The following is a 57,671-nucleotide window of genomic DNA, read 5'->3' on the forward strand; positions in this document are numbered from 1 at the left end:
GTGGTGGCGATAGCAAGAAGGATACACCTGTAACCATGCCGAACACAGAAGTTAAGCTTCTTAGCGCCGATTGTAGTGAAGGGTTTCCCTTTGTGAGAGTAGGACGTCGCCACGCAGTCAAACACATGTCTTCATTGACATGTGTTTTTTTGTTATTACAACGATGTATCATTTTACTAAAAACAATCACTTAAAATAACTTTTTATGGAAAAAAATGATACACTAGTAGTGAAGTATTTTTAGGAGGGATCATATGACTGACGATGCCAAAAAAGAACAAAATGTTGTTCAAGATCAAGACGTTGTTTCAGTTTCAACGAATGAAGAAGTATCCTTTGGCGATATAAAACAAGTGGCCTCAAAAAATATAGGTCAGATGCTGCAAGACCTGCAAGATTTTGAAGTCGCGATCGAAAAAGAGGATATTCCTGAAATTTATCGTATATATAATGGTCGATTACACAAACAGTTAAAAGAAACATCAAATCAAAATCATGAGATTGATGAATTGTTATCAAGGAAGTTCCACGATAACTTTACCCAAGCTTTCCCATTTATGATGCATTGTGCCAAAATATCTCCTACGGTGCATTACTATAAGTTAGGAACCTATTATCATGAGCGAGCGACGATTGGTATCGATGCGAGTATTCCCGAAATTTTTGTTATCCCTGAGATAGATGAAGAATGGGAAAAGTTCCAACGAGGCAATCGTGAGATGCTGACAGCAATCGAACAGCAGATGGACAAGCTGGAAGCCAAACGGATCACTGCGTTATCAGAAGTGAAGGAAATCCAAAATCAGATCGATAAACTTACGGAAGCCGAAAATGAATTGACGGAATCAAAGGGCTTTTTCAATCGGACAAAAATCGATGAAGAACTAGAGCGTTTGACTTCTGACCGGAAAGCTCTAGAAGCCAAACGTAGAGAATGGGAAAGATATTCAAATAATAATGAAGAAGTTTTTGCTGAAAAAGAACGCCTGCAGCAGCAATATCAAACATTGCGTTTAAAGAAAGCAATCGTAGAAAAAGAATTCCGACAAATTGATACTTTTTTTGGTTCTTTTGAAGAATTCAATACTAAATTATTGGCTTTCTTAGCTCAGTATACGGGAAAGGAGCTGATTGAAATTGACGAAAGAAACACAGAAAAATCCTCTTGAACCACAACTGATGGATCAGGAAGAGACTCTAGAAGTTCAACCAGAAGAAGTCAATGAGGTCGACGAAAATTCAGCAACCAATGCGTCTACCACAGTTGATGATCGCTCTTTAGTAGAAGACAATGTAGAGGATGATTCTTTCAAATTAGTGGAAGAGGAAGAGGAAGCGGAATATGAAGATGATTACTATGCTGTAAAAGCACAAGATCATCAGCGCATCGAGTCCCTTATTGAACAAGCCGAAAATGAACTAGCTGATTTAAAATTGCGAAAATCAATCATGGAGGCTGATTTCTCCGGGTTGCTCAACCATTATCGTCATTTGATCTTAACAGAACAAGAAATCTCTGTCATTGCAAAAAAAACCTTGCTTGAGTACTATGCCTATGAATTCTTGAAACCATTAAAAGTGATTCATTTAACAGCTACCGACAATTACGATACCTGGAAGACAAAGCACTTCAATGTCCGCTTTCGTTTAACAGAAACAAAAGAACTAGAGTTTAGTTTTAAGTTAAATCCGGTCAATTCAAGTTACCAATCAAACTATTTGCCGTTGTTGACAATCAATTCAAATTCCCAGTCGGTGGTGGTCAACGATGAACAGATTTTACATCTGATCAGTCAATGGCATGCCGATAATATTTTCTCAGTCAATCAACTTTCACTGTTTAATTACGATGTAAATTTGATACTGGCTCATTTAAAAGAATTGGATTTTACTGTCTCGCCAAGTTTGATCGACAATACCCAAACCTTAGCTGTCGATATGGAAACAGATTTTCCTGTTGCAGCGGAAGTCCTTGACCAAATTTTCATCATCACGATGGAGAATCAGTCGTATGATTTTATCACAGAAAACAAAGGCGAGATCCTTGTTCTGCTTGATAAAAATCAGCGTTTGACGATTCATTTGTACACAGAATCAACGTTACTCACGATTGACTCGGATCAATGGAAGCGATCTTTATTGGATTTCTTCACAAGTTATCCGTTTTTGGTTCCGCTTGTCGTTCAAGGTGAAGAATAAATGTTCTAAATTGGTTAAAAGTGCTAGAATGGTTTTTATAACTATTCAGCACTTTTTTTGGAAGGAGCAGTATGATGATAAATAAAGCACTAGGTTTTTATGAAGGACGATCTTTAGATGATCCAGAAGTATTTATTGAAAAGGAATTTCCAATGCCAACTTGTCAGGCAAACGATCTATTGGTGGAAGTGCAAGCTGTTTCTGTGAATCCAATTGACACGAAACGCCGCCAAACAACCACTTTAAGTGAGAAATTCCATATCCAGGGATATGATGCAGTAGGTATAGTACATGAAATCGGCTCAGCAGTTAATGGCTTTGCCGTTGGTGATCGGGTGTTTTATGCTGGAACCACACAACGACCTGGTGCGAATCAAAGGTTTCAAGTCGTTGATTTTCGAATCGCAGCAAAGGCGCCAGCCGGCTTTTCTGACGGTGATCTTGCAGCTATGCCATTAACGAGTATTACGGCATGGGAATTGCTTTTTGAAAAATTTGGGTATGTGCCTGAAGAGAACGCGAATGAAGGATCAATTTTATTGGTCAATGCCAGCGGTGGTGTTGGCTCGATTGCGGCGCAACTAGCAAAATGGGCAGGATTGACAGTCTATGGCACTGCGAGTCCTAAGAACGATCAGTGGCTTAAAGACAATCAAGTGGATCAGGTACTGAATCACCGCTTGCCGTTAGCTGAACAAATCACTGAACCTTTTTCAGCCGTTGCACTTTTTTATGACGCATCTGCCTATTTGCCACAATTAACAAAAGCAATCTTGCCATTTGGCAAAGTCGGAATGATCGTGAATACGAAAGAAGCGCTAGATTTAAATCCATTTAAAAACCTCGGCATCGATTTTTATTGGGAGTATATGTTCACAAAAACAGATGCTCAGTTGATGATTGAAACACAAGGGGGCATTTTGCAACGGATCGCCTCGTTGCTCGCTGACAAAAAGATCCATACGACTGCGGTCCAAACGTTTGATGGAGGAATTACCATCGAGACCTTAAAGCACGCTACAAAAGCGGTTGAGCAAGGAACGAAAGGAAAGACAGTGATCACTGGAGGCGTCCGCTAAATGGAAGAAGAGGAAGCGATGCTGTTTTGGGATGAATTCGCGCAAGAATATGCGCAAATTCAAAGAGAATCCCAATTGAAAATCGCCGAAGAGGCAGCAGCTTTTTTGGTGGAGCAGAAAGTGTTTCCGATATCGACCTTCGTTGACTTTGCTGCGGGCACTGGTCGCTACATTTCAGCTTTTTATCCTTTTGTAGATGAGTATTACGCAATTGATTTTTCAAAAGAAATGTTAAAAATCATCGAAGAAACGATGGAAGATCCGATGAGCAAGCTCCATCTGGTTCAGCAGAGCCAAAAAGACTTTTTATCTGCAGACCAGCACTGGCCCTGTATTTTTATGGCAATGAATCCAGCAGTCAGAGACAAAGAAACCTTGCTTCAGTTTCAAAGAAAGGCCCATCAATTAATTATTCTAAGAATGATCGCAGAAGAAGAGAACGTGTTTCAGCCTTATGAAAAAAATCATTCAGCGAAGAACGATCTGAACCTAAATACTTGGTACAAGAAGTGGTTTACAGAAGAAGCGATCGATTGGCAGAGTCGGCAATTCGAGTATATTTTGAAGGAAGAGATCGATCAAGAATTATTTCATCTTTATTTTGAGGAGGAGTATTCATTGGAACAGCGGCAAGAAATGGTTCAACATGTCTTTGGTGAGGCATTGACTGTCGAAAGCCAAACGAAAATCACCTTTGAGCTTCTCTTAGCCTAGGAGAAATCACACAATAGACATTAAAAAACGAGATTCTGACATAAGATCAAGAAACAGGTACAGCAAGTAGGGTTCTGTTGACTGCTGACTGGAAACATCTTATGCTGGAATCTCGTTTTACAGTGAATTTACTACAATAAAAGGTAGACGATACTGCCTAATAACAGTAAAAAAACGACGTTAACGATAAAAAATAGCTTTTGAAACATTCCCGCTTCTTTGGGTCTGGCTTGTTTCAGTAATTTGTACCCAATCAAATTCGCCAAAGAAGCAATCAATGTACCCAAACCACCCACATTGACGCCCAAAAGAACGGCTTTTTCTAAATCGGTGAAAGGAGCAATCAAAATCGCTGCAGGAACGTTAGATATTCCTTGAGAGAGTAAAATACTACCTAAAAAAGCGCGATGTGTTTCTTGAAAATATGGTCGAATGTGATCGGTGACCAGAGGTTGGTCTTGAATATTCCCAACGATCAAGAAGAAGCAGAGGAAGGTAAGTAGTAACCGATAATCAACTTTTGCGAATAATCGTTTGTTGCTAAACCAAACCACGGCTGCGACGACGAGCACAGCGATTGAAATAGGTAGAACACTAAAAATACCAAGAATCATAAGGACAAATAATCCTGCATTGAGCAGCGCTGGCTTTTTTTCAAAGGGCTCTTCTTGCAGGGCGATTTCCAATGGAGTCTTTGGGATGAGCTGGATCGAAACAAGGAGTAATAGCAAAGAAAGTCCCACAAAGGTGCCGGTAGTCCACATGAATTGTGGCAGCGAAATCTGATAGTAAGAAAATAAAAATAGATTTTGCGGATTTCCAAATGGAAACAGGCTGCTTCCTAAATTGGCTGCCACGATCAAATAGACAGCGCCTAATAAGACACTGGTGCGCTGTTGTTCTTTCCTCGTTAAGAGTAAGTAGATGGGCAATAATGTTAAGATAGCCACGTCGTTTGTTAAAAACATCGAACTGAAGAAGCTTAGCAAGACGATTGAACGGATCAAGTCACGCAGATTGCGACTTTTTTCCACTAATTTTTGTCCAAATGCTCGTAAAAGACCAGCTTCTTCTAACCCATTGATTACTAACATCAACCCAAACAGTGATAAAATCACTTTAAAGTCAATAAATGACCAACGGAAGGTGCCGAAAAAACACGCAATGAGTGCTAGTAACAGGGAAATCGAAAATAATCGATCCTTTCGAAAAAATGCTAACATTCGTTTTCCCATAGTTCACCACCTTTCTTCTCAAGAATTTTACCATTCCCGCGCTTTAGGAACAATAAATAACGCTTTTTCCATATAACTCAAAGGCATTCAGGCAATTTTTATAGTTGACAAACGACCCATTAATTGGGAAATTAGTATGTGAAAGGTGAAGGAGGTTCAAAAATGAATGTTATGCAGCTGCTTGAAAAAAATCAGCAGGTTCATTTTCAAATTTTAGCTGTTTTTTTTCAGAACGGCTCAGAAATCTCTTACAAGAAACTTGCAAAAACATTATCCATTTCCGCACCCACTTTGCAAAAAGAACTTCAAAATCTTCATCAAAATTTAGTCGCTTTCCATGAGGATGCGGCATTGACTTATTTAGAAAATGATCAAGTACAGTTAACACTTCCGCTTGATTTCTCACTAAAAAAATTCTTTTATGCGTATCTTTCAGAAGCAATCGATTTTCAGATATTGTCGTATTTGTTTTTTCATCGAGATGAGTCAACGACGAAAATGATGTTAGAACTGATGTTGAGTGAAGCTTCATTGTTTCGTCGATTCAAAGCCATCAATCAGTTATTGAAAGAATTCGACATCCAATTAAAAAATAAAAAATTGCTTGGGGATGAAAAACAGATTCGCTTTTTCTATTATCAGTTTTTTTCACAAAGTTATCCCAATGAAGAATTGATCGCTCGCTTGAATGCACCAGCCATCAACAATTTGATTCGAGTAATCGAAAAACAGCTACAGACAACGTTTAGTCAATCCGAACGCTGGAAAGTCGGGCTGTGGTTAGGTATTATGGAAGCCCGTTTTGATTATCGTGGCTCGCAGCAGCATGAAGCATCGTATCCATTGTTGAAGTCATTGGAAAATGAAGCGATGTTCCAGCTTTTGCGGAATATATTAGGACGCTATCTCAGTCGTTTTGCCGTATCCTGGAGCGATTATGAAACGGTTTATTTCTATTTATTTTTATTAGCTGAAGGCTTGATTCGCCCTTCACTGGATGACTCCTTGCAAAAATCACTTTTCTTCCAAGAGATCGATGCGTTAAATGGGGAGCTGCTGCAGGCAATTGGTGATAGTGAGAGAAAGACTACAGAAACTTCTACGGAATTATGCGTCTTCTTGACGAGTGTGACGATCCAAGCGTTGTATATTCATGGCGGCATTATTGCCTTTGCTGAATTTCAGCCGCAAAGTGTTGCGAATGAGAGCTTGATTGAAGTGGCACAGCAAGCAATCGAACAGTTGGAGAAAAACGTAAACCAGTCCTTTTCTCTTGAGAAAAAGCAGCATTTGACCAATGAATTGCTTTTGATCCGTCAATGGATTCAAGTAAAACAGGAAAAAGCATTTACGGTCGGCATTTTGTTGACTCAATCACGATTACGCAGTGGCTTTTTGCGGCGTTTTTTGATCAAAGAATTGGCTGGCTATCCGAATATTCATTTTGAGGGGACGAAGGAGAAGGATTATGATTTATTGATCGTTGATCATTCTGAGATCTCGGAAGGCTATCGTTATAAAAAACGATTGATTTTAACAGGTGGGGCAACCCCATTTGAAGAAGAGCGGCTTCATCAAATCGTGGATGAAATACGCAATGAGAACCTTGAAAGCGAGTTGGAAAAGATATGAGAATAGTGATTATTGGAGGCTCTCATGCAGGAATTGCTGCTGCCCGTCATTTAAAAAAAGTTGACCCAAAAGTCGATGTGATAATTATTGAAAAATCAAGCGTTCTGGGTTATGTTGCTAGCAGTTTGAATTTAGTGCTGGAAGGCTACATTCAACGATTGGAAGATTCCCGAACGGCAACTGCGAGTGAGCTTCTTTCTGAAGGAATCAATGTGATGTTAAACAGTGAAGTCACAAAAATCTTTCCGCAAGAACAAACGGTTCATTTTGTCACATCAACGGAATCTTATCAGCAAGAAGACGAAGTGAGTTATGATGGCTTGATTTTGGCGATGGGATCGAGTACTTTCCGTTCGGAGTTTGCCTCAGATGTCGAAGCACATATAACGACCTACAAAACCATTGGTCAATCAAAGCAAGCGTTAGAAAAAATCGAAAGTGCGCAAACCGTGGCGATCGTTGGCGCGGGTCTGATTGGGTTTGAATTGGCGGAATCTTTAAGTGGCCAGCAAAAAGCCGTTCATTTGATTGATCGAATGGATACCCTTTTGTTCCGTTATTTTGATCAAGAAATTGCTGAAATTTTGATGGCGCGCTTTCCAGAGAACTTACAAATCTATCTTAACAGCAATGTCGCCCATACGATCAAAGACGAGAAGGGTGAATATCAGGGAATCGAGCTTTCAAACGGAACCAAGATTCGAGCTGACGTGGTCGTTTATGCCGTAAATCCGCGACCGAATGTCGCATTGGTTGAAGACTTTTTAAAACTAAATCTCGATGGCACGGTATTTACAAATGAATATTTACAAACGTCTGACCCAGCGATTTATGCAATTGGTGACCTGGTTTCGATTCCTTTCAATCATTCGGATAGCTCTTTGTATATCCCTTTAGTGACTAATGCTTATCGGACGGGGATCGTAGCTGCCACCAATTTATTGGCAAATGAACGGGGAACGACGAAAATTCCTTTTCCAAAAATGCAACGGACCGTCGTTAGTAAACTGTTTGGCTATTTCGTCAGCAGTTCAGGTATTAATGAGACCGAGGCACCGTATTACGGCTTTGAAGTAGATTCAGTGACGCAGACATTTCATTCTCGGACATTTTTCGCGACAGATGAGGATTTTGAAGTAACGTTAAAACTGATTTTTGATCAGCAAACGAAAGTGATTATGGGGGGACAAATCATTACGAGTGATCGTGGAAGTTTGGAGATCATCAATACGATCTCAACCTTGATCAATAGCAAGACGACTTTGCACCAACTAGCGACAATGGATTACTTTTTCAATCCAACCATTTCTTTCCCTTTGCACTTTTTGAATCAATTAGCCCTTGATGGCTTGTTAAAGTAAAATAATAACTCTTGATAAACCTGCGATGATCGTAGGTTTATTTTTTTTAATTACAGATAATCGGGAAAGACTATCGATTACAATCAGTGACTGGTATCGCGTATTGAAAACAGGTAGGCTTTTGTCGGAGATTGAATTCAACTGGTATCATGATTTTTTGGAAGAAGAAACTCAAAACGAAAACTATAAAACTCGTTCCACGACTAAACTGTTTTTACTCACAATTTCTTATCGATAGACGAATGGTGTTTAGGTGGAGGAGACGGCGCGTCATTTGCTTTTATCTGAAAAGTTACATCACCATTGCATCAGTAAGTGCTGGCTTTACAAGGGTTTCAATAGATGAAAATAATTGCAAATCTAAGTGATCTGTTATTGAATGATCCTCATAAAATGAATATAGTATGAGCGAGCATTTTATAATTAAAGCAATAAAATAGACAATATTGAGATAAAAATAAGTTTTCTCGCAAGGATATAAGAGAAAAACATCACATAATCCTTTTCTTTACACACTCATTTTTTCGAAATTGCGATAGGAAAGGGATTTTTAAAAAAAAATTCTTGTGATTTTAAGTGAAATACGTTACCCTATTAAAGAGAGTGAGAATCATTCTCAATAAGGGGGGCGGGGCATGTTTAAAAAAATCGGATTACTGCTGATCTTTGTTCTTCTAGTGGGTTGCTCCTTGTTGGCAGGCACCCATGAATTGTCTTTATCAGGTTTACAGCAGGGTGATCCGAATCATTGGCTTGTTTTGGTAAAAGTTAGGCTTCCACGGACGATCAGTTTGATCATTGCAGGTGGGATCATTAGTATCTGTGGAAAAATTATGCAACACATGATGCAAAATAAATTTGTGGCCTCGGAGTCGATTGGACTGACGGATAGCGCCCGTTTAGGAATTTTGCTGGTTATGCTCTTTCTACCAAATGCCTCAAATTTGATTCGCACTACAGCAGCATTTGTGTTTGCCTACGCAGGTGTGTTGTTCTTTTTATTTTTAAGCCAATTTCTACCAAAGAAAGATCCAATGATGCTGCCGTTAACAGGGGTGATGTTCGGTAATATCATCGGGGCTATCAGTAGCTTCTTAGCCTATCGCTTCCAATTGGTTCAAAATGTTTCTTCTTGGCTGCAAGGAAATTTTGCCACCATTATGGTTGGACAGTATGAACTTTTGTATTTGACGATTCCCGTTTTCGGTCTATTGTATTTCTTGGCTTATGAGATCACGATCGCCGGTTTAGGAGAAAGTGCGGCTAAGAGTCTGGGAATCAATTACTTGTTCTTGCGTTTTGCTGTATTTGCGCTGGTGGCGTTTGCTAGCAGTATCGTTTTATTGACTGTGGGGCAAATTCCTTTTTTAGGGATCGTTATCCCAAATATGATCGGCATGGTTTTTGGGGATCACTTGAAAAACAATCTGCTTTTGATCAGCTTTGCCGGAAGCGCGTTCTTGCTATTGTGTGATGTATTGGCGAGAATCGTCATCGCACCTTATGAAATGCCGGTCAGTGTTGTTGCCGGCGTACTGGGTGGCTGCTGTTTCTTGATTTTGCTTCTGGGGAGGAAATTTCGATGAAGAAAAAACTTTTTCTTTTGTTGTTTCTGATCCTTTGTGCATGTGGTGCCTATCTGACCTATAACACCTATGGAAACTGGTCATTTGCTTTTGCATTAAGGGGACGCCGAATCTTGGCTTTTGCCTTAGTTGCAATCGCCATCTCCTTTAGTACCATCACCTTACAGACACTGACAAGCAATCGCTATCTGACCCCTGGAATTTTAGGCTTGGACCAACTGTATGTTCTTGTTCAAACCCTTTGTTTCTTTTTTATCGGCGGAATTCAGATGCTGAGCCAAGAAACAGCAACGATGTTTTTGTTTTCTGTCGGCTTAACTGCCGTTCTAGGTAGCTTCTTAATTGGCTTTTTCTATCAAAAATCAGTCGCTGGGTTGTTTTTGTTATTGATGGCAGGGATGGTCTGTGGCACGATGTTCGGTAGTCTCAGCACCTTTCTGCAAGTGTTGATGGATCCAAATGAATATGATTTACTACAAGGTCGTTTGTTTGCCAGCTTTGGCAATATCAATACCCAGCATCTACTGATTGCTGCCGCGATCATTTTGCTAGGGAGTATCTGTCTGGTTCTGCTGATTCCAGAATTGAATTTGCTCCATTTAGGAAGTGGGCAAGCCAAAAGTTTAGGTGTATCTGTTCAATGGCTTCATAAAGGTGTTTTATTTTTGATTGCTTTACTGACAGGCACCGCCACTGCTTTAGTTGGTCCAGCAGTTTTTCTAGGCTTTGTGGTGGCGACGATCACCTATCAGCTTTTCCCAACTTATCGTCACGGCTGGTTGTTTTTCGGTGGGAGTTTGATTGGTTTTCTCCTGTTGGTAGGAGGTCAATTCCTAGTGGAACAGGTCTTTCAATGGCAAACGACCATCGGCACCGTGATCCAATTATTAGGCGGTATCTTCTTTATAAGCAAATTGCTGCTGGAAAGGAAAAAATCATGATCGAAACCAAAAATGTATCCAAGAATTATGCAAAAACACAAGTTTTGACGGAATGTTCTATAGCGTTGCCGGAACAGAAAATGATTGCCTTCATCGGGCCCAATGGTGCCGGAAAAAGTACCTTGCTTTCTTTAGTCAGTCGGATGTTGGATCAACGCACCGGTGATATTTATCTGGATGGAACGGAGATTCGTCAATGGAAGTCCAAAGAGCTAGCAAAAAAAATGGCTTTTTTGCAGCAAAGCAATCGCTATGCCGTCAATCTGACTGTAAGAGAGCTGGTGGCATTTGGTCGCTATCCGTATAACCGGGGGCGACAATCGGCAGCAGATGATGGGATCATTGATGACGCTTTGTCTAAGTTATCTCTAACCGAATATAGTGATCAATCAATTCATGAACTTTCTGGTGGTCAGTTACAACGAGTTTACTTGGCGATGATTTTAGCCCAAGATACAGATTATCTACTCTTGGACGAACCGTTAAACAATTTAGATTTAAAACACGCCAACCAGCTGATGAAGCTATTGACAACCTTGGTGGAAGACTATCAGAAAACTGTTGTGATCGTTTTGCACGACATTAATTTTGCAGCACGGTATGCCGATCACATCGTCGCGATGAAAGATGGTCAGATTTTTAAAGCGGCTGACACAGAGGCAGTGATTCAAGAACAATTATTAGAATCATTGTATGAGATTCCAATCAAACTGGTACAAGTGGATGGGCGGCAATTTTGCTACACCTTCCAATAAAAAATATGTTTCAAAGGAGGAAAAAATGAAAAAAATAGCAGTAAGTTTTATGAGTATTTTCGTATTAGCGGGGTTGACCGCTTGCGGCTCGAATAATACAGGGACAACAGATTCAACGGGTACAGCTCAAACCCAAGTAGAAGAAAGTACACAAACGCCGACAGAAGTCGAGATTACGGACAGCAATGGGACTGTCACTGTTCCTTATGCGCCGGAAAAAGTTGTTGTCTTTGACAACAGTGCATTAGATACGATGGATGCACTTGGCCTTGGGGATCGAATCGTTGCTGCCGCAACCAGCAATTTGCCAGATTATTTATCAGCGTATGCGGATGTTGAATCAGCAGGGGGAATCAAAGAGCCTGATTTAGAAAAAATCAATCAACTGCAGCCAGACCTAATCATTATTTCTGGTCGACAACGTGATTTCCAAGAGGAATTGTCTGCAATCGCGCCAACCGTTTTCTTAAGCGTTGACAATAGTGATACTTGGGCATCGATCGAAGCCAACATTACGACCATTGGTCAAATTTTTGGTAAGGAAGAGGAAGCGCAAGAACAACTAGCATCGTTACAAGGTCAGATTGATACCTTGAAGGAGCAAGCGCAAAATGCTGACGAGAAAGCCTTGGTTGTTATGGTAAATGAAGGCAATCTTTCTGCTTTTGGTCCAGGTTCTCGTTACAGTATCTTGTATGACACGTTTGGTTTCCCAGCAGTAGATGAGGAATTAGAGGCGTCGACACATGGACAAAGTATTTCTTATGAGTACTTGCTTGAAAAAAATCCTGATGTCATTTTCGTGATCGATCGGACAAAAGCGATCGGTGGCAATGAAAGCGAAAGTGAATTTGTTGCAAATGAAATTGTTCAAGAAACAAATGCAGGGCAAAACGATCAAGTGATTGAATTGGATGCTGCGGTTTGGTATTTAGCTGGTTCCGGATTGGAGTCGATCCAATTGATGATGGATGATGTCAAGCCAGCCGTTGAATAAATAGGTGAAAAAAATTAAGTAATAAGGGACACGCTTATCAGTTTACTGAGAAAGCGTGTCTTTTTATTCGAACTGTTTCTAGGACCTGCGACTGATTTTTGACAAGTTATCCAGCTTTACTTTACCTGTCGTAGTAATTGATTTATAATTAGTACGACAGATGAAGTAATTTAGGAGGCGATTGCGTGATCTCGAGTGACGGAATTCGCGGCTATAACGACGCAATCATTTTATCCATTCTTTCGAAAGAAGACTCTTATGGATATGAAATATCCAAGCGTATTCGTGAAGGAACAGATGCTTTATATGTGATCAAAGAAACGACGTTGTATTCCGCTTTTACTCGGTTAGAAAAACAAGGATTGATCCGTTCGTATCCCGGAGAAGTGACACATGGCAAAAAGCGGACCTATTACCAGATAACTGTAGACGGAAAAGCAAGCCTTTCGGAGAAACTATTGGAGTGGCAGCAGACGAAGATCGTCGTTGACCAGTTCTTACAAGGAGGAGACAAATGAAAACCATTCATGACTATCTAGACAGCTTATTTTTATCAGTACCCATCACACCGGAAACGAAGAAGGCAAAAGAAGATCTTTTAGCGATTATGGAAGACCATTACTTGGAACTGATTCACCAAGGGAAAAGTGAGCATGAAGCCATCGGTGCGGTGATCAGCGAGTTTGGTTCGGTGGATGAACTGCTGCAAGAGTTAGATGTTTCAAAAGAAGAAGAGCCGATTGATGATTGGTCCGATGCCATCACAGAAGACGATGCGTTTGATTATTGGGGAACTGTGCGGCACTTTGCTTTTTCGTTGTCGATAGGAATCGGCTTTTGTATCGCCTCCCTAGCAGCCCTAATGCTCTTTGTTAGTGTTTATGCTGAGACCTTTGGAATAATGGTGATGTTTCTTTTCATCGCCATCGGGGTTGGTTTTATCATCTCTAGCAGTTTGCACTTTTCCGGTGCTCGTAAGCAGTTAGATGATCGACCAATCAAAAGGGATGCCAAACGAGAAGCCGCTCAGCAACTAGCAAATTATGAAAAAAGTTTTCGTATTGGTCTTGTTTTAGGAATTGGTGCCTGTATTTTATCAATTGCGCCTGTACTTTTAAGTGAATTGTTTTATTATTCTGTTGAGTTTGGTATTTCCTTGTTTTTCTTGACAGTTGCAGTGGGTGTGTTCTTTATTATTTATGTAAGTATTATTCGTACAGGCTTTGCGAAGCTGGCAACTGAGACGTATTTTATTCGTGACGAAGAGAATCTTGGTGATCGAGCAACACGTCATAAATATGGCGAATCCGCTGGTAGAGTTACCTTTTTTCGAACAGTCTACTGGCCAGTGATTTTGGTCGTTTATATGCTTTGGTCCTTCATGTTTCATGCCTGGGCATACTCTTGGGTCATTTTTGTGATTGGTGGTGTCTTAGAGGACTACTTTATCGGTCAGACAAAAGCCAAAAAATAAGAGATGTTTCAACCGAGAGTGGTTTCTTTACTTTTAAAAAAAGGAAGACTATAATACGGCTTGTAACTGAACCAAGCAAAAAGAACAGCGAGAAATAAGATCCTCTCAATGCTTTTTCAAAAGTTCAGAATACAAGAAAAGAGGCAATGGATATGTTAGAAATTCATTATCTGAAAAATGGTAGCAAAGAAATAACAACAATTGAATCCCCAGAGCGCTTTCTCGCAAGTCAATACTTGGAAGTTCCACCTTTTCAAGATCATTACCCAGTCGAAGAAGTTTTTCTAGACGGCAAGCGGATTACATTGAAGGAGCGAACGATCGGTGGATTGTTCAACTATTTCAATACTAAATAAAAAAATTGTCTTTTTTTATGACTCACTTTCCATTGTGAGGAATCATAGGAAGAGGCAATCTTTTTTTGTTTAATTGAGAATAAGAGATGTAATTGAGAATCTAACAGGTAGGAACTTTGCTTAGAAATGATTAGCCAAACTTATTACTATACTCCATTTGCTTTCGATAAAAAATAAATATGCTCATTTCTGAGGATGATAACATTTTTTTTGACTATTTCTGAATAAACTATTGCATTTTGTAGTTAGATATACTAATAATTAATAGAGATTATTCTCAAATAATTATTCTAATTGGAGGAAATGATATGTCATTAATTGGAAAAGAGATTGGTTCATTCGAAGCGAAAGCTTACCACAATGGAAAATTTATCGATGTTTCATCAGAAGATTTTAAAGGAAAATGGAACGTTGTTTGTTTTTATCCTGCAGATTTCTCATTTGTTTGTCCGACAGAACTTGAGGATTTGCAAGACCAATATGCATCATTAAAAGAATTAGGCGCAGAAGTTTATTCTGTATCAACTGACACCCACTACACACATAAAGCGTGGCATGACCACTCTGATGCTATCAATAAAATCGAATATATCATGATTGCTGATCCTTCTCATGTGATCTCAGAAATCTTTGATGTATTAGACGAAGCATCAGGTTTGTCTCAACGTGGTACATTTATCATCGATCCGGATGGTGTGGTACAAACGGTTGAAATCAATGCGGATGGTATCGGTCGTGATGCTAGTGGTTTGATCGATAAAATCCGTGCCGCACAATATGTCCGTACCCATCCAGGTGAAGTATGTCCTGCAAAATGGAAAGAAGGCGAAGAAACTTTAACGCCAAGCTTAGACCTTGTAGGCAAGATTTAGGAGGCTCTCATGGCATTAGATAAGGCAATCAAAGACCAACTGACGCAATATCTAGCGATGCTAGAATCAGAGGTTGTTTTTGCGGCGACTTTAGGTGAGGATGATTCTTCAACGAAAGTACGTGAATTCTTAGAAGAAATCGCAGAAATGTCGTCAAAAATCACGATTCAAGCTGTAGCAAGTGAACGGACACCAAGCTTTTCGATCAATCGTCCCGGTGAAGAAAGCGGCATCGCTTTTGCTGGTTTACCGTTAGGACATGAGTTCACTTCATTTATTTTAGCGTTGCTTCAAGTAAGCGGTCGTCCGCCGAAAATTGATGAAGCACTTCAAAAGCGCATCAAAGCGATCGATAAGCCATTACATTTTGAAACCTATGTCAGTTTGACCTGCCATAACTGTCCTGATGTTGTTCAAGCGTTAAACATTATGGCAGTGCTAAATCCTTCCATCAGTCACACCATGATCGAAGGTGGGATGTTCAAAGAAGAAATTGACAAGAAAAAAATTATGGCTGTGCCAACAGTCTTTCTAGATGGGGAAGAATTTGCAAGCGGCCGACAAACGATCGAACAGTTGTTGGAAAAAGCAGCTGGTCCGACGAGTAAAGATGACTTTGCTGAAAAAGAGCTTTTCGATGTATTAGTTGTCGGTGGCGGACCTGCAGGCGGAAGCGCAGCGATTTATGCAGCGCGTAAAGGCATCAATACTGGGATGGTTGTCGAAACAATGGGTGGACAAGTAATGGAAACCCTGGGGATCGAAAATATGATCGGTACCCCTTATACCGAAGGTCCAAAATTAATGCGTCAGGTAGAAGAGCACATCAACGAATACAATGTAGACGTGATGAAAGGTCAGCGTGCGAAAGATATTCGCCGCAATGACGTCATCGAAGTTGAATTAGAAAATGGTGCAGTATTAAAAACCAAAACGGCCATTTTAGCAACTGGCGCTCGCTGGCGCAACATCAATGTTCCGGGAGAAAAAGAATTCAAAAATAGAGGTGTTGCCTATTGTCCGCATTGTGACGGTCCGTTATTTGCTGGGAAAGAAGTTGCCGTCATTGGTGGCGGAAACTCTGGGATCGAAGCAGCAATCGATTTAGCTGGCATGGCGAAACATGTCTATGTTCTTGAATTTTTACCAGAACTAAAAGCGGACCTTGTGCTACAAAACCGTTTGAACACGTTAGATAATGTGACTGTTATTACGAATGCGGCAACGAAGGAAATTGTTGGATCCGATCATGTCGAACAATTGACCTACGTTGATCGTGAAACGAATGGTGAATTCACTTTAGCTGTGGAGGGTGTCTTCATTTTGATTGGCTTGATGCCGAATACTGAATGGTTAAAAGATCGTGTCGTCTTAAATGAACGCAATGAGATCGTGGTGGACAAACATGGCGCAACCAACATTGAAGGGGTCTTTGCAGCGGGAGATTGTACCGATAGTGTATACAAACAGATCATCACTTCAATGGGTTCAGGTGCCACTGCTGCATTAGGTGCGTTTGATTACCTGATTCGCTCGTAAGTAGGTAAGTAGCTTATTATTTGATCTAGATCAGAAACGTCTCAGGAGCTTCTAGCAGCTTCTGAGACGTTTTTTCTTTGAGGGGAAGGAGATTTGAAGGAAGTTGACAGAAGGACAGTTTCTATATTACAATGAAAAAAACTCGTTCAAAAAAGAAAGAGGTATATTAATGAGTGTCGTAGGTATCTAATCAGCTAATTAAAACAAATAAGCAAAAACAGACTGTTTATTTGTTGTGCCTGTAGATACCGATAAAAATCGTTATTGATGAATCAGGTGATGGGAGACTATCGCTTTTTTTGTACACTTTTTTGGACGGGGATGTTACCGGGATCCTCAGGCACAAGAAAGGATCACTCATGAAGATACCTCAAGCAACTGAATTTGAACAAATTAAAGAACAAGTAAGTAAAAAAATAATCAGCGATTATGGTAAAGCACGTTTTGCCAATGAAAAACCAGCAGCTACGATCCATTCCGCCCAAAAACGAGTGTCTGAGACAACTGAAGCGATGGCGCTATTAGACGCCGGACGTCAAGTCCCTTTCATGGGGCTTCAGCATGTCTTACATCATACGAAGAAGATTGAAAAAGGCTTTGTATTGGAGCCGCAGGAATTGATTGAATACGGAGACTTTTTACGGTCTTTTCGCATCATCCGTCAATTGTTTGAGAAAAATCAATCAATTGCCCCAAGATTGCATCACTATGCTCAGGGGTTGGCCGACTTTTCTGAAATCGCCGAAATGATTTTCCAAAAAATTCGCAATGGTCAGGTAGATAGTAACGCCAGCCGAGAATTACGGAAAATTCGTGGCATAATTGAGAAATATGAGGCCGATTTAAAAAAAGTTTTTGCAAAGTTTTTTAAAGAAAGTCGCTATCTGCAAGAAAACCGTGTGATCAAAAAGAACGACCGTTATACGCTGCCGGTACGTGCCGAATTTCAACAGCAAATTAAAGGGACGATCATCGAACGTTCTAATAAACGCGCGACTGTTTTTATTGAACCAGAGGCAGCTGCCCGTCTGAATGATCGATTGATTTTGGCACAGGCGGAAGAAACGGCCGCCCAATACCAAGTTTTATCAGAATTGACCGGGGCAATCGCCGAACAAATGAATGCAGTATTTGCCTGTCTTGATATTTTAGTGGTACTAGATATTATTTTTGCTCGCGGAAAGTATTGTCGGGAAATCAATGGTCAACCGATAGCAATTACTGAAGAAGAAGTTTTGCTTCTTGATCAAGTCCGGCATCCTTTACTGGGCACTGATGCTGTTCCTCTATCTTTAAAACTAGGAGAAGAGAACCGATGTATGGTCATCACAGGGCCGAATGCTGGTGGTAAGACGGTTGTCTTAAAAACCGTCGGACTCGTTTGTGCGATGGCACATTACGGCTTGTTTCCAGCGCATAATGGCAACAGCAGCGTGCCGTTTTTAAAAAGTCTTTGGATGGATATCGGGGATCAGCAAAGTCTAGAAAATTCTTTAAGTACCTTTTCTGGACACATGTCGAATATTGCACAGATCATGACGAATGCCAGCCGGAACAGTATCGTTTTGTTAGATGAAATTGGCAGCGGGACTGAACCAAATGAAGGGGCAGCTTTAGCGATCGCCATTATGGAATCGATCTATCGATCGGGGGCGTTAATGATCGCCACGACTCATTATGGTGAAATCAAGCAGTTTGCTCTTGATCACCAAGATTTTGAAACAGCGGCGATGGCTTTTGATGCCAAGACCCTGACGCCGAAATACCGCTTGTTGACCAATGCGGTCGGTGAAAGTAATGCGTTTTGGATCGCCGAAAAAATGGCGATTCCTGCTGAGGTCGTGCAAACGGCAAAGGACTATTTAAAGAATAAATCTTATTCTTTTGAGAAGCAGCCTTTTGAGACGTCCAGAAAACGAACCGATCCTCAGGAAACAAAGTCTGAGCACATTTTTCAAAAGGGAGACCAGGTCTTTTCAGCAGAGCATGAAAAACGGGGAGTTTTTTATGAATACTTGGAACAGGGACAAGCGAAGATTTATATTGAGAAACAATGTTTCGTTGTTGCTGCTCGGCGATTGCAACTGCTCACCAAACGAGAAGCACTCTATCCAGCCGGCTATGATCTAGATCAATTATTTTCCGATTTTGCCCAACGTAAATTTACCCGAGATATTGAACGTGGGTCTAAAAAAGCGCAAAAGCAGTTACGAAAAGCAGCGCAAGAGCGTCAGGCCAAACGATCATTGGATTGATCGGCACAGATATATTTAGAGCGGGAGTATAAAATCAAGAAAGCAGCTCTTTTTCGAGTTTTAGAAAAAGAGCTGTCTTTTTTTGAAAATGACCGTTTTTTAATAACGTGTATGATCGAAGGGAATCCAGTGATGGTCGAATGATTTCCATTGATTTTTCTTTAAATATCGGAAATTACTCGAAATATCTAAATTCTTTAAGAAAAGTTAAAGAAAAATAAAAATAACAAAGAATGGGTTGTATCTTTATACGAGGAAGGGTACCATTCATAGTGGATTGAAAATAACATATAACCTTGTTAGGTGAGGCTCCTATACAAACATAAGCTATTGCGCAGAAACGTCGAAAGACGCCAATGTGTAAAACAGGAATTGTCGGATTAAGGCTTTTCATAAAATAGCTAAGAAAGGGAACAACTTTCTTTACGTTGTATAGTGCTAAAACTCGGACGATGAGATTGCTAGCAAAGTCTGACGTCCTAAGAGAAGTGAGACTTTTTTGCTTTTCTCTTTGATGGATGACTAAGCTCAAAGGGCATAATAACTGGTACCGTCTGAACACCTACTCCAAGGCAAGAGGAGTGGAAGCAATGATAGAAAAAAAGAAGATCGATTGGCTGCTGATCATAGCTTATTTGCTATTGAGCCTTATCGGTCTTTTAATGATTTATAGTGCAAGTTCTTATCGTTTATTAACGAGAGATCAGCCGCCAGCAAGCTTATTTATGCGTCAGCTTGTCTTTCTGTTACTCAGCTGGGTGCTCCTTTTCATTATTCAGCGAACACGGCGTGAGATTCTGCTCAGTAAATATTTAGCGATCGGTCTGTTGGCATTTGGCGTCTTTACTTTACTATTGGCACGTTTGCCGTTTTTCGGTGTTTCTGTCAATGGAGCGCAACGATGGGTCTCGATTGTAGGGATACAATTTCAGCCCTCAGAGATCGTGAATGTGGGCATGGTCTTATACCTTGCTCATTACTTTCAATCAGCAAAAACTACCTTGCAGGAAATGAAACGTCCGCTTTTCGTTTTATTTTTGTGCTGTGTGTTGATCCTCATTCAACCAAAAGTAGCCGGCGTGATGATTTTACTTTTCTTGGCTTTTATCATGATTACCACGGTTCAGGTACCCGTTAAACTCACGGCTCTTTTGTTTGGCGGGTTATTAATCAGTCTGTTCTTGGTTGCTATGTTGATCCTCTTTTTAGGAAACAATGATTTATTGCCCCACATGTTTATGCATGTGTATAACCGAATTCGATTAGTGGGAGATCCATTTTCCGACCCATATAATCAAGGATTCCAAATGATCCATTCCTACTATGCTTTGTTCAATGGTGGTCTTACGGGCCTTGGTTTAGGAAATAGCATCACCAAGAAAGGCTTTTTACCAGTAGCAGAGACTGATTTTATTTTCTCCGTTTTAGTAGAGGAATTAGGGTTGATTTTCGGCATTTTTGTCATCGCTTTATTATTCGTAATTATTATACGTCTGTTTATACGATCAGCGGCAATCGCAAATCCTCAGATTGGCTTAATATTATTGGGAACCAGCACGTTGCTGTTATTACAAACAAGTATCAATATTGCCAGTATTTTAGGGTTGATGCCGATGACGGGGGTACCTTTGCCATTCATTAGTTATGGTGGCTCCAGTTACTTTATTCTTTCATTTGCCTTCAGTTTATGCCTGAAACTAGAACGAGAGGAGGGTATACTTAATGAAGTTCCTCAAACGACATGAAGCAAACTATGCTTTATTGCTGCCGATTTTCCTGCTGTTTTTGTTAAGTATCTGGGTACAACATCAGGCTTCTGTGATGGATGGCAATGATCCTTCAGGGATTGTTTTTCGGCAGATCCTCTTTTGTATCCTTTCGGCGATTGCTCTTTTTGTAACGAGTTTGATTCCTACGAATTTACTCCTCCGCTTTTCTGGTCTTTTGTACTTACTATCACTTGGTTTGATGGCCTCTCTTCATTGGTTTTACGATCAAACGATGTTTGAACAAACGCACACCAAACGGTGGATCAGATTTGGTGCGTTTACGATTCAGCCTTCTGAGTTTATGAAAGTGGCCTTTATGCTCTTTATGGTCTATCTCACTTTAGTCTATGAGAAACGTAAAGCAGAACGAACAATCAAATCCGATTTGATCTATGTTACTAAGATCCTGCTATACAGCTTACCCACATTTTTATTGATGTTTATGCAGCGGGACTTTGGAACGAGTTTGGTGTTTATCGTGATGTTAGGTGCCTTATTCATCATTTCCGGTGTTCATTGGAAAATACTGACCGTCGTGATCGGTTTGATTGCCGCTCTTGGTGCTATTTTGTTGCTACTCGTATTCACGGAATGGGGCAATCGTGTGTTGTTTCGCCTTCACTTTTCACAATATCAATTGGATCGGGTGAGAGCCTGGGCAGATCCACTCGCGTACCAAGATTCCATCGCTTTCCAACAAGTCCGCAGTATGTGGGCGATTGGTTCTGGCGGCTTATTGGGGGCACCTGATACCCATACAACGGTGTATGTGCCGGTTCGGGAGTCAGATATGATCTTTACAGTCATTGGAGAAACGTATGGCTTTTTAGGAAGTACTTTAGTCATCTTCCTTTATTTCTATCTGATCTATCAAATCATTTTTGCTGCTTTAAAAACAAATAACAAAGCATCGGTCTATATTGCGATTACCTATGTGTTTGGTTTGGTTTTTCAAATTTTTGAAAACATCGGAGCGGCGATCGGTTTGCTGCCTTTAACCGGCATTCCCTTACCATTCTTAAGTCAAGGAGGAACCTCTCTGATTGCGATCAGCATTGCTATGGGAATTATCTTTGGGTTAGACAAATTTCCGATAAAAGCCAAAAATAGGTCGTATACATTAAAAGAAAGTAGGGGCTTAACATGAGTAAAACAGCAAAAAAAGGAGTGATAGGCGGAATACTCTGCAGCTGTTTTGCATGGCTGTTTTTCCTCGTTGCATTAGAACCGCGCTGGTTCCAAAGCATCGACAACCTTTTTTCCCAGTTGCCTCAATGGCGGACACCTGCTGTGGAATCGCTTTTTCTCCCACTTGCCAGTACGGCTACGATCATTCCCATAGCTGTCGTTCATTTCCTGTTAGCAAGTATTTTATTTATGCGCAAGCAGCGGTTAGAAAGTCTTTGGTTGATGGGGAATATGATTGTGATCAGTGGTGTTGGTCAAGTGATCAAGAAAGTAGTTGATCGACCGAGACCGGATTTTGCTGACAGTATGGAACGGGCATCAGCAAGTTTTCCGAGTGGACATACATTATTAGCGACCACGTTGATTATTTCTCTCCTCTTTTTCTTGGGGCAAACAGTTCCTGCCAAAAGAGGCAAGCGTCACTTTATCCAAAACATGGCCCTATTTCTAGGATTGATCTATTTGTTGCTGATTATGATGAGTCGGTTGCTATTTGGGGTTCACTATCCCAGCGACTTGCTAGCAAGTATTTTATTGGCAAGTGGGATCAGTTATATCACCTATGCTTTCGTCTTTTCAATCAAAAAATATGTACTTAGGGGGAGATAAATTGAGTACAGCAAAAAAACTAATAATCATTTTCCTGATATTGCTGACCGGAATTATCTCAGCAGGAACTGTCTATGCGGTTAGGGTGTATTTTCAAGTAGAGGATGTTGCCCACTCGATCCATCGTCCAATCGAAGGACGAGAAGAGGCGGAAGTCATCGAAAATGCCGAGCCTCTAAGCCTTCTTTTGTTAGGGATCGCCAATGACTCTCGTCGCAAAACCGATTTTCGCGCCAACACCATCATGGTAGCAACGTTGAACCCTGCCACAAGAAAAACCACCCTCACGAGTATTCCTAGAGATGCTTATGTGGAAATCGTGGGACAAGGGTACCATGATAAAATCAATCATGCCCATTCTTTTGGTGGGGCAAAAATGATGATTGAAACCGTCGAACAATATCTTGATATACCGATCCATCATTATTTCTCCTTAAACATGGATGGGATGGCAGATCTTGTTGATGCAATTGGTGGCATCACGGTTGAAAATGAATTTGCTTTTACTGCTGAGAAAATCGATTACCCAGAGGGGATCCTCGATTTAGATGGCTGGGAGGCGCTTCAGTATACTCGTATGCGAAAGGATGATCCAGAAGGTGACTATGGCCGTCAGCGCCGTCAGAGAGAAGTGACTGAGATTCTGGCAAAAGAGTTAGTTTCACTTTCCAGCGTGATGCGGATTCAGGATCTGCTAACGATCATTGGAGAAAATGGCGAAACCGATCTAACTTTTTCGCAAATGAGTCAATTATTTATCCAATATCAATCAGCATTAGGGACTGTCGAGTCTTACCAAATGGCTGGCAGTGGGTTCACCGGCGATGGCTTCAGAGGAGAATATGGAATTTCCTATCAAGAAGTAACGCCTGAAGAGCAACAGACGACGAGCCAACGTTTAAAAAATGAGTTGTTGATTGATTAACGTTCTGGCTTAGAAACAGAACCAGTTCAATTTTGTTCTTCAAGTATTTCGTAATTAGAGTTGACAGCCGCTTTTCCTCAGGATACTCTTTAGTCAAGCAATGCATTACGGCTTAATAACAAGAGTTTGTTTGGAAAAGAGCTGTCAACTCTATTTCTATTGTTCCACCCTGTCGCTAAGTTATTACAAGGAGGAAAAGTATGAAGATCGTCTTTAAAGACCAATTACCATCTGATTCAAATCAAGTACTCGCTTTGTATGAGGGAGTTGGCTGGAGCGCCTATACTAAAGATCCCGAGCGTCTTTTAAAAGCGTTAGCCCACTCAGAGGTGATCACGGCCTATGTTGAAGAGCAGCTAGTGGGGCTTATCCGTTGCATAACCGATGGACAAACCATTCTTTATATTCAAGATCTATTAGTAGCATCCGAGTTCCAAGGTCAAAAAATTGGTCAGCGATTACTCAAAAAAATGCTGGCGAATCATCCATCAATACGGCAAAAGGTTTTGATTACGGACAACACAGAAAAAACGCGTCATTTTTATGAGGCGTGTGGCTTTTCCTCTGTGGAAGAGCAGCAAATTGCCGCATTTATCTATTCAGCAAAAAGCGAATAAGGAATAAGAAAATCGATGTGTCACTGAGAATATTTTTTTAGTTGCGTTGGGTTTTAAGAAGGAGTGGAGAAAAATGAAGATGCGCTTTGCGTTACTTTTTTTGTGTCTCTTTATTGGTGTTGGCGCTTGTGGAGGAAGTCTATTGGCGTTTAAAAGCATTGAGCCGTTAAGCAAAGGGGAGACATTTGCTGGTTTGGAAGCGGCCATGCTGCAAGGAACACCCTTCACGACCTTCTTAATTCCCGGCTTGTTTTTGTTCGCTATCTTAGGTTTGGGTAATCTGATTGTTGTTTTCCTCTTGCGGCTTAACAAAGGGTACCACGGGGTAATGCTTTTAGGCATGAGTTTAGTTGTCTGGATCATCGTGCAGGTCATCTTATTACAAGAATGGAATGTCTTGCATGTGATTTTCTTTTTGCTAGGGTTGCTCCAGTTTGCTTCAGCAGTCTACTTTGTCAGACGGTTGCATATTCCGTTGCCGTTTTCAGCTCATCAAAATTGATTAGATTCGAGATGTAGAGATGAAAAAAATTAAATTAATTGAAAGTTTGCTATGAAAAACATGGATTTTTGAAAAATTCTTCTTGAAATCATCCTTCGTTTTTAAAATTATGCTAAACTGAAAGAAGTTGAATTACTTTCTAGAATCAGGAGGATTTATTATTGGAGTTTCTTAAAAAATCAAAAATTTTTGCAGGTCTAGTGATCGTCTGTCTCTTAGGGATCGCGGTCTGGATCTATTCAAATATACTGTTTGTCTTTCGACCACTGGAAGCCATCTTTTCTAGTGTCTTTTTACCAGTATTGATTTCAATTTTTATTTTTTACATCTTTTTACCTTTCTTTAATTGGGTAAAAAAAAGAACGAAAAAGAAAAGCATTGCGCTATATTCGACATTGCTGCTGATCGTTTTTGCAGCGTATTTGATCGTTCAGGTGATTGGACCAGCATTAGCCTATGAGATGGGGCGTTTTATCAATCAAATTCCCATCATCATCAATTTGGTGATCGATACTATTGATCATTCTTATTTAGAAGAATTATTTGGTCCTTTTATTGATTCGATTGATATTTCCCAAGCTAGCAACTTTGCCTTACAGTTTATTACCGGGGCAACCAATAGTCTGACGAGTTTGATCTCCATCGTTTCTCATTCAGCGATCGTCTTGTTTACGATCCCACTGTTATTAGTGTATATGTTTAAAGACGGTGAGAAAGTTCCTGATTTTTTGGCAAGTAAGACACCGAAAAACTATCAAGGCTTAATGCGACAACTTTGTAGTGATTTTCATCAAGCAGCGTCAGCGTACATCGGTGGGAAATTGCTGGTTTGTTCTTATGTTGCGGTTTCAAGCTATTTCATTTTTTCTTTGCTAGGCTTACAAAATGCCTTACTATTAGGATTAATTTGCGGCGTTCTGGACATTATTCCTTATTTCGGCCCCTTTATCGGAGCAGCACCAGCCTTTTTATTTGCGTTAAGTCAAGACATTCGAACAGCTATTTTTCTGATTGTCGGAATCACGATCATTCAGTTAGGTGAATCATATCTTGTTTCACCATTAGTGATGAAAAAAGTATTGCATATCCATCCAATCATTGCGGTTTTCTTATTATTGATTGCCGGCAACTTGCTTGGATTTGTAGGCATGATTGTGGCACTGCCAGTGTATTCGATCGTGATGGCAATGTCTGGTACATTGTTGCGTTTTTTTCAAGAACGAAAATTAGAACGATCTGTAATTGATAAAGATTCATTATAACGAAAATGTTCTACCTTGCTGTTGGAGCGGTCTCCATCAGCAGGTTTTTTTGCTTTTAAGCACTACGTAGCAAGGCCTAAAGACAAATGCTATACTTATTGAAACGAGAAGGACGATAGGAGTGAGGAAATGAAGGTTTTATGGAACGATCAAATCGTTGATCGAGAAGCGGTGAAAATTGACATTGAAGATCGCGGTTATCAGTATGGTGACGGAATCTATGAAGTGATTCGAATCTATAATGGTCGCTGCTTTATGTTAGGGGAGCATATGACTCGCTTAGAAAGTAGTGCGCAAAAAATTAAACTGACGTTGCCTTATACAATTCCCCAATTAACTGAAAACCTTAAGTTACTGGTTAAAACCGAAGGAATCACAGAAGGAGAGATCTATCTTCAAATCACCAGAGGAATCGCCTCTCCCCGCAATCACGAGTTTCCGTCTGCTGGAGCAGTCAAAGGAGTCGTGACCGCAAATGTGATCCCCTTTGAACGACCTCTGGAAATGCAGCATGCAGGGCTATCTGCGACCGTTCTTCCAGATGAGCGTTGGTTGCATTGTGATATCAAATCATTGAGCTTGTTAGGAAATCTGTTAGCGCTAGATCAAGCGATCGAAGCGGGGTTCGATGATGCACTCCTGCAACGAGATGGATGTTTCACGGAAGCTTCGGCATCAAATCTCTGGTTTGTCATTGATGGTATCGTCTATACACATCCGGATGGACGCTTGGTATTACCAGGTATCACGAAAATGAAGGTGCTACAGTTGTGTCAGCAATTAGAAATTCCTTATCGAGAAGAACCTGTCCCTGTTGAGGCACTAAACAACGCGCAAGAATGTTTTTTGACCAATTCTGTCTGGGAAATTGTGCCTATCGTCAAAGTAGATGGGAAATCAGTTGGCAATGGTACATTGGGTTCGATCACGAAACGTTTGCAAGCAGCCTATATCGCTGCTACAAAGAGTATGTGCGAATCCTAGTTAACAAGCAAAAGAAACGATTCAAAAAAACTTTGGCCCACCCAGCATGTTTTATAGCTAGGTGGAACAAAGTTTTTTCTTGGATACAAGTGCAGATTTTACCATTCACTAGGATTCCACAATTTTCCGTCAAGTTCTCCTTGTTTCAATTCGATTCGAATTTCTTGCTGATGAAGCAACTTCTCTAGTTCTTGCAAAAATGCTTTTTCGTGATAGTCAGCTGTTTCTTTTATTGACTGCTCTATCAGTGGCTTCAGCCATTCGTGATCCATCACAGCACCTCCAATTCAGTTAAAGCGTCATCTAATTCGATCAACGTTTCATGGTTTTCCTGCAACAAGGATAGCAAAGGAGCAAGCTGCGGTTTTTCAGAAACCAAACGCGCCAGCTTTTCGCTAAACCATTGTTGCTTTTGATCAAATGTAAAGGGAGCCGGCATTAATAAAAGTTGCTGATAGGCAATGACAAAGGCTCGTTTCTCTTGTTCTGATTTATACATCAGTTGATCGAGGACAACGATGGGGAGTACCGTCATTTGGTGTTTTTTTGCCATGAGTACCAGTGGGTGCAAAATTTCATTGAAGGTCGTATTTTCTCGGCCGCCTAGCTGAAATTCTTTGGCGGCAACGCCGGTAGAAACGGCGAAACTGATTTCCTTGCCCACCAATGCAGGGGCACATTTTTCCCAAACCGTATCGATCCAAGCTTTCATTTTTGCTGGAACGCTGTACCAATATAGGGGGAATTGTAGAATCAAACGATCGCATGTTTGCAACAGCATCCGTTCATTGGCGAGAGAAAAATCAGAAAGATCATCAAGGAAATGCATGGTGACGTTAGGAAGCTTGGCACTTTCACTAAAGAATCGTTGGGAAAGCGAATTGTGGAAATCCGGATGGCTGGCTACCACTAAAGTTTTTATCATGAGACTGATCATCCTTTCCTATTACATTTACCATATTTTACCAAAAAGAGAAACTAGTCTGCTTTTCTTTTTGTCGAAGTTCTTCTCTTTTAGTTTCGTTTAAGGTACTTCTTTTATACTTGTTATAAGAAAAAGCCAGTAGCGGCTTAAGCGTGATAGAAATGGGGGAATAGAGGATGGAATCAAATGATCCCTTGATGAAAGGTCTAGCAACTATAATAAGGATCGTTGCAAATACAGTGAACTATGTCGAAAATGGACTTGCCAGTTGCAAACAACGAATTGATGGAAAGCGTCAAACGAAAGAAAATGATTACGGCAACGGGCAAGAGTTTACTGAAGTGACTGTCTACAGATGACCGATGCAAAGAAAATAACAAAGATGGCTCACTCCTCAAAGGGTGAGTCCTTTTTTTTATTTCAAGCCATTCATCATCAGTTTGTACTTTTGTTGAGGGAAGGTATAATGAGTAAATGAAGCATAGTGGAGACGGAAGAATGAAGCAATAGTAGGGAGGAGAAGCAGGTGATGAATCATTTATATAAACGAATCCAATACAAAATTCCAGAGCTGAACCGAGTAGAAAGAACGGTCCTTAACTATTGTTTAAGGGCGCCCGAGAAAGTTTCAGAAATGACGGCCGATGAGTTAGCTTCCCAAACGTACACCAGTCAAGCGACGATCAGCAGAATGGCAAAAAAGCTTGGCTTTACCGGTTTTCAAGAATTCAAATTTTCACTGAAGAATTATCAAACTCTTGAAAGAAAATCATCTACTCAAGCTTCTCTTGGCTTATCCCCACTGATCAAGCAAATGATTGACCAGCTGACGACATCCTTATCAATGATTGAAGAGGCTGACTTTCAGCGTGCCGTGGAAATGTTGCAGCAAGCACAACGAATCGAATTTTTTGCTTTAGGGCAAAGTGCGCCGGTTGCATTATCTGCGAGTCGAAAGTTGCGGTTCTTAGGAAAAACGGTTGGCGCTTCAACGGATTGGGATGAATTGACAACCATCGCTAATCAACTATCAAAAAAAGATATGGCTATTTTTATTAGTCATAGTGGGGAAACAATCGGGATGCTAAATTATGCTAACCGGTTGAAACAAAGAGGTGTGCCGATTTTAGCCTGTATTGGTCAATCAACAAGCACGTTGGAAAAGCTTGCCACCTTCTCTTTTTCTGTTGAAATGACAACGATTTATCATCATGAAGTCGATTTGAGCCCACGGATCTCTTTAGCAGCGTTACTGGATATTTTAATTATTCAATACGCCAATCAAATCGAAGAAGTACTTGCTCCGGAATGACCATTCCATTTTGTGAATGGTCATTCTTGTTTTGGTAACTGTATTGTAAGCCTTCTTGATATCGTTTACATTTTAAGAGATAAAAGTGTTAGGAGGAAATGATATGCAAAAAGGAAAGAAAGCAAGCTGGATGGAAATTTTTCAAGGACTTGGGAAAACATTTATGTTGCCAGTCGCTTTACTCGCATTCATGGGTTTATTTTTAGGGATTGGTAGTTCATTTTCATCTTCTTCAACGATCGACGTTTTCCCATTTTTAGGTGCCTCTTGGCTTCAAGTGGTTTTTCGTTTCATGTCAACGATCGGTGGGTTTGCCTTTAGTTACTTACCCGTCATGTTTGCGATGGCGATTCCTTTAGGTCTAGCACGAAAAGAGAAGGGAGTTGCGGCATTTTCAGGCTTTGTGGGCTATGTCGTGATGCATTTATCCATCAATTTTTATTTACAAGAAACGAATCAATTAGCTACTGCAGATCAACTTCGAGAAGCAGGACAAGAGATCGTTTTTGGCATTCAAACATTATCAATGGGTGTTCTAGGTGGTATTATCGCAGGATTGATCGTTTATAAATTGCATACGCGCTTCTACCATTTTCAATTGCCAGATAGTTTTGCCTTCTTTTCAGGAGCCCGGTTTGTTCCAATCATCACCTCGCTTACTTTAGCTGTGGTCGGGGTGATCATTCCGATGATTTGGCCATTGTTTGCTATGATCATCACAGGAATCGGACATTTGATCCAACAAGCTGGTCCTTTCGGTCCGTTCTTATTTGGTTCAGGTGAGCGCTTATTACTGCCATTTGGGTTACACCATATTTTGGTTTCCATGATTCGCTTTACCGAAGCAGGGGGAAGTCAGCTGATCGATGGTCAGCAAGTCTTTGGGGCGTTAAATATTTTTTATGCGGAATTACAAAACGGTTTAAGCATCTCACCAAGTGCAACGGCGTTCTTGTCTCAAGGGAAAATGCCAACCTTTATGTTTGGCTTACCGGCAGCAGCATTAGCTATGTACCAGACAGCAAAACCTGAGAATCGTTCAAAGATAAAAGGCTTGTTGATTTCAGGCGTCATTGCAACTTTTGTGACAGGAATTACTGAACCAATCGAATTTTTATTCTTATTCATCAGCCCTTTATTATGGATTTTTCATGTCATCATGACAGGTGCTGGATTTATGGTAATGAGTCTATTGGGTGTCACGATTGGAAATACCGATGGGGGCGTGCTTGATTTTCTTATCTTTGGCGTGATGCAAGGCGCATATACAAAATGGTGGCTCGTTCTGATCGTAGGAGCTTGCTGGTTTGCCCTGTATTACTTTGTTTTTAAAACAGTGATCCTTCGCAAGAACTTGAAGACACCTGGTAGAGAAGAGAACAACGATCAAACGAATGAGTTGGAAGAGGAAATGACCTATTCTGGAAAGAGTGGCTACGATGCCCATGGTATTTTGGCAGCTTTAGGGGGAGCAAGCAATATTGATTCTTTAGACAATTGCATTACACGGCTACGCCTCGTTCTAAACGATGGTACATTGGTTGATGATGAACGGCTAAAAAAACTAGGTGCGCTTGGGGTCGTTCACTTAGATGATACGAACGTTCAAGTAATCATTGGAACGAAAGTAACAACAGTCAGAAATCAACTTGATGCGATTCTTTAGCAAAATTGTCAAGTAGTAGGAGTGAAGAAAATGTTTTTTGATGAGCCAATCAATCGTAAAGGAACCCATTGTACCCAGTGGGATTATGTGGAAGACCGTTTTGGTGAAAAAAACTTGTTGCCATTTACGATTTCCGATACGGATTTCAAGGTGCCAGCTGCAGTTGAAGCGGCACTTATCAAGCGGATGCAGCACCCGGTATTTGGGTATACACGTTGGAATCATAATGAATTCAAGCAAGCGGTCTGCAAATGGTATTCTGAACGCTTTAAAAGTAGGATCGACAGCGATTGGCTGGTCTACAGTCCTTCCGTCATGTATAGCATCAAACTACTCGTCACCTTACTCAGCAATCCAGGAGATGGGATCATTATTCAGACGCCAGCGTATGATGCGTTTTATAAAATGATCAAAGAGAACAAAAGAAAAATCGTACCTAATGCACTCATCTATGATGCCAACTCGTATCGCATTGATTTTGAAGAGCTAACAAGATTGATGGCACAGCCTGAGAACAAAGTTCTTCTCTTATGTAGTCCTCATAACCCAACTGGGAGAGTCTGGCAAAAAGATGAGTTGCAACGAATGATCGAATTGGCGAAAACCCATGATGTATTTATCATCTCTGATGAGATTCATATGGATATTGTAAGAAAAGGACAAAGGCATCAACCAATCATTGATTTGTTGCAAAAAAAAGTAGCCCTTGTTACTTCGGGTAGCAAAACGTTTAATTTCCCAGGGTTGATTTATTCTTATGGAATCATTCCTGACTCCAAATTGCGTGATCGCTTCTTAACTCAGTTAAAAGAAGCCGATGGGTTGAGCTCCACCAGTATTTTTGGCATGACCGCAACGATTGCTGCCTACGATAATGAAAGTAAGTGGGTGGATCAGCTCAATGACTATCTGGATGATAACATTGCTTATGTGATTGCTTATTTACAGGAATATCATCCAGAACTCGTGGTCACGAAAAGCGAAGCCACGTATCTTATGTGGATTGATTGTACAGCACTGGATTTAACGATGGTGGAATTGCAGCAACGAATGATTCGTAAGGGAAAAGTCGCGATTATGTCAGGGGAAATCTATGGGAATGAAGGGAGAAATTTTTTACGCCTAAACGTTGGCTGTTCGCGAGAAAAACTCATTGATGGATTGAACCGATTCACATTGAGTTTGACATAACAAAAAAGAACCCACTGAGCAATCAGAAAGATCCTGTATTCTTTCTGATCGCCAGTGGATTTTTTAGTCTTTCGTCCTGTGGGGAGTTGATGTAGTAGTAGCGGGGATTGGTTCAACGACATGGAAATAGCCTTTTTTGTCTTGAATGATCAGCATATCTTGCTGACTCTGGCTTTTGATGATTTCACCTTTAACAATTTCGTTGGTGACAGTCCGATAAATACTTGCAGTCATGCTCATTCCTCCCAACGTTTTTTCCCAACTGGTCTTCAATAGGGGGACCAGTACAAATCAATTGCTTGATTTGTACCAGCAAGGAAAAAGAAAACGAATTGGTATCTTTAGTATAGGAGAGCAATGTTTAGATTGCTGCAATTCCATGTAAAGTTTTTGTTAATCCTTTTATTTTCAACGATTGACTAATCGGCTAAAGAAAAACGCAAGGCCATTTTATTACTGCCAGACTCCACCATTTTTCCTAGTAACGTTGTTGCATTTTTTAAATACAGTTCGGCCATCTCAGCGTTGGCTTCTTCAAGCAGACGAGTAGGCTCCTTTTCAGCGGAAGCTTTACGATCAGTTTCTTGTTGGATGCGGCGACAAGCCGCCATCGTTTCCATTTCAAAACGGTTGGCAAGATCACTATAGCGATCGTAGTCGCTGTCCCCAATCAACGCCAAGGTGCGTCCTAACCAATAGCTATTTGTTGGATCGTAGGTCTTTGTCGTATCACAATAGCCAAGTGGGGTCTTAGTGATAGCTGCATAAAAGGGCACAACGCCGTTGAAGGTATTGGGGCCAAAGGCGAGCCAATGAATGCCAGCGATTGCTGCAGGCACGTGGTTGCGGATCTGCAAAATATGGACTTGCTGGTTGCGATTAAGAGCAATCGATCGAAATTGTGTTTTTTGTGTCTCGGTCCCTGTACCGTAAGGGTCAAAAGGCGTATTTTGGAAGTGGGAGCTCAATGCCCATTTTACATCTTCCACGGATAGCTTTTGTTTTGGGTAGCATACAAACGGGAGCTCTTGATCGATCGGTTCAGCAACTGTTCCGCTAAAGTGTTTTTGAATGTACCATGCCCGCGGGTTGTTGTAACGGGTATCTTTTTCTGAGGAGCTGCCAAAAATATGGCGTAGATTAATGCCTTCAAAATCAGGATTTAATTGATAGTCTTCAATCAACTGTTCGAGATCCTGCGAACACAACGTCATTTCTGAGGCGAAATCGAAGTGATCAATGTTTAAGCGATTGGGTGCCACGACATAGGCATCATCTGGTATGCGAACAGCTGCCCAGTGATGTCCACCGATGGTTTCCATATACCAAATTTCCTCGGCATCAGAAAACGCGATCCCGTTGGCTTCGTAGGTCCCATAGGTTTCTAAGAGTTCCCCTAGGCGAAGAACACCTTCTTTAGCGGAATGAATGTAAGGCAGTACAATGCTGACGAAATCAGCTTCCCCGATACCATCTTCCACATATGGATCAATGGCCAAAACGCGTGAATTGGTCGTAATCGTTTCTGTCGCAGTCATGGCGATATTTACTTCATTGATTCCTGAAGCTGCCCAGACTCCTTGGGATTCATCTGCTTCAGGTGTCGAAGTATAACGTAAGGGATCCTTAGGTAAACGGATTCGACAGCCGCTTAAAACGGCGTAAAATTCATTTCCTTGCTGTTCTGGAGTGATGACGACGAATTTTTGCGGTTCCGAACCGCTCCCTGAATCTTCATTACGGGCAATCATGGTCGAGCCGTCAATCGATGCTTTTTTTCCTACTAGTAAAGTGGTACAGGACGCTTTTTTTCTATCCATCTTTCCAACACTCCTTCATTTCTTCTTACGAATGATTGAAGCTAGTATACCCATAGTCACATGGATTTACAATGCTTTCTATAGAGGGGAACAAAAAAATTTCGCCTTTTTTATTTATTTTTAGTACAATAAGGTGTTGTAAAAAAAATCAAAGGAGCCATTATTATGAAGAAAACAGTAATTTTTAGTTATATTTTTTTACTAAGTCTGGTTTTTGCCGGATGTGCCAAACCATCGATGGATGCGGGTAACTCCTCTAGTGACTCTTCGTCAGTCCAACAAAATGCCGAAGAGCGCACTGCCCAAATCAGCTTCAATAATAAAAGTGAAGAGCAAGACCAGGAGATCGAAACCAAAACGGTCACTTTTAAAGAAGGGGTTTCTTTGATGACTATCATGAAAGAGAACTTTGACTTGGAAGAAAATCAAGGGATGATCACCAGCATCGACGGTTTAGCCCAAGATGAAAAAGCTGGCTATTATTGGACATATACGATCAATGATGAAATGATTACGACTGGGGCAGATGATACCTTTTTAGGAAACAACGATAAAGTGGTTTTCACCTATGAAAAATTCGAATAAACCACTTGTATTTGCTAGAAAAGAAATTGCTTATTTAGGGTTGCTTATAGCAGCAGCCATCGTCGGCAGGACACTTTTTCAACCCTTACCCAATGTTCAACCAATGACGGTGATCTTTTTATTAGTAACCATCCATTTAGGTCTTAGTCGTGGATTGATCGTTTGTCTGCTCTCGATGCTGATTACCAATTTTTACATGGGAATGGGGGTATGGACGATTGCCCAATTGATTAGCTATGCCGTCGTAATTTTTGGAATGTATCTATTATCAAAAAGCAAACTGTTTATGAAAAAGTTGTATTTACAAGTCATTTATAGTGTATTTGCAGGTTTTGCGTATGGCTTTGTGATTTCTTGGATCAGTGTCAAGCTTTATGGGTTTCCCAGCTTTTGGGCTTATTACTTTCAAGGATTGAGCTTTGATGCGTTGCATGCAGCGGGGAATGGCATCTTTTATTTGATGCTGGCACCGATTTTTCTGCGACTTTTCCAACACTACTATCCAAATAAAGACAGCGAAGGGCACTAAGCGCCTCGCTGTCTTTTTGCTTGACTCAGCAGTCGTGGTGACAAAAACATCTATGTCTAGATGAAAAGTCTTTGATGATCAAACGTGTTGAATGGGGCTATGTGAGGAAACAAGCAGGCATATTGTTGTGCAAAAGCGTTTTCTGCAGGTATCCTTAAGGTATCTAAGGAAGGATGTGGCTTTTGATGAAATGGATCGTGAAAAAAGATGATTTAGAAAGCTACCGTGCGAAGTTCCATGGAAAACTGGCTGGTTATGCCGAGGAAGCCAAAATGATTGCCCTGCCAACACCAAAGTATTTTATCGTGGTGGTTGACGAAGAAAAAATCCACTTGATTCAGTTAGATCTGCAATTTCATGAAAAAGGGATGCAGACAATTATGATCCATGAGATCACAAAATTACAACTAGGCGGTGTGGTAAATAAAAAAGTTCAGATTCAGACGCCTTCGACCACTGTCAAATTAATGATCAAACCGTTGGCGATCGGTATCAAAGAGGAGCAAAAAGCCTTGATCGATCGGTTTACCAGAATGTCGCGATAAACATCGGAGGAACACGCGGGAAAATTAGTTGGATTTTTTCAGAAAAAAAGCAAGGGCAGTTGTCTGCACTTGCTTTTCGTGAGTCCTGTTATTCTGGCGTACCGACGATTTTAATAAATTCATCGATATTCTTGATCTTCATATGTTTGATCACTAACTGTTCCCGCTTGTTCCATTTTCCTTCAACTTCTAATTGGTATTTATTTAATGGAAGGCGTAAGACATAGCTGGCTAAGTAGCGATCCTTAATAATGCAATTTACGATTTTGTGGTCTTCTAAAAGTTGGATACCTGTCAGCATCATTGGCGTTTCTTGAAAAACGCGGCTATTGACTAACAATCCAGTGTGGGTTTCGTTCATGGGATCTTCCTTTCTGATAAACCTGGGATAAATCATCTTTCTGTCTGTTATGTTACCTGATTTGCATCAGAAAGGCAATTCCTATAATAAATCCTCGTTATTATAGGTCAAGCACAAAGAAAGGAGGGAAACGACATGGTTGGGTATAATCGTTTCTCAAATGAGTTTCAAAAGGCTTCGAAAGAACTCCGTGAAGGGAAGAAGTCCAAAAATGCCAATAAGGGGCTGCGAACCCGACAAAAAATCGCTGCTGAAAAAGAGCAAAAAGCACAAAATGCTTTTTCGACTGGTTTTTTGATCGGTTCCTTCAGAGAGTTATTCCGCAAAAAATAAGCAAGTTCCGCTGCCAAAGCGGGACTTGCTTTTTGTTTAGAATAAATAATTGAAGAAGACACCATTGAGAAAGGAAAAGCTTAGATAGAATAGAAAAAGTGTTACGATATCCAGCGGTAAACCTTTTAGAATTGGCGGAATCGTGGCAATTTGATTCCGTGTATGAACCCCTGACAAAGCACAAGAAAAGAGGAAATACATGCCTACAGCAACAAATAAATTGGTTAAATAATCGGTATAGGGAAATTGGGTCACGGTGGCGATCGTCAGCAAGAGAACATTGACTAGGAGCGTTTTTTTTAGATCAGTCGTCAAGAAACGTTTTTTTGCAGGAACGATCAGTAAACACAAGCCCCCCGCAATCAAGGCGATGATGGCAGCACTTACCAAGTTGGTGACCACTTGATTGCCATAGACGAAACGATTTTGAAGTAAAAGATAAAAGCTTAACCCACTGAACAAGTAAGCGACCGCAATGATCCCTGAGAGGAAAACCACCCGTGTCGTCACGTTCGGTTTTTTCTCTTTGACGGTCGGTGCCAAATTTTGACAGGCGTAATTTGTGAGTAGAATGACTAGAAAGACCACTAGCCGATTGGCGATCATCATAAGGAACCCTCCTTTTTTACGATTTAGCTCATGATTTTAAGGTTGAACGGGGTCTTTTTTCCTTCCCCTAATATGCGAAGGCGTAAGAAGCGATCAATAAGTGGGGTGAAACAATTCATGATCAAGATGGCATAGCTCATGCCTTCATTTGTAAAACCAAAGAAACGGAAGAGCACAACGAGGAGGCCAACGCCTAAGGCAAAAAGATTTTCTCCTGCTTTTGTTCCTGGTGTCGAAGAATAATCAGTCGCCATATAAATCGCACCCAACATGGCACCACCACTGATGATATGACCGATGACCGTTTGCCAACTGCCAGTAAAAAGTCCTTCTGGACCAAGGATAAAAGCAAAGAGCCCGATCGTCGCAAAGATAATCAGTGGGATACGAGGGGAGATGATTTTCTTGTAAACGAGAAAAATCCCACCCAACAGTAAAAGTAAGGCACTGGTTTCACCGATTCGTCCTCCGGTAAATCCTAAAAAGGCATCCACTAGTTCAGAGCCACTCAACGTTTCTCCTGCTTTCATGACAGCTAATGGTGTGGCACCAGAAACAACATCGTTCGCTGTAGCCTGCGAAACGACATCAGGTGCGATGCTGCCAAAAGGTGGATCAGGCCAACTGATTAGAAACATTTGGTTATAAAACAAGCCAATCAACAGGGCTCGACCGCCGAGGGCTGGATTTAGAAAATTATAACCAATACCGCCAAAAAATTCTTTGACGATGATTACGGCAAACGCCACCCCAATCACGGGAAAATACCAAGGTGCGGTTGGTGGGAGGTTCATCGTTAAAAGCAAGGCCGTCACGACGATGCTTAAATCGAAGCGAAACGGCCGTTTGACAAGATAGGACCAAAGTCCGTCGGCAGCAAACGCCGTGGCTAGTGCAATGAAAAACAAGCCATAAACTTTCAATCCAAAAAGGTAGCCAGAGAATAAAACTGCTGGCAGCAAGGCTAATACCACACACCCCATGATTTTAATGGTCTCGTCATTGCTGCGAATATGGGGGCTTGGGGGTGTTTCTTGATTTTTCCTTTGCTGAAAGAGACGTTCGCTATCGGAATCCTTGTAATAATCAGGCACTTTCCTTCGCCTCCTTTTGCAACTGGGCAACTTTGCCTTTTGCGGCAGTGATATTGGCAGCTAAGGAACGTTTAGCTGGGCAGACGAAGGTACAGGCACCACAATTGATACATGCTTCTGCCAATAATTCTTCACACTTTTGATAATCCCCCGCTCGATAAAACTGATCGATCTCCATTGGCATGAGGCGCATTGGACAAGCTTCGACACATTTGTTGCAGCGAATACAGGGGTTTTCGGCATAGAGCCAATCGGTTTCTTCATTAAAAACAACGATGCCGTTGCTGCCTTTGGTGACCGGAACTTTCAAGGTTTTGACGGATTTTCCCATCATTGGTCCACCAAGAATCAATTTGCTGGGGGCTCCTTGAAAGCCGCCGGCAAAGTCGATCAATTCTCCTGCGAGTGTTCCTAACGGATTTTTGACGATGCAGGGATTTTGAACATCGCCGGTAACGGTTGTATAGCGTTCAATCAACGGTTTGTCATAACAGACCGCTTCGCCGATGGCAAAGCTGGTGGCAACATTGATCAAGACGATACCGATATCGGCAGTCAAACCACCTAACGGCACCTCTTGATCGGTCAATAACTCTACTAACTGCTTTTCACCACCGGTTGGATAAACAGTTGGGACAGTAACGACTTCTATCGTGTCATCCTCTGCACTTGCGGCTTGCATGGCTGAAATGGCTCTTGGTTTGTCATCTTCGATGCCTATTATGATTTTTGGACCATCCAGTAACTTTTGGGCAATCTTTGCACCGTGAATGATTTTCTGGGCTTCTTTTTGCATTAAGAAAGCATCACTGCGTAAGAACGGTTCACATTCAGAACCATTTAAGATCAAAGTATGGATTTTTTTGGTTTCATCAATACTGAATTTGACATGGGTGGGAAACGTTGCACCGCCTTTGCCGGCGACGCCGCCTTGACGGATTTTGTTGAGGATGGTTTCGTTAGCAGCAGATTGCCAGTCGAAGGGGGCTGACAAAAAATCATTTTGATAAGCATAATCATTTTCAATGATGATGGTTTTTCCTTCTTCATTGTTTTGATTCGGCCAATCGACCATGTCGACGATTTTACCCGAAACAGATGCATGAATTTTGGCAGATACAAACGCATCAGACTCAGCGATCACTTGCCCTTGCTTGACGTAATCACCAACGGAAACAATCGGTTCCACCGGAGCACCAATATGTTGTGCTAAAGGGATAAAGACCATCGTGGGTGAAAAGGTAAGAATTTCATCTTGTTCGATCATTAATTTTTCTTTTAACATTTTTAATGGGGGACTTAGTGAAATACCGCCAGTAAATGTTCTCATAACCAACACTCCTTTCTCTCCTAAGTTTATTCTAGCATGCCATAAGGAATCACAAAACCCAAAACGCTTACATTTCACAAGAAAAACTTCTTTCGGTTGACATATGATTGTTTATTCATATATAATAAGTCTATAAATATGATTGATCGTTCATATGACAGATGGACTAGAGGAGGTTTTAATGATGGCTGAACATACTTGTCAACATGATCACACAAAAACGGAGGGGCATTCTCATACTCACGATCATGGGACTCTCCCACGTAACATTTATTTTGTAGGCTTACTGCTCTTTATACTGGCACTTTTTGTTCCGAACCAATGGGTGAAAGATGGGTTTTATTTTGCTGCGGTTTTATTAGCAGGTTATCACATTTCGTGGGAAGGAATCGAGGATACCATAAAGAGTACCAGAGCCAATCGGCGATTCACACCGAATGTACATCTTTTGATGTTGTTGGCAGCGATTGGTTCCATGGTCATAGGAAATTTTAATGAAGCAGCTTTGTTGATTTTGATTTTTGCAGGCGCTCACTTCTTAGAAGAATACGCCGAGGGACAAAGTCGAAGAGAAATCACCAATCTTCTCAAATTGAATCCCACGGAAGCCCGTTTGATGGGTCCGGATGGGAAAACCAAAAAAATTGCCGCTTCTGAGATAAAAAAAGGAGATATTTTGCAAGTGCTACCTGGTGATCAGTTAGCAACAGATGGCGTAATCCTTTCTGGAACGAGTGCCATCAATGAAGCTTCGATCAATGGGGAAAGTATTCCTCGAGAAAAGACTACAGGAGACGAAGTCTATGGGAGTACGATTAATGGAAACGGCACATTTTTGATGGAAGTCACGAAAGACAGCTCTGAAACAGTCTTCGCAAAAATTCTTTCAGTGGTGGAAGCGGCGCAATCAAATCAATCACCGACCGAAACACGAATCAAAAAAATCGAACCAATCTATGTAACAGTTGTTTTCATTGCAGTTCCTTTGTTCATTTTGACTGCACCGTTTCTCTTTGGTTGGGATTGGTATACAAGTTTTTATCGTGGGATCGTAATGATGATTGCGGCTTCTCCTTGTGCTTTAGCGGCAAGCGCCGTCCCTGCTAGTTTATCGGCGATCTCGAATCTAGCGAAAAAAGGGATTCTTTTTAAAGGGAGCAATTACTTGACCAATTTCTCTCAGATCAAAGCGGTGGCTTTTGACAAAACGGGAACTTTGACCGTCGGAAAACCTACAGTCACGGAAGCCGTTTTCGCTGATACGATCGATCGAGCAGAGGCAGCAGCGGTCATCGTTTCGATGGAAAAGCAAGCCAACCACCCATTAGCAGATGCGATCGTTACTTATTTCGAGAAGACAGAGAAAATACGAGAAATCGAACAGTTGACTGTCACAAACGAGATTGGTTCCGGTTTAGGTGCCGTCGCAGGAACAAAAACCTATCGATTAGGAAAAAGAACCGAAAACACCCAGTTAACAGGTTTGATGGAGCAACAGTACCGTCAATTGGAAGCGCAAGGAAAAACAATGGTCGTGTTTTCCATCAACGAAGAGGTTACGGCGATCATCGCATTGATGGATGAGCCGAACGAACAGGCAGCTTCTGTGATTCATTATTTGAAAAATGAAGGTATCCATACTGTTATGATCACCGGAGACAGTGCTTCTGCTGGTGAAGCAATCGGTCAGCGCTTAAAGGTTGACCAAGTGGCTGCCAATGTTTTGCCTGAGAACAAAGCGGAAGCGGTACGAGCACTCCAAGAAGCATACGGACAAACCGCCATGGTGGGTGATGGTATCAATGATGCCCCTGCACTTGTTCAAGCAGACATCGGCTTTGCGATGGGGGAAGGGTCAGATGTTGCGATTGAAGTAGGAGACGCAGTGATCATGAAGAATGATCTTTCGCGTTTTGCATATGCCTATCGCTTAGCGAAGAAGATGGATCGGATCATTTGGCAAAATATTTTTTTCTCCATGTTTATCGTCGCGTTATTAGTCGGCTTGAATCTATTCGGCTTGATGAACATTGGGTTGGGGGTATTTGCCCATGAAGGCAGTACATTGATCGTATTGTTTAACGGGTTACGTCTTTTGCGTAAACTGCCAGAAGCATAAAAAAAGCGGCTATCGAAAGATAGCTGCTTTTTTAATGACTGAATTGTGTCGAAGTTGGAAAATCAAAGGCATCGATTTTTTGTAATCGATTTTCGATCCTTCTTAGAATTCCTTCAGAGGATTCTAACGGTTTGATTGCATGATAAGCAGTCAGCAATAGGACTTTTTCTTTAGCAGGACGATTTTCGATGCGATAGATATTGGCTAATCGTTCAACATATTCGTAATGACTATAGTCCGTTTTATTGATCAAGAAGTGCAAGAGATCTTTTGCTTTCGCATAGTCTTCTTGAAGATAGAAACTGATCGCTTCACGATACAATTTGATATCGAGTTCTTCGATTTGTTCTGGATTCGCTTTTAACGCACGCCACTCATTGATCGAGATTTTTCGTACGACTTTGCCAGTTGCATCGGTCAAAAAAATTACCGGCACATCATTTGGATGTTTTGCTTCTTGCTTAATTTTCTTCATGTCGCACCTCCCGCCTCTCAATGGACTGACTGTTTGATATCTCCTATTTTAAAAGGAATAGCGGGAAAAGTCTACATGTAGATGTTAGATTCGTAGAAAATTTTAAAACATTCTCATTTATTAGGCTCTTTTTCGTTGAAAATGATTAATAGCGTCGGATGCCCCCATGAAAATCAAGATACCGCCAAAAATTTGGAAGAACAGTAGCCAAGTGGCGAATGGATTCAATACGAGAACGAGTCCAGCAGCAATAATCAAAAGACTGATGATTAAGCTCGTGATGTAAGGTAAACCAATGCGTTTTTGGTTAAAGCTTGCCATTAAGCGGGTGCATCCGCTGATGGTGATCATAATCCCTAAGAAAAATGGCACGATGGCAAGTAATCCTTTAGCAAAAACTAAAATCGCAGCTGCAGCAATCAACAGTAAGATACCAGAGACCGACTGCACATTGCGATAGCCCTTTTGTTTTTCTTTGTAGCTCGTATACAAGCTGATGATTCCTAGACATGCGATGTATCCGGCAACGAGATAAACGATCGTGTTGAAAACAGATCGTGGTGCAATCAAGATAATGAAGCCGAAGACGATATATACGACGGCACGAAGCAAGTCATAGCGTTGTAATTTATCAAAAAATGCATTCATGATAATTCCTCCTTTTTTTCTTATTGTACCGAATTCTGGTGAAAATAGATATCAAAAAACCTAGGAAATAGGCTAAGCCTTTTGTAACAGATCATTTTTTGGTAAAATAGGGAAAAGAAAACAGAACGGAGAGTTTTATGAGTGGGTTAACGCTATTGATGTGTGCCTTTACGATCGTTTTGTACCTCTATTTATTGGTGGTACGCAAAGAGATTCACTTTATTGCTGTTGAGCGCAAACTAAGCAAAATCGCTATTACGATCTTTTCAGTAATGATTATCCTATCCATGTTGATGATGGATGACCAATTGGATAATCAGGTGCGAGGAATCGTTTCAGGTTTTGTCTTTTTAAGCTTTGTGCTAGACAGCCGCGGGTTAGCCCTAGATCGAATTATTGTCCATCCAATGAGTATTAAAGGGGTACTGTACCAAGACATTGATCGGGTCGTATTATTTCAAGAAAAGGAAGGGCAGCCCATCAAGATGAACTATTTTCGAAAAGGGATGCGGGGACCATTAATGAAATTCAAACAACCGTTAGCTGAATTGGTGGTTTTTTTGTCGGAGCACTTGAATGAAGGAACACCGATCGATATTCTGGTCGATCATGATCAAGGAAAAAATGACTAAAAGACCCTTGATTGCTGCCGTATGTGGCCGTAATCAAGGGTCTTTTTTTTAAAATCGGGAATCGTTTTTAATGGAAAACGCGGAAACGTTCGTCATCATTTAAAAATTCTTTTTCATTTGGTTCGCTTTGTTTTGAACCAAAAACTAATTGGGCCCGCAGCTGCCAATTTTCAGGAATTGACCATTCAGCTACAACAGCATCATCAATTACTGGATTATAATGTTGTAAGTTGGCGCCTAATCCGGCTTCTTCTAAAGCTACCCAAACATTCGCTTGGGCAATCCCATTCGATTGTTCTGCCCAGACCGGGAAGTTATCTGCATAAAGGGCAAATTGGTCTTGCAAGTTCTTAACGGTATCTGTGTGAATAAAGAATAGAACGGTTCCATAACCTGCTTTAAAGCCAGCAAGTTTTTGTTTCGTTGCTTCAAACGCCTCCGGTGGTGTCAATGGTTCTAAAGCAACCTCCGTTAACGTCCATAATTTTTCGTGGGCATCGCCAAATAAAATCACGGCACGTGGCGATTGTGCGTTAAAAGCAGTTGGACTGTTTTTTACTGCTTCTTTCACGATGGCTTCGATTTCTGTATCTGAGAGTGAAACATCTTTGCCTAATCCATAGATTGAACGGCGCTGTTTGATCGTATCAAGAAATTTTGTCATAGTATTCCACCTTTTCTATTGTCATAGAATGAAGTATACATTCTTACTTAATGTTAGTAAAACAAAATGCTTTGTAAGAAAAAAGTCAGGCAAACGCGCCTGACTTTTTTTCTTACTGGGCATCAATGGCGATAAATTTGACAGTCACGTATTCTTCAGGACCATATTTGCCGTTTTCACGACCAAAACCGGAATGTTTGACGCCGCCGAAGGGAGCCGCCGGGTTTGAGATCGCAATGTCATTGACCCCAACCATCCCATATTGGAGGTTTTGGGCTACATCCGAGATTGTTTGCAGATTCGTTGAAAAGAAGTAAGAGGCTAATCCAAATTCCGTATCATTTGCCGCAGCGATGACTGCTTGTCGATCCGTAAATGAGATCAATGGAATCACGGGTCCAAAGGTTTCTTCATAGTAAATAGTCATGTCAGGAGTGATGCCGTCGATGACCGTTGGTGCGAAGAAGTTGCCTTTTTCGTATTCACCTTCAGTAAGCTTCTTCCCACCGAATAAGACTTTAGCCCCTTTATTTACCGCGTCTTCCAGCTGGTCGATGATTTTTTTAACGCTTGCTTGATTGATCAAAGGACCAACGGTGGGGTTCTCTAAACCATTACCAACAGTTACGGCTTCCATTTGCCCTAATAGCTTTTTAGTAAAGGCTTCTTTGATGGATTCTTCGACAAAAATTCGATTGGGGGATGTACAGACCTGACCGTTGTTGCGGAATTTTGCTGCAATTAATTTTTCAGCAGCTAAATCTAAATCAGCATCAGCAAAAACAAGAAACGGGGCATGGCCGCCTAACTCCAATGAAACTTTTTTCAGAGTTGGTGCAGCTTGTTCGTATAATTTCATCCCAACTTTCGTGGAGCCGGTAAAGGTGATTTTTTTGACTTGTTTGTTCTCAGTCAATTCTTTCCCGATTTCAGAAGAATCCCCTAAGACGATATTGACGACTCCGTCAGGAAGGCCCGCTTGTTGAAAAAGTTCACCTAAAGCCAATGCTGATAGGGGTGTTTCTTTAGATGGTTTCATAACAAGGGTACAGCCAACTGCCATGGCAGGAGCGATTTTTCGAGCAATCATATTGGAAGGAAAGTTCCAAGGCGTGATCGCACCAACAACACCGATGGCTTCTTTTCGCACCAGCCAATGATTGTGTGCAGGAGCTGGAATCACTTCGCCGTAGACCCGTTGTGCTTCGGCGGCATTCCAACGGAAATTGTCTACGTTGGATTGGATTTCTGCCTCTGCCTCCTTTAATGGTTTTCCTTGTTCCATGCTCATAATTTTTGCCAAACGGTCGCTTTCTTGTTCCATTAAATCAGCAATCTTGTTCATCAAATCGGCTCGTTCTCGAGGCGAACGTTTTGACCAATCTGTGAAGGCTTTCGCGGCGGCATCGATCGCTTGCTTTGTTTCATCGATGCCTCCTTGGCTGACTTTTACCAGTTCTTCATTAGTGGCAGGATTGGTAACCGAAACCGACTCTTTTGTTCCTTCAAGCCATTTTCCGTCAATCAATAACTTCGTGGGCACTTGTGGTAACTGTTGGTTCATTTTGGCACTTCCTTTCAATAATGGGTTCTATTTCAACCGTAGCACGGATTAGATAAGATGACAATTCATACGCAAGTCCAATGATTCCCCAAATTTTCATAAAGAACCAGAGAGGAGATGTCCTGCTCCTTTCATTTTATGGTAGAATAGAAAAATAAGAATGTTTGTTCGATTCTTGGAAAATATAGTTAAAACATTCAAGGAGTGAGGGACGCGTGCAACAAGTAAAAGAGCTTTTAAAAACAGTAGGATTTGTCGTGATCTTTACTTTATTCCTCTTGTTATTAAGACAGTATGTCTTTACCCCTGTGATCGTAAAAGGAGATTCGATGGACCCCACATTACATGATGGTGAGCGGGTGATTGCTTTGAAAAATACCAAGATCGAACGTTTCGATATCATAACGTTTGAAGCACCGGATGAAGCAGGCAAAAACTATATCAAACGCGTAATCGGATTACCTGACGACCAGGTTTCCTATCAAAACGATACCCTTTATATCAATGGACAAGCATATGATGAACCCTACTTGGATGAATTCAAAGCAGCTGTCGCAGATGGCTTTCCGTTGACTAGTGATTTTGATATGGGGTTATTTGGTGTTGAAGTCATTCCTGAAGGTCAAATTTTAGTGTTAGGGGATAACCGTCGAATTTCCAAAGATAGTCGTCAATTAGGTCTGATCGATGAATCAACAATTTTGGGGGATGTAAAATTTGTTTTCTGGCCAATTGCCGATTTTGGTATGGTAGGCAAAGAATGAAATTCTGCGATTGTTATTTTGTTTTTAAGGAGGGTCTCTTAAAAATAAAGACGCATTCGAAAAAGCGTGTCGCTGATTTTTTAGTGGATTTTTTTAAAAGACGATGGAGAGAAGGAGTCCTTTCATGAGTTTACGATTTATTCTTGGCGATGGCCGTTGTCGTCATGATCAAGCAGTGATAGAAAATGCAAAAAGCTGGTTAGAAAAAGACCATCAAGAAGTATTTTTCCTGGTACCTAACTACAACAAATTTGAACGAGAGCGCGAGATCCTTCAATTACTGAAAGAGGATCGCGTAGAAGATTTTGCTTCTATTCGCGCGCAAGTGTATAGTTTTCACCGTTTGGCTTGGTTTTATCTGCAGCAAACCGGCTTGCTTTCTCAAAATGCCATCACTGAAAATGGTGCCTCCATGATCATGCGTAAGCTGCTTTTGGAACTAGAAGAAGAACTCGTCTTATACCGTGGTGAGATCAACAAAGCGGGTTTTATCCAACAATTGTTGGCTTTCTATCAAGAAATGCATACAAGTCGATTGGGGATCGAAGATTTATTAGCAGGTGGTGCTGCACCAAGCGCAACCCAAGACGAAGAAAAAAAATACAGTGAATTAGCGATAATTTTTCAACGATTTGAACAAGAACTTCTAGAGCGTGCCTTGCAAGTCGAACAACCGATCACCTTACTGACACGCTTTCTGGAAGGTTCCTTGCTGGGCGATTCCTCGGTGGATCATGCAATGCCAACCACTGTTTCTTTGAACAAAGCGCCAGATCTTTCCCACGCCTTATTTATTATCAGCGGTTTCTCCGCTTTTTCAACACAAGAGCAACAGTTGATTCAAGTACTGATGAAGAGAAGTCATGTAGTGATTGATCTTATTTTGGATCGCGGGTACCCACAAGAGATGCCCACGCCATTGAATTTATTTTACGAAGCAGGACGGACCTATTATCAGTTGATCAGTTCTGCTCGTGACAATCAAGTGAACATTTACTTAGATCAGAAACTTTCCGTCAACCAAGAGGTGGACAAAGAAGACGAGGGATCGATCCCGCAGGCATACAAGGAAGTAGAAACTTTTTGGCGGCAGACCCAATCACAAGCCAATTATCATCAGCAGACGTCCGTCAAAGACTTCTTGGCTGTCTGGAAAGTTGGGAATCCCGAAGAAGAGATTCGTCAAATCGCAGCGTCGATCCGCGGGATGATGAGTGATAAGAAACGGTACCCAACATTACGGTATCGTGATATCCAATTACTGATCGCCGAACCAGAAGTCTATCATCAGTATATTCCTAAAATTTTTACTGAGTTTGAGATTCCTTTTTATATCGATGAAGAGCAGATGATGGCGCAACATCCATTGGTTGAGTTTTTGAATGCTTTTTTTGCTTGTCAATCCTATGGCTTTCGCTTAAATGATATTTTACGGTTGCTTAGAACGGAACTTTACTTACCGGCAGCCTATCGCTCCGAAGCAGATTGGCTTGTTGGGCGTGACCAGTTTCGTAAGTTGGTGGATATTACCGAGAACAAAGCGCTGGCTCATGATTTCCAAGGAGCGAGTTGGACGAGAAACGAAGATTGGGAACTGATCGAGTATTTACAATCGGAAGAAGAAGCAGTGGACAAAGTGGATTTGACGGCGTACACCAATCAGCTTCGCAGGGCTTTCAAGCAAGATGTCGTGGATACACTCGATTGGCTGACAGCAGCTAGAACAAATCGAGATGCCGTAGAACTGCTGTATCGCTTTTTACTGAATGCGGGTGTCGAGCAACAGCTGAGGCATTGGCGAGACCAGGCAATCCAACAAGGAAAATTAGATCAAGCCCGCAATCATGAACAAGCATGGCAAGCTTTAATGGATCTGCTGGATGAGTATGCCACGATCTATGGAGATGAGCCCTTTGATTTTGCGCTCTTTGAAGATGTCTTATTGACTGGCTTAGAAAATGTCACATTCGGAAAGATCCCAACAGCGATCGACCAAGTCAACATCAACCGCCTTGATTTGGCACGTCCGAAACAAGCGAAGATCACATTTGCACCGGGATTGAATGAAACGGCTTTGCCAAGAAAAATGGAAAATAAAACATTGTTGACGAATGAAGAACGTCAGCATTTCAATCAGTTATTTAATGGTGAAAAATACCTTAGAGACACAGTGGTGGAAGGCAGTGTCAAAGAACCATTTGCCTTTTATTCTGTCTTGCTTTCAGCGACAGAGCACTTATCACTGTCCTATGCCGTTAATTTTGATACACAGCAAAATATCAAGATGTCGCCTTATTTAGACCGCGTGGTCAAGCATTTGGATGTACCACTGCAAGAGCGGGGGATCTTGACGCTAGTCAGTGACCCGAGAGACTATGTTGGCAGTTATCGTGGCCTGATCTACCAAATCAATAATCTCAGTCAGCAAGCGCAAAAAAACAAAGAGAATTTGCCTCGAGTGTGGGAGCAACTGAAACAAGCGCTGTTACGTTCGGAATGGACAGATTTAGCTGCCCAAGTATTTGAAAGCCAAACCCATCAAAATATTCCGATTCCTTTGTCTCAAGCACAAGCTGCGGCGCTATATGGCCCGTCGATCTACAGCTCCATTTCTCAGATGGAGACGTTCTATCAGTGTGAATACAAGTATTTCGTCAGCTACGGATTACGGTTAAAAGAACGGGAAGTTTATGGCTTAAATCCAGCAATGACCGGTGAGTTTTTCCATGATGCGTTGGACCGCTTTGTCAAAGTCCTAATTGCTGAAAATATTTCCTTGACCCAGTTAACTGCTGACCAACGCGTGCAATTTGTGGAAGTCGTTTTGCAGGAAATTTTTGGCGAAAGCCGTTATCGCTTACTGACGAGTTCTGCTCGGATGAATTTTATTCGGTATCAATTAGGCAAGACGATTCAGCGAGTAGCGTGGGCATTAGCGAAACAAGGACAAAAAATGCATTTTAGTCCTGAAAAGACGGAGGTGCTGTTCGGCCAGATCGCTGGCTCAAATGGGATTAACGGGATCGAATTACCATTAAGTTCTGGCGGGAAACTACATGTGCGGGGGAAGATTGATCGTGTCGATACGGCGAAAACGGAAGAAGAACAATGGCTTTCCGTTGTTGACTATAAATCTAGCAGCCGAGATTTTGACCTTTCTGAAGCCTACTACGGACTTGCGATGCAGTTGATCACGTATCTCGACGTCGCATTGACGGATGCTGTCCAACTGGTTGGTTCGCCAAAGGTTCGACCAGCGGGGGCATATTATCTGCATGTGCATAATCCGCTTTTGGACGGACAAGAAGCCAGTGAAGAAGAACGTTTAAAACGTTTCAAGTATGACGGGTTGTTTATTGACGAACCGGCTGTTTTCCCGTTACTCGATGAGGAAGTTGAAGCCAGCAAAAATTCGCCGGTATTTCCTGTTCGGAAAGACAAAAACGGCAATTATCAAAAAACAACACAGGCGAAAAACAAGTTTTATACAGAAGAAGAGCTTGAACTATTAAGAAAACACAATCGGAAAAATATGCAACAAAGTGGTGAGAAGCTGTTGAGCGGTGAAATCGCCTTAAACCCGTCTTATAAATTAAAAGACAAAAAAAGGGCGTGTGAGTTTTGTCCGTTTCGCAGCATCTGTGACTTTGATGTATTGTTGAAAGAAAATGAGTACCACCGTTTAGAAAACTTATCTAAAGATGAGATTATCCATCGCTTAAGGGAGGAAGAAGATGAGTAAGATCCCTTTAAAACCGCAAAATGAAACCTTTACGGATACCCAATGGCAAGCCATTTTTGATAAAGGGGATAATATCCTCGTTTCCGCTTCAGCGGGTTCAGGCAAAACCACCGTTTTGGTTCGGCGAGTGATTGAAAAGCTAAAAGCAGGAACGACGATCGATTCTTTACTGATCGTGACCTTTACCGAAGCAGCTGCTCGAGAAATGAAAGAACGGATTCAAGCGGCATTGCAGCAGGCCATCAATCAAGAAAGTGACGAGCAAAAGCGCCAGCACTTCGTCCGTCAGCTGCAGCTATTGCCGACAGCTAACATTTCTACCTTGCATGCGTTTTGTTTAACTGTGATTCGGCGTTTTTATTATTTGATCGATTTAGATCCAAATTTCCGCATGATGACTGATGAAACCGAAATTTTATTGATGAAAGAAGAAATCTGGACACAGCTGAGAGATCAACAATATGAAGCCAATGATGAAGCGTTCTTTCGTTTGACGGAAAATTTTTCTAGTGATCGTTCCGATGAAGGCGTCGGGGATCTGATCCTGTCTCTTTATGACTTTGCCCGAGCAAATCCGGATCCAGTAAACTGGTTAGCTCATCTAAGTGATCACTATATCGGCAAAGAAACCTTTGCTGAAAATACCCTGTACCAATCGCAAATCAAGCCGACTTTGCAAGAAAACTTGAAGACAGCGGCGCATTTGCTGCAGGCGGCGCAAGACTATGCCCGTTCTGATGAAGCGATGGAAAAAGCGGCACTATTGATCGATACCGAATTAGGAATGGTGGAAACCTTAAAGGCTCTGCTTGATTCAGACGATGTTGATGGCTTCTATGAGCAAATCCAAGTGTTGCGTTTTGCTCGCTACCCAGCTTTTCGCAAACCAGAACAAAAGGAACTCTCTCAAGAAATTAAACCTTTGCGAGATGATGCGAAAAAATTGGTTGAGCAATTGAAAGCGGCCTTTCCATACCCACCGGCTGAAATGATGGAGCTGCTTCATCGGTCCGCACCTGTCGTTGAAAAAATGGCAGCTATGACCGAAGCGTTTATGAAAGCATTCCAAGAAAGGAAACTTTCAAAAGGCCGTTTAGACTTTAATGATTTGGAACATTTCACCTTGCAGATTTTACAAGGAGACGGTAGTGGAAGTGAAGCGTCGACCTATTATCGTGATCGCTTTGAAGAAGTTTTAGTCGATGAATATCAAGACGTCAATCGGCTGCAAGAGGCAATTTTATATTGGGTGAGACAAGTCGATCATAACCCCGGCAACATGTTTATGGTGGGGGATGTAAAGCAGTCGATCTATTCGTTTCGACTAGCAGATCCGACGCTATTTATCGAAAAATACTTGGCATTTGAAACGGAGAATGGTGGGCGGAGAATCGTCTTAGCAGAAAATTTCCGTTCTCGCTCCGACGTATTGGATTTTACGAATCTAGTTTTTCAACAGCTGATGGATGAACGGGTTGGACAAATCCCTTATGATGAGGCGGCAGCCTTGATTACCGGTTTTCCTCATTTTCCAGAAAGCGACGCCTTTGCCACAGAGCTCTTGTTATATGAAAAAGAGCATGAATCCGAAGAACAATTGATCGATGACAAAACAGAGGGTGAAATGCAGATTACTGCATTGAAGATTCGAGAGTTGATTGAATCAAAATTCATGATCTATGACAAAAAAGCCAAAGCAAATCGACCAATCACTTACAACGATATCGTCTTATTGACCCCTACACGTAAAAACAATCTTGTCATTTTAGATGTCTTTAAGCAGTTTGGGATTCCGATGGCGGTGAATGATGCTCAAAACTATTTTCAGGCAACGGAAATCCAAACCGTCGTTTCTTTGCTGCAAATCATTGACAATCCGTACCAAGATATCCCCCTTGTGGCGGTCTTGCGTTCGCCAATCGTCGGCCTAACAGAAGATCAATTGGCTGAGATCCGTTTAGCAAATCGTTCCAGCGACTACTATGATGCAGTATTGGATTATCATGTTCAACAAGAAGAGTCACCCTTGTGGCAAACGGTGGATGGGTTTTTAGCCAAACTAAATCAATGGCGCGAAGAAGCACGCAGATTACCGATCCCGACCTTATTATGGCAAATCTATGAAGATACTGCTTACTTGGATTATGTTGTGGGACTTCCTGCAGGACAGCAGCGTTATGCAAATTTAGTGGCATTGATCCACAGAGCCGAAAAATACGAAAAGAGCAGTTTCCGTGGTTTGTACCAATTCATTCGCTTCATCGAAAAAATGCAAGAAAAAAACAAAGATTTGGCGGAGCCTGTGGCTACTCCTGTAGAAGATGCCGTTCGAGTGATGACCGTCCATGCAAGTAAAGGCTTGGAATTCCCTGTTGTGTTCTTACTGGATACAACAAAATTCTTTAACTACCAAGATTTTCAAAAACGCTATATCTTTGAAGAACAGCTGGGGGCTGGGATCCAATATGTGAATCCAGCAGAAAACCTTAAATTTGAGACACTGCCGTTTCAAGCCATCAAGCAAGTTCGTTTGAAAAAAGCCTTGTCAGAAGAAATGCGAAAATTATACGTAGCATTGACACGAGCAGAGCAGAAGCTTTTCTTAGTGGGCTCCTATAAAAATCAAGCGGATGCCTTTAAGACTTGGCAATCTGGCCTGACACAAGCCGAGATGGTTCTTGATCCTGCATTACGGCTTGTTGCCCGGGGGAGCTTGATGGATTGGGTCGGACGGACCCTGATGCGCCATCCAGATATGGAAGCAGTATTCTCTGAAGCGTCAGAGCGCAAGCGGACGATCGATCATCCTGCTCATTTTCGTCTGTCATGGTGGAATCAAGAAACGATCACGCAACAAGTCCAAGAGACCCTTGCGCCAGTCGAGGAGCCTAAACGATTGCTTGCGCCAGATAGCAATATCGATGATCTTTTGAAACGCCTAGCATATCGCTATCCTTATCAAAAAGCGACCCAAACGACTAGTTATCAATCTGTATCAGAATTGAAAAGACTCTATAACGATCCCGATGATCAACAGACCACTTTGTTGGAATGGCGGTCGGTTTCCGAGAAGACGAATCCTCAGCAATATCGCTACGTACAGGATGAATTGGCGAAACCAAAATTTCTGCAGGAAACGAAGCCTCTCGCCAGCAGTATCGGGACAGCAACACATACGGTTTTGCAAATGATTCCATTAGGAATGACGCCAACACAAGATACTTTGGAGCTCCTGATTGCTGAACTCGTGAAAAAGCAATTTTTTTCTGAAGAAATCGCCAAAAAAATTGACCGATCGAGCATTTTGTGGTTTTATCAAACTGAACTAGGTAAACTGCTGAACCGATTCTCTGATGTGGTGAAGCGGGAGCAGCCGTTTTCGATGCTAAAAGAGGCTGATACGATCTTTGAAGGGTTTGACGAACCAGATGCGCCGCTTTTGATCCATGGTATTATCGACGGCTATATTGAATTGGCGGATGAAATCATTTTATATGACTTTAAAACAGATGATGTTTTCGGCAGTCAGGCTCAGATTGAAAAGAAAATGCGCGAACGATATTATGGTCAATTGAAACTCTACTGCCAAGCATTGGAGAAAGCATTGAGCAAACCAGTGAAACAGACCTATTTAGTGCTGTTAAAACCTAAAATGATCGTGGCATTCTAGCTGATCGATCCTAGTTTCTTACAATTCGTAAGTCATATGCTATAATAGGTAAAAGAGGTGATGGAGAATGATAAAAGTAGAATCGGATTATGCCCTTTGTCCTAAATTTGAAAAAGCTTTTTCTATTTTAGGCAAAAAGTGGAACGGCTTGATCATTGATGTCCTTCTTGAAGACGGCAAACAAAGATTTGTTGAGTTAGCAAACAAGATTCCTCAAGTGAGTGATCGGGTGTTAGTCGAACGCTTGAAAGAATTAGAGCGGGAAGAAATTGTCTGCAAAGAAAACAATCTTTACTGCTTGACGCCAAGAGGTATTGCTCTTGAAAAGAGTATGATGAGTGTGAAGCGTTGGGCAGAAACCTGGGTGCGTGAGGAAGAATGCAGTTGATTTCTCACCGGAAATTAGGTAAACTAAGTTTAAATGAATAGATAAAAAGCGTTGATAGAAACTAGTAATTTGGCTGAATCAGAAAAAGGGAGACTTGTCACAGACTGAAAGCAAGTCCTGTATTCGAAAAATGAATTTCACTTCTGGAGCTTGCTGATTACAGTCAGTCGGCAGTTTTGCTGTCGTTAGCCGAAGTGAGTGCGCGGTTTTTTTCGCGAATGAGGATGGTAACACGAGACGTCGTTCCTTTTTTAAGGGATGATGTCTTTTTTTGTCTTTATATGAATAATACTCACTTTATTCAGTCAATCCAGTCTTTTTATTCTTACACTATTCACAGCATAGAAGGAGGAAACACATGTCTTTACAAGAGAAATTAGAAGCATTGAAGGAAACGACATTGCTTAAAATCAAAGAAAGTCCAACCATGAATGACTTGAATCAAATTCGAGTGGAAGTGCTTGGGAAAAAAGGCCCTATCACAGAAGTTCTGCGGGGAATGAAAGATCTTTCTGCGGAAGAACGGCCGAAGGTGGGGAGCTATGCCAACGAGATTCGTGATATCTTGACAGAAGCGATCGAAGAAGCCAAGACGTCTATCGAAGCAGCAAACTTGGAAAAAGCTCTTGCTGAAGAATCCATCGACGTGACGTTGCCTGGTAAAAAGATGAACCGAGGAACACGCCATGTGCTAACGCAAATCATGGAAGAAATCGAAGATATCTTTGTTGGTATGGGCTACCAAGTAGTCGAAGGTTACGAAGTGGAAAAAGATCATTACAACTTCGAACGGATGAATCTGCCAAAGGATCATCCAGCCAGAGACATGCAAGATACTTTTTATATTTCAGAGGAAGTGCTGATTCGAACCCATACGTCACCAGTGCAAGCGAGAACAATGGAGACTCATGATTTTTCTAAAGGGCCGCTGCGGATGATCTCACCCGGGAAAGTTTTCCGTCGTGACACAGATGATGCGACCCATAGCCACCAATTCCATCAAATTGAAGGTTTGGTAATCGATAAGAATATTACGATGGGTGACTTAAAAGGAACCTTAGAAGTCATGATGCAAAAAATGTTTGGGGAAGATCGCCAAATTCGCTTGCGACCAAGCTATTTCCCTTTCACAGAACCATCGGTCGAAGTCGATGTCAGCTGCTTCAAGTGCGGTGGTGCCGGTTGTAATGTTTGTAAACAAACTGGCTGGATCGAGATCCTCGGTGCTGGAATGGTGCATCCTAACGTCTTAGAAATGTCAGGGATCGATCCAACCCAATATTCAGGATTTGCTTTTGGTTTAGGTCCTGATCGAGTGGCAATGCTGCGCTACGGCGTGAACGACATTCGCCAATTCTATCAAAATGATGTGCGTTTCATTCGCCAGTTCAAGGGGGAACAATAAATGTTAGTATCATACAAATGGTTAAATGAATACCTTGATCTGTCTGAGATCACACCCAAAGAGCTGGCGGATAAAATGTCAGTGACGGGGATCGAAGTCGAAGGTATTGACGTGCCTGAAGAGGGTTTAAAAAAAATCGTTGTCGGAGAAGTGACCGACTGCCGACCACATCCAGATTCTGATCATCTATCAATTTGCCAAGTAAATATTGGCGAGGATGAAGACTCACAGATCGTTTGTGGTGCGCCGAATGTCAAAAGCGGCATCAAAGTCATCGTGGCATTACCAGGCTCTCGAATCGCGGGCAACGTAAAAATCAAAAAGGGCAAGATGCGGGGAGAAGTTTCCAACGGCATGATTTGTTCGTTGCAAGAGTTGGGATATGCCGATAGCGTGATTCCCAAAGAATACGCAGAAGGAATTTATTATTTACCAGCAGAAGCAGAACCAGGAACACCAGTTTTTCCTTATCTTGATATGGATGATCACATTATCGAATTATCGATCACTCCGAATCGTGCGGATGCGTTGAGCATGCGGGGGGTTGCTTATGAAGTCGGTGCAATCTATCGGCAAACACCGAAGTTTCCTGAAATTGCGCTTACCGAAAGTGAAGTAGCTGCTGCCGATAAAATTCAGGTGAAGGTCACTGAAGTAACGGATGCACCCGCCTACCAAATTCGAATCATTGATGGCGTAACGATCGCCCCAAGTCCACAATGGCTGCAAAATCGCTTGATGAATGAAGGCATTCGTCCAATCAATAATGTCGTGGACGTGACGAATTATATCTTACTGTTATTTGGTCAACCATTGCATGCTTTTGATTATCAAAAGCTAGACAGCAAGGAAATACTGGTACGTCGCGGCAAAGAAAATGAAAGCCTGATTACCTTAGATGGAGAAACTCGTCAGCTTTCCCCAGAAGACATCGTTATCACCAACGGAACGACACCCGTTGCGCTCGCAGGCGTCATGGGAGGTCTTGATTCTGAAATCACGGAAACGACGACCACAGTCGCTTTAGAAGCGGCCTTGTTCGATCCATTAGCGATTCGTTTGACTTCGAAAAAATTCAATTTAAGAAGCGAATCATCCGCTCGTTTTGAAAAAGGGATCAACCAAGCAACGGTTGCAAAAGCTTGTGATGCAGCAGCAGCACTGATTGCGGAACTTGCTGGCGGAACGGTCTTGAAAGAGGCAGTAATAGGTTCCCAAGTAGCAGTAGAACCTGTGGAGGTTGCGATTACTTTAGCACGGATCAATAGCTATTTAGGCACAGAAATCACTGATGAAGAAGTGCAAGAAATCTTTGATGCATTAGGCTTTGGTCATCGTCAAGAAGCAGACAGCTATATTGTTTCAGTCCCACCTCGTCGTTGGGATATTACGATCGAAGCAGATATCATTGAAGAAGTGGCGCGTATTTACGGTTATGATCGTTTGCCATCGACTTTACCGCAAGGAGAAACGGTTGCCGGTCATTTAACCAAAGCGCAACGTCTGACTAGAGAAGTTCGGACGCTATTGGAAGGCAACGGGGTCAGTGAAGCCATCAGCTATGCTTTGACAACGGAAGAGAAGGCGCAACAATTTACGGATAAATCGAGCCAAGTGACTCGATTGGATTGGCCAATGACCGAAGAGCGTGCCGTCTTGCGCTTGAATCTAATTTCAGGTTTGTTAGACGACGTTGCGTACAATTTGGCACGTAAAAACAATCGTGTTGGTTTATATGAAATTGGTCGCGTCTTCTATCAAACGGGCGACAGTAAACACGAACTGCCAACAGAAGTCAATCACTTAGGGCTAGCATTGACGGGAAATATCCATGAGAAAGACTGGCAAACCCAAGCTCAAAAAGTTGATTTCTTCCATTTGAAAGGCATTTTAGAAAATCTTTTTGATTCGTTGGCATTAACCGACCGTATTCGTTATCAAAAAACGGCAGATATCAAAGAGATGCATCCTGGGCGTACGGCAATGATCTTGCTAGATGACCTAGAAATCGGCTTCTTGGGACAAGTCCACCCATCGATCGCCAAAGCCTACGAAGTGAGTGAAACCTATGTTGCTGAATTGAACTTAGATCAGTTGTTAGCAGCTAAAACAGAACAATTGGTCTATCAACCAGTTTCTAAGTTCCCATCAGTGACCCGAGATATGGCACTCTTGCTCGATGAAACGATCGATAACCAATCCGTGATGGAAATCATTCGTGAAAGTGCAGGTCGCTTCTTAAGTGATATTCGTTTATTCGATGTTTATCAAGGGAAAAACATTGAATCAGGTAAAAAATCTCTAGGGTACAGTCTGACCTTTAGCAATCCGGAAGCTACCCTGACGGATGAAGAGATCAATCAAGCAATAGCGAAAATTACTCGTAACTTAGAAGAAAACGTTCAAGCAGAAATCCGCTAATCAAATAAGTAGAAAAACGTTCTCCACC

The 57,671-nt window shown here is 41.5% G+C and carries 53 protein-coding genes, 1 rRNA gene and 1 riboswitch (1 of these 55 cut by a window edge); of the genes, 41 read left to right on the top strand and 13 right to left on the bottom strand.

Going from position 1 to position 57,671, the window contains the following annotated elements; genetic code table 11:
• The 5 genes from rrf to IGK85_RS07330 form a co-directional block, all read left to right on the top strand.
• Positions 1-115, top strand: a 5S ribosomal RNA gene (rrf, locus tag IGK85_RS07310); it begins 1 nt to the left of the window's first position.
• A gap of 139 nt (positions 116-254) precedes the next feature.
• Positions 255-1,169, top strand: a complete 915-nt coding sequence (locus tag IGK85_RS07315) for a hypothetical protein (RefSeq protein WP_008381990.1) — start codon at positions 255-257, stop codon at positions 1,167-1,169.
• Positions 1,138-2,199 carry a hypothetical protein gene (locus IGK85_RS07320; protein ID WP_008381988.1) on the top strand — a complete coding sequence of 354 codons (1,062 nt, stop codon included), beginning with the start codon at positions 1,138-1,140 and terminating at the stop codon, positions 2,197-2,199. The genes IGK85_RS07315 and IGK85_RS07320 overlap by 32 nt, the downstream gene beginning before the upstream one ends.
• Before the next feature lie 71 nt (positions 2,200-2,270).
• Positions 2,271-3,278: a zinc-binding alcohol dehydrogenase family protein gene (locus IGK85_RS07325; protein WP_016619978.1), complete on the top strand. Its 1,008-nt coding sequence runs from the start codon at positions 2,271-2,273 to the stop codon at positions 3,276-3,278.
• The gene (locus IGK85_RS07330; RefSeq protein ID WP_008381985.1) at positions 3,279-3,992 is read left to right on the top strand and encodes a class I SAM-dependent methyltransferase; all 714 of its coding nucleotides are present in this window, start codon (positions 3,279-3,281) and stop codon (positions 3,990-3,992) included.
• Positions 3,993-4,123: 131 nt separating this feature from the next.
• Here the strand turns inward: IGK85_RS07330 and IGK85_RS07335 are convergent, their stop codons facing one another.
• Complete coding sequence (locus IGK85_RS07335; RefSeq protein WP_008381984.1) at positions 4,124-5,227, bottom strand: SLC13 family permease; 1,104 nt, start codon at positions 5,225-5,227, stop codon at positions 4,124-4,126.
• 162 nt (positions 5,228-5,389) lie between these two features.
• Here IGK85_RS07335 and IGK85_RS07340 point away from each other — a divergent pair, with 162 nt between their 5' ends.
• From IGK85_RS07340 to dat, 20 genes are all read left to right on the top strand, one after another.
• On the top strand, positions 5,390-6,859 hold the full coding sequence (locus tag IGK85_RS07340; protein ID WP_008381983.1) for a helix-turn-helix domain-containing protein: 1,470 nt from the start codon (positions 5,390-5,392) through the stop codon (positions 6,857-6,859).
• Positions 6,856-8,220 (top strand): FAD-dependent oxidoreductase, encoded by a 1,365-nt coding sequence (locus IGK85_RS07345; RefSeq protein WP_008381982.1) that lies wholly within the window; start codon positions 6,856-6,858, stop codon positions 8,218-8,220. The genes IGK85_RS07340 and IGK85_RS07345 overlap by 4 nt, the downstream gene beginning before the upstream one ends.
• Positions 8,221-8,855: 635 nt before the next feature.
• Complete coding sequence (locus IGK85_RS07350) at positions 8,856-9,806, top strand: ABC transporter permease (protein ID WP_008381981.1); 951 nt, start codon at positions 8,856-8,858, stop codon at positions 9,804-9,806.
• A complete protein-coding gene (locus IGK85_RS07355; protein WP_086299481.1) occupies positions 9,803-10,747 on the top strand; it encodes an iron chelate uptake ABC transporter family permease subunit in 945 nt (314 codons plus the stop codon). The genes IGK85_RS07350 and IGK85_RS07355 overlap by 4 nt, the downstream gene beginning before the upstream one ends.
• Positions 10,744-11,502: an ABC transporter ATP-binding protein gene (locus tag IGK85_RS07360; protein ID WP_008381979.1), complete on the top strand. Its 759-nt coding sequence runs from the start codon at positions 10,744-10,746 to the stop codon at positions 11,500-11,502. Before IGK85_RS07355 ends, IGK85_RS07360 begins: the two co-directional genes overlap by 4 nt.
• Positions 11,503-11,527: 25 nt before the next feature.
• A complete protein-coding gene (locus IGK85_RS07365; RefSeq protein WP_008381977.1) occupies positions 11,528-12,499 on the top strand; it encodes a siderophore ABC transporter substrate-binding protein in 972 nt (323 codons plus the stop codon).
• A gap of 185 nt (positions 12,500-12,684) precedes the next feature.
• Positions 12,685-13,017 (top strand): PadR family transcriptional regulator, encoded by a 333-nt coding sequence (locus IGK85_RS07370; RefSeq protein ID WP_008381975.1) that lies wholly within the window; start codon positions 12,685-12,687, stop codon positions 13,015-13,017.
• Positions 13,014-13,973, top strand: a complete 960-nt coding sequence (locus IGK85_RS07375; protein WP_008381974.1) for a permease prefix domain 1-containing protein — start codon at positions 13,014-13,016, stop codon at positions 13,971-13,973. Before IGK85_RS07370 ends, IGK85_RS07375 begins: the two co-directional genes overlap by 4 nt.
• Before the next feature lie 152 nt (positions 13,974-14,125).
• On the top strand, positions 14,126-14,329 hold the full coding sequence (locus IGK85_RS07380; protein WP_008381972.1) for a hypothetical protein: 204 nt from the start codon (positions 14,126-14,128) through the stop codon (positions 14,327-14,329).
• 308 nt (positions 14,330-14,637) lie between these two features.
• Entirely contained in the window at positions 14,638-15,201 is a 564-nt protein-coding gene (ahpC, locus tag IGK85_RS07385; RefSeq protein WP_005226227.1) for an alkyl hydroperoxide reductase subunit C, read from the top strand.
• A 9-nt stretch (positions 15,202-15,210) separates the two neighbouring features.
• On the top strand, positions 15,211-16,740 hold the full coding sequence (gene ahpF, locus IGK85_RS07390; protein WP_429972208.1) for an alkyl hydroperoxide reductase subunit F: 1,530 nt from the start codon (positions 15,211-15,213) through the stop codon (positions 16,738-16,740).
• A 359-nt stretch (positions 16,741-17,099) separates the two neighbouring features.
• A complete protein-coding gene (locus tag IGK85_RS07395; protein ID WP_008381968.1) occupies positions 17,100-18,995 on the top strand; it encodes an endonuclease MutS2 in 1,896 nt (631 codons plus the stop codon).
• Positions 18,996-19,283: 288 nt separating this feature from the next.
• Positions 19,284-19,459: riboswitch (M-box (ykoK) riboswitch) on the top strand.
• A gap of 126 nt (positions 19,460-19,585) precedes the next feature.
• Entirely contained in the window at positions 19,586-20,740 is a 1,155-nt protein-coding gene (locus IGK85_RS07400; RefSeq protein ID WP_429972210.1) for an FtsW/RodA/SpoVE family cell cycle protein, read from the top strand.
• Positions 20,718-21,911, top strand: a complete 1,194-nt coding sequence (locus IGK85_RS07405) for an FtsW/RodA/SpoVE family cell cycle protein (protein WP_008381962.1) — start codon at positions 20,718-20,720, stop codon at positions 21,909-21,911. Before IGK85_RS07400 ends, IGK85_RS07405 begins: the two co-directional genes overlap by 23 nt.
• Complete coding sequence (locus IGK85_RS07410; RefSeq protein WP_005236185.1) at positions 21,908-22,561, top strand: phosphatase PAP2 family protein; 654 nt, start codon at positions 21,908-21,910, stop codon at positions 22,559-22,561. Before IGK85_RS07405 ends, IGK85_RS07410 begins: the two co-directional genes overlap by 4 nt.
• A gap of 1 nt (position 22,562) precedes the next feature.
• Positions 22,563-23,486: an LCP family protein gene (locus IGK85_RS07415; RefSeq protein ID WP_008381960.1), complete on the top strand. Its 924-nt coding sequence runs from the start codon at positions 22,563-22,565 to the stop codon at positions 23,484-23,486.
• 200 nt (positions 23,487-23,686) lie between these two features.
• On the top strand, positions 23,687-24,103 hold the full coding sequence (locus IGK85_RS07420) for a GNAT family N-acetyltransferase (protein ID WP_005236183.1): 417 nt from the start codon (positions 23,687-23,689) through the stop codon (positions 24,101-24,103).
• 73 nt (positions 24,104-24,176) lie between these two features.
• The gene (locus IGK85_RS07425) at positions 24,177-24,605 is read left to right on the top strand and encodes a hypothetical protein (protein ID WP_008381958.1); all 429 of its coding nucleotides are present in this window, start codon (positions 24,177-24,179) and stop codon (positions 24,603-24,605) included.
• 161 nt (positions 24,606-24,766) lie between these two features.
• On the top strand, positions 24,767-25,867 hold the full coding sequence (locus tag IGK85_RS07430; protein WP_008381956.1) for an AI-2E family transporter: 1,101 nt from the start codon (positions 24,767-24,769) through the stop codon (positions 25,865-25,867).
• Between the two features lie 129 nt (positions 25,868-25,996).
• Positions 25,997-26,851, top strand: coding sequence for a D-amino-acid transaminase (gene dat / locus IGK85_RS07435; RefSeq protein WP_008381954.1), 855 nt, complete (start codon positions 25,997-25,999; stop codon positions 26,849-26,851).
• A 98-nt stretch (positions 26,852-26,949) separates the two neighbouring features.
• Here dat and IGK85_RS07440 read toward each other — a convergent pair whose 3' ends face one another.
• Entirely contained in the window at positions 26,950-27,123 is a 174-nt protein-coding gene (locus IGK85_RS07440; RefSeq protein WP_005236169.1) for a hypothetical protein, read from the bottom strand.
• Positions 27,123-27,788 carry an NAD(P)H-dependent oxidoreductase gene (locus IGK85_RS07445; RefSeq protein ID WP_035007267.1) on the bottom strand — a complete coding sequence of 222 codons (666 nt, stop codon included), beginning with the start codon at positions 27,786-27,788 and terminating at the stop codon, positions 27,123-27,125. Before IGK85_RS07445 ends, IGK85_RS07440 begins: the two co-directional genes overlap by 1 nt.
• 164 nt (positions 27,789-27,952) lie before the next feature.
• Here IGK85_RS07445 and IGK85_RS07450 point away from each other — a divergent pair, with 164 nt between their 5' ends.
• From IGK85_RS07450 to IGK85_RS07465, 4 genes are all read left to right on the top strand, one after another.
• Positions 27,953-28,135: a hypothetical protein gene (locus tag IGK85_RS07450; protein ID WP_008381949.1), complete on the top strand. Its 183-nt coding sequence runs from the start codon at positions 27,953-27,955 to the stop codon at positions 28,133-28,135.
• A 170-nt stretch (positions 28,136-28,305) separates the two neighbouring features.
• Positions 28,306-29,088 (top strand): MurR/RpiR family transcriptional regulator, encoded by a 783-nt coding sequence (locus tag IGK85_RS07455; RefSeq protein WP_144330333.1) that lies wholly within the window; start codon positions 28,306-28,308, stop codon positions 29,086-29,088.
• A gap of 103 nt (positions 29,089-29,191) precedes the next feature.
• Positions 29,192-30,754, top strand: coding sequence for a maltose/glucose-specific PTS transporter subunit IIBC (gene malX, locus IGK85_RS07460; protein WP_008381946.1), 1,563 nt, complete (start codon positions 29,192-29,194; stop codon positions 30,752-30,754).
• 30 nt (positions 30,755-30,784) lie between these two features.
• Positions 30,785-31,945, top strand: coding sequence for a MalY/PatB family protein (locus IGK85_RS07465; protein ID WP_008381945.1), 1,161 nt, complete (start codon positions 30,785-30,787; stop codon positions 31,943-31,945).
• Positions 31,946-32,008: 63 nt separating this feature from the next.
• On the opposite strand, the gene IGK85_RS07470 is transcribed toward IGK85_RS07465, so the two are convergent.
• Positions 32,009-32,179 carry a hypothetical protein gene (locus tag IGK85_RS07470; protein ID WP_005236154.1) on the bottom strand — a complete coding sequence of 57 codons (171 nt, stop codon included), beginning with the start codon at positions 32,177-32,179 and terminating at the stop codon, positions 32,009-32,011.
• Positions 32,180-32,364: 185 nt separating this feature from the next.
• Positions 32,365-33,765, bottom strand: a complete 1,401-nt coding sequence (locus IGK85_RS07475) for a C69 family dipeptidase (protein ID WP_005236152.1) — start codon at positions 33,763-33,765, stop codon at positions 32,365-32,367.
• Positions 33,766-33,930: 165 nt separating this feature from the next.
• On the opposite strand from IGK85_RS07475, the gene IGK85_RS07480 reads away from it, so the two are divergent.
• From IGK85_RS07480 to IGK85_RS07490, 3 genes are all read left to right on the top strand, one after another.
• Entirely contained in the window at positions 33,931-34,350 is a 420-nt protein-coding gene (locus tag IGK85_RS07480) for a DUF4430 domain-containing protein (protein WP_016612115.1), read from the top strand.
• Complete coding sequence (locus IGK85_RS07485; RefSeq protein ID WP_008381943.1) at positions 34,334-34,879, top strand: ECF transporter S component; 546 nt, start codon at positions 34,334-34,336, stop codon at positions 34,877-34,879. The genes IGK85_RS07480 and IGK85_RS07485 overlap by 17 nt, the downstream gene beginning before the upstream one ends.
• A gap of 173 nt (positions 34,880-35,052) precedes the next feature.
• Complete coding sequence (locus IGK85_RS07490) at positions 35,053-35,424, top strand: hypothetical protein (RefSeq protein ID WP_005226207.1); 372 nt, start codon at positions 35,053-35,055, stop codon at positions 35,422-35,424.
• Between the two features lie 88 nt (positions 35,425-35,512).
• Here the strand turns inward: IGK85_RS07490 and IGK85_RS07495 are convergent, their stop codons facing one another.
• Entirely contained in the window at positions 35,513-35,785 is a 273-nt protein-coding gene (locus IGK85_RS07495) for a hypothetical protein (protein WP_005226206.1), read from the bottom strand.
• Between the two features lie 135 nt (positions 35,786-35,920).
• Between IGK85_RS07495 and IGK85_RS07500 the strand changes: the two genes are divergently transcribed.
• The gene (locus IGK85_RS07500) at positions 35,921-36,118 is read left to right on the top strand and encodes a hypothetical protein (RefSeq protein ID WP_005236143.1); all 198 of its coding nucleotides are present in this window, start codon (positions 35,921-35,923) and stop codon (positions 36,116-36,118) included.
• 36 nt (positions 36,119-36,154) lie between these two features.
• On the opposite strand, the gene IGK85_RS07505 is transcribed toward IGK85_RS07500, so the two are convergent.
• From IGK85_RS07505 to rsxC, 3 genes are read right to left on the bottom strand one after another with little or no spacing between them, the layout of a single operon-like run.
• Positions 36,155-36,727, bottom strand: a complete 573-nt coding sequence (locus tag IGK85_RS07505; RefSeq protein ID WP_008381938.1) for a hypothetical protein — start codon at positions 36,725-36,727, stop codon at positions 36,155-36,157.
• Between the two features lie 23 nt (positions 36,728-36,750).
• The gene (locus IGK85_RS07510; protein WP_005236139.1) at positions 36,751-37,821 is read right to left on the bottom strand and encodes an RnfABCDGE type electron transport complex subunit D; all 1,071 of its coding nucleotides are present in this window, start codon (positions 37,819-37,821) and stop codon (positions 36,751-36,753) included.
• Positions 37,814-39,151 (bottom strand): electron transport complex subunit RsxC, encoded by a 1,338-nt coding sequence (gene rsxC / locus IGK85_RS07515; RefSeq protein ID WP_008381935.1) that lies wholly within the window; start codon positions 39,149-39,151, stop codon positions 37,814-37,816. The genes IGK85_RS07510 and rsxC overlap by 8 nt, the downstream gene beginning before the upstream one ends.
• Positions 39,152-39,335: 184 nt before the next feature.
• Here rsxC and IGK85_RS07520 point away from each other — a divergent pair, with 184 nt between their 5' ends.
• On the top strand, positions 39,336-41,270 hold the full coding sequence (locus IGK85_RS07520; RefSeq protein ID WP_035007263.1) for a heavy metal translocating P-type ATPase: 1,935 nt from the start codon (positions 39,336-39,338) through the stop codon (positions 41,268-41,270).
• A gap of 31 nt (positions 41,271-41,301) precedes the next feature.
• Here IGK85_RS07520 and IGK85_RS07525 read toward each other — a convergent pair whose 3' ends face one another.
• Both IGK85_RS07525 and IGK85_RS07530 read right to left on the bottom strand, forming a co-directional pair.
• Positions 41,302-41,745 carry a hypothetical protein gene (locus tag IGK85_RS07525; protein WP_008381931.1) on the bottom strand — a complete coding sequence of 148 codons (444 nt, stop codon included), beginning with the start codon at positions 41,743-41,745 and terminating at the stop codon, positions 41,302-41,304.
• 120 nt (positions 41,746-41,865) lie between these two features.
• Entirely contained in the window at positions 41,866-42,393 is a 528-nt protein-coding gene (locus IGK85_RS07530; protein WP_008381929.1) for an HdeD family acid-resistance protein, read from the bottom strand.
• Positions 42,394-42,530: 137 nt separating this feature from the next.
• Here IGK85_RS07530 and IGK85_RS07535 point away from each other — a divergent pair, with 137 nt between their 5' ends.
• Entirely contained in the window at positions 42,531-43,025 is a 495-nt protein-coding gene (locus tag IGK85_RS07535; protein WP_005236128.1) for a hypothetical protein, read from the top strand.
• Positions 43,026-43,092: 67 nt separating this feature from the next.
• Here IGK85_RS07535 and IGK85_RS07540 read toward each other — a convergent pair whose 3' ends face one another.
• Together IGK85_RS07540 and IGK85_RS07545 are read right to left on the bottom strand one after the other, a co-directional pair.
• Positions 43,093-43,689, bottom strand: a complete 597-nt coding sequence (locus IGK85_RS07540) for a nitroreductase family protein (protein WP_008381927.1) — start codon at positions 43,687-43,689, stop codon at positions 43,093-43,095.
• A 112-nt stretch (positions 43,690-43,801) separates the two neighbouring features.
• Positions 43,802-45,253, bottom strand: a complete 1,452-nt coding sequence (locus tag IGK85_RS07545) for an NAD-dependent succinate-semialdehyde dehydrogenase (protein WP_008381925.1) — start codon at positions 45,251-45,253, stop codon at positions 43,802-43,804.
• Positions 45,254-45,468: 215 nt separating this feature from the next.
• Here IGK85_RS07545 and lepB point away from each other — a divergent pair, with 215 nt between their 5' ends.
• The 6 genes from lepB (at position 45,469) to pheT (ending at position 57,643) form a co-directional block, all read left to right on the top strand.
• A complete protein-coding gene (gene lepB, locus IGK85_RS07550; protein ID WP_429972212.1) occupies positions 45,469-46,017 on the top strand; it encodes a signal peptidase I in 549 nt (182 codons plus the stop codon).
• A gap of 124 nt (positions 46,018-46,141) precedes the next feature.
• Positions 46,142-49,759, top strand: coding sequence for a PD-(D/E)XK nuclease family protein (locus IGK85_RS07555; protein ID WP_008381921.1), 3,618 nt, complete (start codon positions 46,142-46,144; stop codon positions 49,757-49,759).
• Positions 49,752-53,429, top strand: a complete 3,678-nt coding sequence (gene addA, locus IGK85_RS07560) for a helicase-exonuclease AddAB subunit AddA (RefSeq protein WP_008381919.1) — start codon at positions 49,752-49,754, stop codon at positions 53,427-53,429. Before IGK85_RS07555 ends, addA begins: the two co-directional genes overlap by 8 nt.
• A 67-nt stretch (positions 53,430-53,496) precedes the next feature.
• On the top strand, positions 53,497-53,817 hold the full coding sequence (locus IGK85_RS07565) for a winged helix-turn-helix transcriptional regulator (RefSeq protein ID WP_005226192.1): 321 nt from the start codon (positions 53,497-53,499) through the stop codon (positions 53,815-53,817).
• A 358-nt stretch (positions 53,818-54,175) separates the two neighbouring features.
• Complete coding sequence (pheS, locus tag IGK85_RS07570; protein WP_008381915.1) at positions 54,176-55,222, top strand: phenylalanine--tRNA ligase subunit alpha; 1,047 nt, start codon at positions 54,176-54,178, stop codon at positions 55,220-55,222.
• Positions 55,223-57,643: a phenylalanine--tRNA ligase subunit beta gene (gene pheT, locus IGK85_RS07575; RefSeq protein WP_008381913.1), complete on the top strand. Its 2,421-nt coding sequence runs from the start codon at positions 55,223-55,225 to the stop codon at positions 57,641-57,643.
• The last annotated feature ends 28 nt before the right edge of the window (positions 57,644-57,671 follow it).

Origin of the sequence: Enterococcus sp. AZ015 (genome assembly GCF_050499225.1) — a bacterium.
Lineage (GTDB): Bacteria > Bacillota > Bacilli > Lactobacillales > Enterococcaceae > Enterococcus_D > Enterococcus_D entomosocium.

Coding starts and splice junctions, on each gene's coding strand:
- IGK85_RS07315 (WP_008381990.1), top strand. CDS start 255: ATGACTGACGATGCCAAAAAAGAACAAAATGTTGTTCAAGATCAAGAC.
- IGK85_RS07325 (WP_016619978.1), top strand. CDS start 2,271: ATGATGATAAATAAAGCACTAGGTTTTTATGAAGGACGATCTTTAGAT.
- IGK85_RS07330 (WP_008381985.1), top strand. CDS start 3,279: ATGGAAGAAGAGGAAGCGATGCTGTTTTGGGATGAATTCGCGCAAGAA.
- IGK85_RS07335 (WP_008381984.1), bottom strand. CDS start 5,227: ATGGGAAAACGAATGTTAGCATTTTTTCGAAAGGATCGATTATTTTCG.
- IGK85_RS07340 (WP_008381983.1), top strand. CDS start 5,390: ATGAATGTTATGCAGCTGCTTGAAAAAAATCAGCAGGTTCATTTTCAA.
- IGK85_RS07345 (WP_008381982.1), top strand. CDS start 6,856: ATGAGAATAGTGATTATTGGAGGCTCTCATGCAGGAATTGCTGCTGCC.
- IGK85_RS07350 (WP_008381981.1), top strand. CDS start 8,856: ATGTTTAAAAAAATCGGATTACTGCTGATCTTTGTTCTTCTAGTGGGT.
- IGK85_RS07355 (WP_086299481.1), top strand. CDS start 9,803: ATGAAGAAAAAACTTTTTCTTTTGTTGTTTCTGATCCTTTGTGCATGT.
- IGK85_RS07360 (WP_008381979.1), top strand. CDS start 10,744: ATGATCGAAACCAAAAATGTATCCAAGAATTATGCAAAAACACAAGTT.
- IGK85_RS07365 (WP_008381977.1), top strand. CDS start 11,528: ATGAAAAAAATAGCAGTAAGTTTTATGAGTATTTTCGTATTAGCGGGG.
- IGK85_RS07375 (WP_008381974.1), top strand. CDS start 13,014: ATGAAAACCATTCATGACTATCTAGACAGCTTATTTTTATCAGTACCC.
- IGK85_RS07380 (WP_008381972.1), top strand. CDS start 14,126: ATGTTAGAAATTCATTATCTGAAAAATGGTAGCAAAGAAATAACAACA.
- ahpC (WP_005226227.1), top strand. CDS start 14,638: ATGTCATTAATTGGAAAAGAGATTGGTTCATTCGAAGCGAAAGCTTAC.
- ahpF (WP_429972208.1), top strand. CDS start 15,211: ATGGCATTAGATAAGGCAATCAAAGACCAACTGACGCAATATCTAGCG.
- IGK85_RS07395 (WP_008381968.1), top strand. CDS start 17,100: ATGAAGATACCTCAAGCAACTGAATTTGAACAAATTAAAGAACAAGTA.
- IGK85_RS07400 (WP_429972210.1), top strand. CDS start 19,586: ATGATAGAAAAAAAGAAGATCGATTGGCTGCTGATCATAGCTTATTTG.
- IGK85_RS07405 (WP_008381962.1), top strand. CDS start 20,718: ATGAAGTTCCTCAAACGACATGAAGCAAACTATGCTTTATTGCTGCCG.
- IGK85_RS07410 (WP_005236185.1), top strand. CDS start 21,908: ATGAGTAAAACAGCAAAAAAAGGAGTGATAGGCGGAATACTCTGCAGC.
- IGK85_RS07420 (WP_005236183.1), top strand. CDS start 23,687: ATGAAGATCGTCTTTAAAGACCAATTACCATCTGATTCAAATCAAGTA.
- IGK85_RS07425 (WP_008381958.1), top strand. CDS start 24,177: ATGAAGATGCGCTTTGCGTTACTTTTTTTGTGTCTCTTTATTGGTGTT.
- dat (WP_008381954.1), top strand. CDS start 25,997: ATGAAGGTTTTATGGAACGATCAAATCGTTGATCGAGAAGCGGTGAAA.
- IGK85_RS07440 (WP_005236169.1), bottom strand. CDS start 27,123: ATGGATCACGAATGGCTGAAGCCACTGATAGAGCAGTCAATAAAAGAA.
- IGK85_RS07445 (WP_035007267.1), bottom strand. CDS start 27,788: ATGATCAGTCTCATGATAAAAACTTTAGTGGTAGCCAGCCATCCGGAT.
- IGK85_RS07450 (WP_008381949.1), top strand. CDS start 27,953: ATGGAATCAAATGATCCCTTGATGAAAGGTCTAGCAACTATAATAAGG.
- IGK85_RS07455 (WP_144330333.1), top strand. CDS start 28,306: ATGAATCATTTATATAAACGAATCCAATACAAAATTCCAGAGCTGAAC.
- malX (WP_008381946.1), top strand. CDS start 29,192: ATGCAAAAAGGAAAGAAAGCAAGCTGGATGGAAATTTTTCAAGGACTT.
- IGK85_RS07465 (WP_008381945.1), top strand. CDS start 30,785: ATGTTTTTTGATGAGCCAATCAATCGTAAAGGAACCCATTGTACCCAG.
- IGK85_RS07470 (WP_005236154.1), bottom strand. CDS start 32,179: ATGACTGCAAGTATTTATCGGACTGTCACCAACGAAATTGTTAAAGGT.
- IGK85_RS07475 (WP_005236152.1), bottom strand. CDS start 33,765: ATGGATAGAAAAAAAGCGTCCTGTACCACTTTACTAGTAGGAAAAAAA.
- IGK85_RS07480 (WP_016612115.1), top strand. CDS start 33,931: ATGAAGAAAACAGTAATTTTTAGTTATATTTTTTTACTAAGTCTGGTT.
- IGK85_RS07485 (WP_008381943.1), top strand. CDS start 34,334: ATGAAAAATTCGAATAAACCACTTGTATTTGCTAGAAAAGAAATTGCT.
- IGK85_RS07490 (WP_005226207.1), top strand. CDS start 35,053: ATGTGGCTTTTGATGAAATGGATCGTGAAAAAAGATGATTTAGAAAGC.
- IGK85_RS07495 (WP_005226206.1), bottom strand. CDS start 35,785: ATGAACGAAACCCACACTGGATTGTTAGTCAATAGCCGCGTTTTTCAA.
- IGK85_RS07500 (WP_005236143.1), top strand. CDS start 35,921: ATGGTTGGGTATAATCGTTTCTCAAATGAGTTTCAAAAGGCTTCGAAA.
- IGK85_RS07505 (WP_008381938.1), bottom strand. CDS start 36,727: ATGATGATCGCCAATCGGCTAGTGGTCTTTCTAGTCATTCTACTCACA.
- rsxC (WP_008381935.1), bottom strand. CDS start 39,151: ATGAGAACATTTACTGGCGGTATTTCACTAAGTCCCCCATTAAAAATG.
- IGK85_RS07520 (WP_035007263.1), top strand. CDS start 39,336: ATGGCTGAACATACTTGTCAACATGATCACACAAAAACGGAGGGGCAT.
- IGK85_RS07525 (WP_008381931.1), bottom strand. CDS start 41,745: ATGAAGAAAATTAAGCAAGAAGCAAAACATCCAAATGATGTGCCGGTA.
- IGK85_RS07530 (WP_008381929.1), bottom strand. CDS start 42,393: ATGAATGCATTTTTTGATAAATTACAACGCTATGACTTGCTTCGTGCC.
- IGK85_RS07535 (WP_005236128.1), top strand. CDS start 42,531: ATGAGTGGGTTAACGCTATTGATGTGTGCCTTTACGATCGTTTTGTAC.
- IGK85_RS07540 (WP_008381927.1), bottom strand. CDS start 43,689: ATGACAAAATTTCTTGATACGATCAAACAGCGCCGTTCAATCTATGGA.
- IGK85_RS07545 (WP_008381925.1), bottom strand. CDS start 45,253: ATGAACCAACAGTTACCACAAGTGCCCACGAAGTTATTGATTGACGGA.
- IGK85_RS07555 (WP_008381921.1), top strand. CDS start 46,142: ATGAGTTTACGATTTATTCTTGGCGATGGCCGTTGTCGTCATGATCAA.
- addA (WP_008381919.1), top strand. CDS start 49,752: ATGAGTAAGATCCCTTTAAAACCGCAAAATGAAACCTTTACGGATACC.
- IGK85_RS07565 (WP_005226192.1), top strand. CDS start 53,497: ATGATAAAAGTAGAATCGGATTATGCCCTTTGTCCTAAATTTGAAAAA.
- pheS (WP_008381915.1), top strand. CDS start 54,176: ATGTCTTTACAAGAGAAATTAGAAGCATTGAAGGAAACGACATTGCTT.
- pheT (WP_008381913.1), top strand. CDS start 55,223: ATGTTAGTATCATACAAATGGTTAAATGAATACCTTGATCTGTCTGAG.